At 39.5% G+C, this 57671-nt stretch carries 53 protein-coding genes, 1 tRNA gene, 2 pseudogenes and 1 other annotated feature (1 of these 57 running past the window's edge); of the genes and pseudogenes, 8 read left to right on the plus strand and 48 right to left on the minus strand.

Annotated features, from left to right (window positions below; all coding sequences use genetic code 11):
* From O3611_RS00005 to O3611_RS00050, 10 genes are all read right to left on the minus strand, one after another.
* The coding region (locus O3611_RS00005) for a YSIRK-type signal peptide-containing protein (protein ID WP_371607416.1) at positions 1-3188 on the minus strand (3188 nt) is incomplete at its 3' end.
* Positions 3189-3653: 465 nt separating this feature from the next.
* Positions 3654-4049 carry a YtxH domain-containing protein gene (locus tag O3611_RS00010; protein WP_248034626.1) on the minus strand — a complete coding sequence of 132 codons (396 nt, stop codon included), beginning with the start codon at positions 4047-4049 and terminating at the stop codon, positions 3654-3656.
* A gap of 15 nt (positions 4050-4064) precedes the next feature.
* Positions 4065-4448 carry a DUF948 domain-containing protein gene (locus O3611_RS00015; RefSeq protein ID WP_153224907.1) on the minus strand — a complete coding sequence of 128 codons (384 nt, stop codon included), beginning with the start codon at positions 4446-4448 and terminating at the stop codon, positions 4065-4067.
* Position 4449: 1 nt separating this feature from the next.
* Positions 4450-5238, minus strand: coding sequence for a prolipoprotein diacylglyceryl transferase (gene lgt, locus O3611_RS00020; RefSeq protein WP_075231806.1), 789 nt, complete (start codon positions 5236-5238; stop codon positions 4450-4452).
* Positions 5231-6166: an HPr(Ser) kinase/phosphatase gene (hprK, locus tag O3611_RS00025; RefSeq protein ID WP_311522746.1), complete on the minus strand. Its 936-nt coding sequence runs from the start codon at positions 6164-6166 to the stop codon at positions 5231-5233. Before hprK ends, lgt begins: the two co-directional genes overlap by 8 nt.
* A 129-nt stretch (positions 6167-6295) precedes the next feature.
* On the minus strand, positions 6296-6472 hold the full coding sequence (rpsU, locus tag O3611_RS00030; RefSeq protein WP_000048054.1) for a 30S ribosomal protein S21: 177 nt from the start codon (positions 6470-6472) through the stop codon (positions 6296-6298).
* Between the two features lie 494 nt (positions 6473-6966).
* Positions 6967-7674 carry a glucosamine-6-phosphate deaminase gene (locus O3611_RS00035; RefSeq protein ID WP_049508421.1) on the minus strand — a complete coding sequence of 236 codons (708 nt, stop codon included), beginning with the start codon at positions 7672-7674 and terminating at the stop codon, positions 6967-6969.
* Positions 7675-8196: 522 nt separating this feature from the next.
* Positions 8197-8832, minus strand: coding sequence for an SGNH/GDSL hydrolase family protein (locus O3611_RS00040; protein WP_075231803.1), 636 nt, complete (start codon positions 8830-8832; stop codon positions 8197-8199).
* Position 8833: 1 nt separating this feature from the next.
* Positions 8834-9661 (minus strand): HAD family hydrolase, encoded by an 828-nt coding sequence (locus O3611_RS00045; protein WP_371607417.1) that lies wholly within the window; start codon positions 9659-9661, stop codon positions 8834-8836.
* 21 nt (positions 9662-9682) lie between these two features.
* Positions 9683-11002, minus strand: coding sequence for a CapA family protein (locus O3611_RS00050; protein WP_371607418.1), 1320 nt, complete (start codon positions 11000-11002; stop codon positions 9683-9685).
* A gap of 165 nt (positions 11003-11167) precedes the next feature.
* On the opposite strand from O3611_RS00050, the gene def reads away from it, so the two are divergent.
* Together def and rlmB are read left to right on the plus strand one after the other, a co-directional pair.
* Positions 11168-11779 carry a peptide deformylase gene (gene def / locus O3611_RS00055; protein ID WP_001272935.1) on the plus strand — a complete coding sequence of 204 codons (612 nt, stop codon included), beginning with the start codon at positions 11168-11170 and terminating at the stop codon, positions 11777-11779.
* Positions 11780-11823: 44 nt separating this feature from the next.
* On the plus strand, positions 11824-12552 hold the full coding sequence (gene rlmB, locus O3611_RS00060) for a 23S rRNA (guanosine(2251)-2'-O)-methyltransferase RlmB (RefSeq protein WP_371607419.1): 729 nt from the start codon (positions 11824-11826) through the stop codon (positions 12550-12552).
* A gap of 32 nt (positions 12553-12584) precedes the next feature.
* Here rlmB and trxB read toward each other — a convergent pair whose 3' ends face one another.
* From trxB to O3611_RS00095, 7 genes are all read right to left on the minus strand, one after another.
* Complete coding sequence (trxB, locus tag O3611_RS00065; RefSeq protein WP_371607420.1) at positions 12585-13496, minus strand: thioredoxin-disulfide reductase; 912 nt, start codon at positions 13494-13496, stop codon at positions 12585-12587.
* A 65-nt stretch (positions 13497-13561) separates the two neighbouring features.
* Complete coding sequence (locus tag O3611_RS00070; protein ID WP_000960970.1) at positions 13562-13786, minus strand: DUF4059 family protein; 225 nt, start codon at positions 13784-13786, stop codon at positions 13562-13564.
* A gap of 79 nt (positions 13787-13865) precedes the next feature.
* Complete coding sequence (locus tag O3611_RS00075) at positions 13866-14609, minus strand: amino acid ABC transporter ATP-binding protein (RefSeq protein WP_311522753.1); 744 nt, start codon at positions 14607-14609, stop codon at positions 13866-13868.
* A complete protein-coding gene (locus O3611_RS00080) occupies positions 14609-15409 on the minus strand; it encodes an amino acid ABC transporter permease (RefSeq protein WP_371607421.1) in 801 nt (266 codons plus the stop codon). Before O3611_RS00080 ends, O3611_RS00075 begins: the two co-directional genes overlap by 1 nt.
* A gap of 156 nt (positions 15410-15565) precedes the next feature.
* A complete protein-coding gene (locus O3611_RS00085; protein WP_223339217.1) occupies positions 15566-15922 on the minus strand; it encodes a Spx/MgsR family RNA polymerase-binding regulatory protein in 357 nt (118 codons plus the stop codon).
* 12 nt (positions 15923-15934) lie between these two features.
* On the minus strand, positions 15935-16426 hold the full coding sequence (locus O3611_RS00090) for a methylated-DNA--[protein]-cysteine S-methyltransferase (protein ID WP_371607422.1): 492 nt from the start codon (positions 16424-16426) through the stop codon (positions 15935-15937).
* A gap of 13 nt (positions 16427-16439) precedes the next feature.
* The gene (locus tag O3611_RS00095) at positions 16440-16940 is read right to left on the minus strand and encodes an N-acetyltransferase family protein (RefSeq protein WP_371607423.1); all 501 of its coding nucleotides are present in this window, start codon (positions 16938-16940) and stop codon (positions 16440-16442) included.
* Positions 16941-17074: 134 nt separating this feature from the next.
* On the opposite strand from O3611_RS00095, the gene O3611_RS00100 reads away from it, so the two are divergent.
* Both O3611_RS00100 and O3611_RS00105 read left to right on the plus strand, forming a co-directional pair.
* Positions 17075-17530: a DUF1836 domain-containing protein gene (locus O3611_RS00100; protein WP_371607424.1), complete on the plus strand. Its 456-nt coding sequence runs from the start codon at positions 17075-17077 to the stop codon at positions 17528-17530.
* Entirely contained in the window at positions 17520-18167 is a 648-nt protein-coding gene (locus O3611_RS00105; protein WP_371607425.1) for a hemolysin III family protein, read from the plus strand. Before O3611_RS00100 ends, O3611_RS00105 begins: the two co-directional genes overlap by 11 nt.
* A 29-nt stretch (positions 18168-18196) precedes the next feature.
* Here the strand turns inward: O3611_RS00105 and pdxT are convergent, their stop codons facing one another.
* From pdxT to O3611_RS00135, 6 genes are all read right to left on the minus strand, one after another.
* Entirely contained in the window at positions 18197-18769 is a 573-nt protein-coding gene (gene pdxT, locus O3611_RS00110) for a pyridoxal 5'-phosphate synthase glutaminase subunit PdxT (RefSeq protein WP_371607426.1), read from the minus strand.
* Positions 18770-19645: a pyridoxal 5'-phosphate synthase lyase subunit PdxS gene (gene pdxS / locus O3611_RS00115; protein WP_371607427.1), complete on the minus strand. Its 876-nt coding sequence runs from the start codon at positions 19643-19645 to the stop codon at positions 18770-18772.
* Between the two features lie 289 nt (positions 19646-19934).
* On the minus strand, positions 19935-20567 hold the full coding sequence (locus O3611_RS00120) for a Pr6Pr family membrane protein (RefSeq protein ID WP_371607428.1): 633 nt from the start codon (positions 20565-20567) through the stop codon (positions 19935-19937).
* A gap of 2 nt (positions 20568-20569) precedes the next feature.
* The gene (locus O3611_RS00125) at positions 20570-20908 is read right to left on the minus strand and encodes a zinc ribbon domain-containing protein YjdM (RefSeq protein WP_075230400.1); all 339 of its coding nucleotides are present in this window, start codon (positions 20906-20908) and stop codon (positions 20570-20572) included.
* A gap of 139 nt (positions 20909-21047) precedes the next feature.
* Positions 21048-21719 (minus strand): (d)CMP kinase, encoded by a 672-nt coding sequence (gene cmk / locus O3611_RS00130; protein ID WP_075230401.1) that lies wholly within the window; start codon positions 21717-21719, stop codon positions 21048-21050.
* Between the two features lie 8 nt (positions 21720-21727).
* Positions 21728-22216, minus strand: coding sequence for an SAG1386/EF1546 family surface-associated protein (locus O3611_RS00135; RefSeq protein WP_281334601.1), 489 nt, complete (start codon positions 22214-22216; stop codon positions 21728-21730).
* A 45-nt stretch (positions 22217-22261) separates the two neighbouring features.
* Between O3611_RS00135 and O3611_RS00140 the strand changes: the two genes are divergently transcribed.
* Entirely contained in the window at positions 22262-22459 is a 198-nt protein-coding gene (locus tag O3611_RS00140) for a ferredoxin (RefSeq protein WP_083303333.1), read from the plus strand.
* A gap of 105 nt (positions 22460-22564) precedes the next feature.
* Here the strand turns inward: O3611_RS00140 and O3611_RS00145 are convergent, their stop codons facing one another.
* The 6 genes from O3611_RS00145 to O3611_RS00170 form a co-directional block, all read right to left on the minus strand.
* Positions 22565-23512, minus strand: a complete 948-nt coding sequence (locus O3611_RS00145; RefSeq protein ID WP_371559089.1) for a glycosyltransferase family 2 protein — start codon at positions 23510-23512, stop codon at positions 22565-22567.
* On the minus strand, positions 23496-24515 hold the full coding sequence (galE, locus tag O3611_RS00150) for a UDP-glucose 4-epimerase GalE (RefSeq protein ID WP_153224919.1): 1020 nt from the start codon (positions 24513-24515) through the stop codon (positions 23496-23498). The genes O3611_RS00145 and galE overlap by 17 nt, the downstream gene beginning before the upstream one ends.
* A gap of 103 nt (positions 24516-24618) precedes the next feature.
* Positions 24619-25716 (minus strand): FAD-binding oxidoreductase, encoded by a 1098-nt coding sequence (locus O3611_RS00155; RefSeq protein ID WP_153224920.1) that lies wholly within the window; start codon positions 25714-25716, stop codon positions 24619-24621.
* Between the two features lie 16 nt (positions 25717-25732).
* On the minus strand, positions 25733-26530 hold the full coding sequence (locus O3611_RS00160) for a Nif3-like dinuclear metal center hexameric protein (RefSeq protein WP_371559090.1): 798 nt from the start codon (positions 26528-26530) through the stop codon (positions 25733-25735).
* The gene (locus O3611_RS00165) at positions 26517-27194 is read right to left on the minus strand and encodes a tRNA (adenine(22)-N(1))-methyltransferase TrmK (RefSeq protein ID WP_371559091.1); all 678 of its coding nucleotides are present in this window, start codon (positions 27192-27194) and stop codon (positions 26517-26519) included. The genes O3611_RS00160 and O3611_RS00165 overlap by 14 nt, the downstream gene beginning before the upstream one ends.
* Positions 27195-27295: 101 nt before the next feature.
* Positions 27296-29632: a cation-translocating P-type ATPase gene (locus tag O3611_RS00170; RefSeq protein WP_371607429.1), complete on the minus strand. Its 2337-nt coding sequence runs from the start codon at positions 29630-29632 to the stop codon at positions 27296-27298.
* A gap of 132 nt (positions 29633-29764) precedes the next feature.
* Here O3611_RS00170 and O3611_RS00175 point away from each other — a divergent pair, with 132 nt between their 5' ends.
* Positions 29765-30514, plus strand: coding sequence for a lysophospholipid acyltransferase family protein (locus O3611_RS00175; protein ID WP_371607430.1), 750 nt, complete (start codon positions 29765-29767; stop codon positions 30512-30514).
* 117 nt (positions 30515-30631) lie between these two features.
* Positions 30632-30704 (plus strand) — tRNA-Thr (locus tag O3611_RS00180).
* A gap of 424 nt (positions 30705-31128) precedes the next feature.
* Here O3611_RS00180 and pyk read toward each other — a convergent pair.
* From pyk to O3611_RS00260, 16 genes and pseudogenes are all read right to left on the minus strand, one after another.
* On the minus strand, positions 31129-32634 hold the full coding sequence (pyk, locus tag O3611_RS00185) for a pyruvate kinase (protein WP_001042821.1): 1506 nt from the start codon (positions 32632-32634) through the stop codon (positions 31129-31131).
* Positions 32635-32700: 66 nt separating this feature from the next.
* Entirely contained in the window at positions 32701-33708 is a 1008-nt protein-coding gene (pfkA, locus tag O3611_RS00190) for a 6-phosphofructokinase (protein ID WP_371607431.1), read from the minus strand.
* An 81-nt stretch (positions 33709-33789) separates the two neighbouring features.
* Positions 33790-36891 (minus strand): DNA polymerase III subunit alpha, encoded by a 3102-nt coding sequence (locus O3611_RS00195; protein WP_371607432.1) that lies wholly within the window; start codon positions 36889-36891, stop codon positions 33790-33792.
* 115 nt (positions 36892-37006) lie between these two features.
* A pseudogene (locus O3611_RS00200) lies at positions 37007-37668 on the minus strand (B3/4 domain-containing protein).
* 109 nt (positions 37669-37777) lie between these two features.
* Positions 37778-38164, minus strand: coding sequence for a VOC family protein (locus O3611_RS00205; protein WP_371607433.1), 387 nt, complete (start codon positions 38162-38164; stop codon positions 37778-37780).
* 57 nt (positions 38165-38221) lie between these two features.
* Positions 38222-38581 (minus strand): 50S ribosomal protein L20, encoded by a 360-nt coding sequence (rplT, locus tag O3611_RS00210; protein ID WP_002924062.1) that lies wholly within the window; start codon positions 38579-38581, stop codon positions 38222-38224.
* Positions 38582-38631: 50 nt separating this feature from the next.
* Positions 38632-38832: a 50S ribosomal protein L35 gene (gene rpmI, locus O3611_RS00215; RefSeq protein ID WP_001125942.1), complete on the minus strand. Its 201-nt coding sequence runs from the start codon at positions 38830-38832 to the stop codon at positions 38632-38634.
* A 32-nt stretch (positions 38833-38864) separates the two neighbouring features.
* Positions 38865-39395 carry a translation initiation factor IF-3 gene (gene infC, locus O3611_RS00220; protein ID WP_371607434.1) on the minus strand — a complete coding sequence of 177 codons (531 nt, stop codon included), beginning with the start codon at positions 39393-39395 and terminating at the stop codon, positions 38865-38867.
* A 15-nt stretch (positions 39396-39410) separates the two neighbouring features.
* Positions 39411-39541 (minus strand) — a sequence feature (ribosomal protein L20 leader region).
* Between the two features lie 87 nt (positions 39542-39628).
* Positions 39629-41020 (minus strand): peptidoglycan-N-acetylglucosamine deacetylase PgdA, encoded by a 1392-nt coding sequence (gene pgdA, locus O3611_RS00225; RefSeq protein ID WP_371607435.1) that lies wholly within the window; start codon positions 41018-41020, stop codon positions 39629-39631.
* A gap of 146 nt (positions 41021-41166) precedes the next feature.
* Positions 41167-41739 carry a hypothetical protein gene (locus O3611_RS00230; protein ID WP_371607436.1) on the minus strand — a complete coding sequence of 191 codons (573 nt, stop codon included), beginning with the start codon at positions 41737-41739 and terminating at the stop codon, positions 41167-41169.
* Positions 41740-42235: 496 nt separating this feature from the next.
* On the minus strand, positions 42236-43963 hold the full coding sequence (gene ezrA, locus O3611_RS00235; RefSeq protein ID WP_371607437.1) for a septation ring formation regulator EzrA: 1728 nt from the start codon (positions 43961-43963) through the stop codon (positions 42236-42238).
* A gap of 81 nt (positions 43964-44044) precedes the next feature.
* A complete protein-coding gene (gene gyrB / locus O3611_RS00240) occupies positions 44045-45991 on the minus strand; it encodes a DNA topoisomerase (ATP-hydrolyzing) subunit B (RefSeq protein WP_075231564.1) in 1947 nt (648 codons plus the stop codon).
* A 29-nt stretch (positions 45992-46020) separates the two neighbouring features.
* Positions 46021-46584 carry an HAD family hydrolase gene (locus O3611_RS00245; protein WP_371607438.1) on the minus strand — a complete coding sequence of 188 codons (564 nt, stop codon included), beginning with the start codon at positions 46582-46584 and terminating at the stop codon, positions 46021-46023.
* Between the two features lie 105 nt (positions 46585-46689).
* Entirely contained in the window at positions 46690-47241 is a 552-nt protein-coding gene (locus O3611_RS00250) for a DJ-1 family glyoxalase III (RefSeq protein WP_371607439.1), read from the minus strand.
* A gap of 10 nt (positions 47242-47251) precedes the next feature.
* On the minus strand, positions 47252-48475 hold the full coding sequence (locus tag O3611_RS00255; RefSeq protein WP_153225409.1) for an FtsW/RodA/SpoVE family cell cycle protein: 1224 nt from the start codon (positions 48473-48475) through the stop codon (positions 47252-47254).
* Between the two features lie 32 nt (positions 48476-48507).
* A complete protein-coding gene (locus O3611_RS00260) occupies positions 48508-50961 on the minus strand; it encodes a bifunctional DnaQ family exonuclease/ATP-dependent helicase (protein WP_371607440.1) in 2454 nt (817 codons plus the stop codon).
* Between the two features lie 118 nt (positions 50962-51079).
* Between O3611_RS00260 and O3611_RS00265 the strand changes: the two genes are divergently transcribed.
* On the plus strand, positions 51080-51265 hold the full coding sequence (locus tag O3611_RS00265; RefSeq protein ID WP_371607441.1) for a hypothetical protein: 186 nt from the start codon (positions 51080-51082) through the stop codon (positions 51263-51265).
* A gap of 23 nt (positions 51266-51288) precedes the next feature.
* Here the strand turns inward: O3611_RS00265 and O3611_RS00270 are convergent, their stop codons facing one another.
* The 3 genes and pseudogenes from O3611_RS00270 to O3611_RS00280 form a co-directional block, all read right to left on the minus strand.
* The gene (locus O3611_RS00270) at positions 51289-52137 is read right to left on the minus strand and encodes an NAD(P)H-hydrate dehydratase (RefSeq protein WP_371607442.1); all 849 of its coding nucleotides are present in this window, start codon (positions 52135-52137) and stop codon (positions 51289-51291) included.
* A gap of 3 nt (positions 52138-52140) precedes the next feature.
* A complete protein-coding gene (locus O3611_RS00275) occupies positions 52141-52965 on the minus strand; it encodes a phosphate ABC transporter ATPase (RefSeq protein WP_371607443.1) in 825 nt (274 codons plus the stop codon).
* Between the two features lie 127 nt (positions 52966-53092).
* A pseudogene (locus O3611_RS00280) lies at positions 53093-57671 on the minus strand (SIALI-17 repeat-containing surface protein) (its annotated part continues 665 nt past the right edge of the window); the annotation flags it as partial.

The following is a 57671-nucleotide window of genomic DNA, read 5'->3' on the forward strand; positions in this document are numbered from 1 at the left end:
GTTGGTGCTTTCGTTTTCCCATAAGTTCGAACGGTTGTTGGAGTTACCTTACCTGTTTTTGAATCAACTTCATAGGTAGTGGTATCAATCACATCGCGACCTTGGTTATCCTTATTACGTTCAACCTTAGTTTTCGCACCAACTTTAATGACTGTCTTACCTGCTGGGGTGACGACTGGGTTGCCAACGTGTTCTGTGATATGACCATCGTTTGAATCTACATCGTAAGTGGTTGTAGTAACTGTTTTACCTTTAGCTCCTTCAATACGTTCATTAGGTGTGTCAACTTCTCGTTCACCATCTCTAACATATTCAACTTCAGGTTCAATTGGGGTTTCTACTACTTTGTCCTTGGCTGCGACTTTGACAATAGTATTCGTTGGTTCTTTCGTACGAACTGGTTTTCCTTCACTTACTATAATCTTTCCAGTATTAGTGTCCACAGTGTAAGTTGTTGTGATAGTGTCTTCACCACCTTCACCTTTAACAGTAGTTGGGGCTGTGCCTTTTTCTTTCGTACCATCTTTTTCATAAACTACTGGGGATGGTACTACTTTCTTCTCGACTGTTGGTTCTTTCGTTTTCCCATAAGTTCGAACGGTTGTTGGAGTTACCTTACCTGTTTTTGGATCAACTTCATAGGTAGTGGTATCAATCACATCGCGACCTTCAGAATCTTTAGATTGTTCAACCTTAGTTTTCGCACCAACTTTAACGATTGTCTTACCTGCTGGGGTGACGACTGGGGTACCAACGTGTTCTGTGATATGACCGTCCTTTGAATCTACATCATAAGTGGTTGTAACAACTGTTTTACCTTTTTTACCCTCAGTACGCTGAGATGTTGTACCGAAGTCTTTTTCACCATCTTTAACGTATTCTACTTCAGGTTCAATCGGTGTTTCTACTACTTTGTCCTTAGCTCCCACTTTTACAACTCTAGCTATTGGTATAGTTACGACTTCTGGTTTGCCTTTTGATGGAGTTAGGGTTCCATTTACTGGGTTTACGCTATATGTTGTGGTGACTTTAGTTTGTCCTGCTTTCCCTGGAAATTGAACGGTAACAGTACCTTTTGGACTGTTCTCATCTTTTAAATAAACTGGTTTGGGTTCAACTGAATTATACTCAACTATATCCCTCGCGCCACCTCTATTGACTACTTCTTCCTTCTCAGTCGAAGTAAGACTGCCAGTTTTTGAGTTTACTGTGTAGCTTGTTGTCCTCTTAACAACGTCGGCTCCTCTTTTAATGTATTCTACTTCATCCTTGGCTGCGACTTTGACAACTGTTTCTATTGCCGGTTGCTTAACTACTGGTTGTCCTACATGTTCAATAAGATCTCCAGTTTTAGGATTTACACTATAAGTTGTTGTTACCGTCTGTTTCCCAGTTTTTCCAGGTACTTCAACATTAGCTTGTCCTTTTTCGCGTGTATCATCTTTTACGTATTTCTTAGATGATGGGATTTCTGTTGTTTCTACTTTGTCCTTCGCACCATTTCCCTTGAACACTTGATCAAGTGTATTTTTAGTAATCTGTCCTGTATCAGGATCCTTGATACTAACAGTTGTTGACTTAATGATGTCGTCTCCACGTTTGCTATATACAGCAGTTTCTCCAACTTTTTCTACAGACCTATCGGTTGTAATTTTTTTATCTTGATAACCTATTCCATCTAAAGAAATTCGTTTCCCAGAAATAAACTCTGGTCGTCTATTAATCATATCGGCTTCAAAATAAGAACGTGAACTATGACCTCTGCTTGTTCGTCCAACATTTATAACAACATCACTATCATTGCTGACACTTTTCCCTATAGTAGAATCATTATCAACAATATAATGAGTCAGTTTACCTGACTTAGCTATTTTTTTACTATCTAAACCTTTTTGCCAAAATTCAGATGACGAGAACAAACCTGTCCTCACTTTTGGAGCATTAAATGTTGTTCCTTTTTTTAAAATATTGTTATAGAAATTTCTATAATCTAATTGTTCCTTAGGAGACATAACTCTGCTATCAGAATATGCCAACTGATAGGCTTCAACCATTGCCCGTTGTACTAAATATCCTCCCAGAGAATGTCCTGTTAGATAAAGGTTGGTGATACTCTTATCCTTAGCTAATTCACGCATAATTTCTTCTGCTTCTATCGCCTGTTTAGGATTACTCCCTGTTCCAAGTGTGATATCAGCACCTATATCTTTAGAATCACTAGTCCCACGAAATGCTAGTACTTGGGCAGTTCCATTTGGTAAATATAAGAAATCGCTCTTGGTCTCAAATAAGACAGCATCAAGTCCACTGGATGTATGATAACTTTTCTTTCTTTCCCAATAAGGTCCCAATTCCCTATTCATCATCATATATTCATAGCGTGGTTTACTTTCCCCATTCTTTTTGTATAACTCTGCTTCTGTTAAAGGTGTCTTATGATCCAGTACTCTGTCAATATACTTATCGTCACGGTAAGCCAATTCCATGAACATAATCATATCACGTTCACTTACATTCCATTTTAATTTTTCATCTGGCTTTTCGTTACTATCAATAATACCATCACCATCAGTATCATCTAAAAGTGGATGACTGTTATAGCCTACATACTTTTTTCCATTTTTTTCATATATATAAACTTCTTCTTTATCCTTCAAGTAATCATCATCTGTATAACCTTCTGGATTTAACTTGGGACCATTAACTAACAAACTATCCAGTTGATCACCTTCTGAACCGATTATTCCTGCTTTTATTTGATTCGCATACTCATCAGTTAATTCATACTTTTTAAGCTCAGAAGGATTTGATGCTACTCTAACCTCTGGAGCGCTTGATCTGTCTTCACCTGCCACCAAAGTAGTTGCCGTCGAATTGACAGTTTCCTTATCACCAGAAGTATCCAGAATTGTCGTACTCGTAGCTACTGTTGAGAGCTCTTTAGAATCTATCTCAGAAGAAGCATTGTTTCGATGTTCTGAAATATTTTGAACTTCTTCTTTAATCTCCACAGTCGGCAGTGAATTATCAGTTTCAGAATTAACTTCTATCCCTGTTTTATTATTTTCCGTAGAAGCCAAAACTCCTTGAGTTGGAGCAAATAAGGAAACCCCTATTAGTACCGACGCCACTCCAAAAGAAAACTTTCGAATCGAAAAACGCTGGCGTTTATTAAAGATATCTTTCATGTTATCCAATCCTTTTTAACAATTTTTCATATAAAACATAGAAAACATTAACATTTTCTGTTAACAAAATCACAATTTTTTCTTTTCCTAAAATTTAGGAAGTTTACTCTACTTTAATACATCACATTTTAAATCCTTTCAATTTTTAAATAACTATTTGTTATAATAGCTAAACCCAGTCACCCAGTTCATCAGGCATGTTATTTAGGTTACGGACAGAACCGCTAATTTTAGACTTCCAAACAACTCTGTAAAAAGTACAAGGTTATCTTTTTCTATTTTATCATCTAGTTCCATTTTCCCATCCGTATAAAGATCAATAACCTGCTGTTAAAATTTCACTAAATTAAGAAAGAAATCTAAATACTGAACTTTCTATACTGCCATTATATCACAAAGAATTCCTTAAAAGAAAAAAATCACCATTCTTGATTTTCTAGAAAACCAAAAAATGGTGATTCTATGTTAATTTTCTTGAAGCTCAATGACAATTTCTTGACCATTTCCATTTTCTTCCACAACTACTTTTTCTTCCAGTTGTGATTTGAAATGATTCAAGGTTTCTTTTGAAACTTCAGTCGCTTGTTGAGCATGATATTTTGCTTTATCAAGAACAGTGTCCAGAGTAATTTCCCCAGATTCAATCTGCTCTTTTGTTTTAAGAACAAATTCTTTGGTTTGTTCTTTGACATCCGTTAATTTTTCACAAACCTGCTCTTTCGCATATTCAGGATCTTCTTTTAGATCTTCTAAAAATTCTTGTGCTTGGCTTCTAACTTGTTTTCCTTTGTCACTAGTTAGAAACAAGGCAGCTGCAACGCCTGAAACAGTTCCTAAAAGGATAGATGATAGTTTTCCCATTAGTCAACTCCTTTTTTATTTTTTAAAAAATTTACTTGCAACACGAATGGCAGACAAGCCTGCGCCAGTCTTCAAGGTTTTTGAACCAGCAGATGATGCCTTTTTACTCAAAACACGCGCTTGATCATTAAGGTCTGATACAGAAACAGACAAATCAGCCACTGCTGTAAAGAGGGGGTCAATCGTTGCCACTTTAACGTTGATATCATCAACCAGAACATTGACCTTTGTAAGCAATTCATTTGTTTGATGAAGAGTTACATCTACATCTGATGTTAAAGTTTTAACAGTTTTTTCAGTTTCATCAATTACACGACCAACTTTTTGAAGGGTAATAATCAGATAAACTAAAAATACAACCAAGGCAATTGCCACAATAATATAAGCCACTTCTAACATTTTAATTCTCCTTTTTTACATTATAAAATGGTGCTTTTTTCCGATTTTGATAAAAGATGATATAAATACCAAGGCCAATCAATAGGGCAGACAACCACTGGGATACTCGGAGCCCAAAGAACATGAGACTATCCGTACGCATGCCCTCGATAATCATACGTCCAAATCCGTACCAAATTAGATAAAAGGCAGTGATATGACCACGACGGATACTCTTTAATCGGCGTCTAAAAATGACAATCAAGGCAAAACCGATCAGATTCCAGATAGATTCGTATAAGAAGGTTGGTTGGCGGTATGAGCCATCAATATACATCTGATTCTTAATAAAACCAGGTAAATAGTCTAGATTGTCAACGACTGCTCCATAAGCTTCTTGGTTAAAAAAGTTTCCCCAACGCCCTAGACTCTGAGCAATCATGACGCTCGGAGCTGCAATATCTAAGAAATCCCAAGTATTGATTAATTTGCGATCAGCAAAGATATAGAGAACAATCGCTCCAGTAATTAAACCGCCATAAATCGCAAGACCACCATTCCAAATAGCAAAAATCTCTCCCAGATGTTGGCTATAGTAATCAAATCTAAAAATAACATAGTAGAGTCTAGCACCAATGATGGATAAAGGAAAGGCAATTAAGATAAAGTCCAAAATATCATCAGATAAAATCTTCTTTTTAGGCGCTTCTTTACTGGCAAGGTATACCGCTAAAACAAGACCTGAAACAATGCAGAGTGCATACCATCTAACAGCTAAAGGGCCAATTTGAAAAGCAATTGGATCAATCATCTTTCACCTCGTTCTTTGCAATCAGATTTGTCAATCTTTCTTCAAACAATCGAGTAGCATCAAAGCCCATTTCCTTAGCACGATAATTCATCGCTGCTGCTTCGATAACGACAGAAATATTACGTCCTGTTTTTACAGGAATGCGGATACGTGGAATAGCTACTCCAGAAATCTCCAATTCCTCAGCATTATTGCCTAGACGATCAAAAGTCTTTTGCGTGTCATAATTTTCTAGATAGACAGCTAACTGAACTTGTGAAGAATCTTTAACTGCACTGGCACCATAAAGACTCATCACATCTATAATACCAACACCACGAATCTCAAGTAAATGCTTCAAGATTTCAGCTGGTTCACCCCAGAGAGTCATTTCATCCTTAGCAAAGATATCTACACGGTCATCAGCCACCAAACGGTGTCCTCGTTTCACGAGTTCTAGACCTGTCTCACTCTTACCAATACCACTGTCGCCCTGGATTAACACACCCATACCATAGATGTCCATCAAGACACCATGTACACTTTCACGCTCAGCCAAACGAGAATCTAGGTAACTTGACAATTCTCCAGACAGACGACTTGTTGCTGTACGACTCGTTAAAATAGCAATTTTACATTCTCGAGCGGCCTTTAGCATTTCCTCTGGAACTACTAAACCACGCGCAACAATAACTGCAGGTGTTTCTGGTTGAAACATCTTTTTCAAAACCTGGTAGCGGTTATGAGAAGACATACTAATCAGATAAGACCACTCTTTCATTCCCAATAACTGAATCCGCTCTGGAGTATAGTAGTCAAAATACCCCGTCATTTCAAGCCCTGGTCGCGTAATATCCGCAGTATTAATTTTCTTTTCAAGTAATTCTGGCTCACCATAGACAATGTCTAGTCTGAGCTTATCAATCACTTCTTTGACTAAAACCGACATAATTTTCTCCTTCAATCAAGTTCTTCCCTCTATTATATCAAATTGTAGTAGGAAGTTTCAGAATTTTGCAGGATTTATAGGATTTATTTAAAACAAAAAAGACTAGACAAGTCTAGCCTTTCTTATTAATTAGAATTTTTTACGTTTACGAGCTGCTTCTGATTTACGTTTACGTTTTACAGAAGGTTTTTCATAGAATTCACGTTTGCGTGTTTCTTGAAGAGTACCAGCTTTAGTAACTGCACGTTTGAAACGACGAAGAGCATCGTCAAGAGATTCATTCTTACGTACTACTGTTTTAGACATTTTTTTCACTCCCTTCAAGTTCAAGATCTACTCTATTTTACACGGAATGAAGAAAATTGTCAAGAAAAAAATGAAATTCTCCCAAATCATTCCATTTAAAATTTACAAGATTTTACCATTATGTCTAGCCTAGTTCTTCACTTCTAAAGTTTGTTCTAAACGAACACTTAATTTTTTAATTTCTAACCCCATGTGGTCTAGGTACTCCCAATAATCTGACGGTAGATCAAAAATGGTATATAAGTCCTTGCTGCCAACGTGATCAACAAGATGTTTCAGTATTTGCTCTCGAATAAAATATAAATCCTTTACTTGACCTAAACTGATAGCTTCTATCTTTGCTAAATACTGACATAAAGCAGAAAGTGATGAACAGTCAAATTTGTCTTCTTCATATAAAAATTTTGATTTTCAACCCTTATCATATTTGAAATATATCCAGACCAAAAAACCACCCAATCCATAGGATCGAATGGTCTTTAATGATTAAAATCTTATTTTTTTAACAAACTGAGTGCTGCTGCATCTGCGATAATGGTCACATCCGGATGGTTTTGTAGGCTACTTGCCGGTAGACTTTCTGTCACAGGGCCTTCAACGGTTCCAGCGATAGCTTCTGCTTTTGATTCACCATAAGCAAATAGAAGGATAGACTTAGCATCCAAAATGTTCTTAATCCCCATTGAAATAGCTTGGGTTGGAACATCTTCAATCTTCTCAAAGAAGCGCGCGTTAGCTTCGATTGTAGACTGATCTAGCTCTACAAGGTGAGTTTGGCTATCAAATGGTGTGCCTGGTTCATTAAAGCCAATATGACCATTGCGGCCAATCCCTAAGATTTGTAGGTCAACGGGATGGTCAGCAAGAATTTGGTTGTAGCGTTCTACTTCTGCTTCTGCATTATCCTTGACACCACGTGGCAAGAAACTTTCTTTAAATGGCTTCTTGTTGAATAGATTTTCTTGCATAAAGTAACGGTATGATTGAGGATTGTCCCCATCAAGACCTACGTACTCATCCAAGTTCACACTTGTAAGATTTGAAAAATCAAGATCGCTCTCAACGATTCGTTGGTAAAATTCCAGAGGGCTACTTCCTGTTGCAAGTCCCAATGTTTGTGCACCGTTTTCCAATTTTTCTTTTAAGATATCAAAAGCAACTTTTCCACCTTCAATTGGATTTTCCACTTGAATAACTTTCATAATTTTGTCCTCCATATTCTTTATTTTATTATATGGTATAGACCAATTTTTGTCAAGTGAAAACGATTTATTTTTGTTGAAAATATGACAGTAGCCTCAAAACAGCTACTGTCTTGTCTCATTTGATTCTTAAAACCTTGATAGACTTGACAAATAGTAGGAAAGAGCCAAAAAAGCTCGATAATATTTGTAATAGGCAAATTCCTATAGATATTATGGAGCTTTTTATTGTATCGAATTGTCAAATGAAGAGCAGATAGTAGATTGCATACAGAATAGTGCACTGTGACTTCTAAAACATTGCGAGAAATTGATTTGACTTCCTTAATCAATTTATCCAGATTTTATTTCACTTCACTATACTTTCAAGGTCTATTATTTAGTATATCCTCCGACAAGTGAATGGTATCATCAACTAACATGAGATTGCTAGCATTGAAAGAATTTTTTTAATAATATTAGCAACATATTTATTTTACAAAAAATATTAATCATAAAAAATCTTGTTCATCTATACTGAATCTATAAAATATATTTTTTTAAAGTATTTGATAAAGCTTGATAACCAGCGACACTGAGATGAAGACCATCCGTTGTATAGTCTGCCTTGAGTTGCCCCTCTTGATCGAGTAAGTTCTCAAAAACAGGCACAAATTCAACCTGCATATAGGCAGAGGCAAGGTCTTGATAGGCTTGGTTCCAGGCATTGATTTTCTCATTGGTACGAATATAAACTGTCTGTTTAAAATTCTCCCCCTCATTGACCGGCAAGATTGAAACTAGCTTTATCTGTGACAGTGGATAGTCGCGTGAAATAGTTTGAATCACACTCTCAAGATTGTTTAGCGCTTCATTTATTGGAACATCTTTTCCGATGTCATTTGTCCCAATCAAAAGCACAATTTGATCCACTGCATCGCCATAGAGATGGGCATCAAGATTTTCTTGTAAAAGTCCAGTCTGGTAGCCTCGAATCCCTCGGTTCACAATGGTTTTTGACGTTCCCAATAATTCTTGCAAGGGATAATACTCTATAATGGAATCCCCGATAAAAATGATATCTGGTTCCATTACAGAAATCTGATTGAGTTCACGATACTTGGTTTGGATTTTCTCTTGCTCTTTTAAGAGCCAGTTCTCTAATAGTTGTACTGCCAAGTTATTCTCCTTCTTCTAGCCAGTTTTCTAAAGCTTGGTAAACACCTGCCTGACTGTTGGCTGGCGCCACTTTTGTCGCAACTTTCTTGACAGACTCCTCAGCATTTTCCATCGCGTAAGAAATTCCTGCCAACTCTAACATTTCGATGTCATTTTCACTGTCTCCAAAAGCCATGATTTGTTCAGGTTTCAAATCCCAACGTTTGAGCAACTCCTCTAAGCCCCATGCCTTATGAATCCCATCTTGTAAAATATCAATACAGCCGTAGCCACTAGAAACAGCTCGAACCTGACCATCAAATAATTCATTGATTTCTTGTAAAACAGAATTTGATCGTTCTTCTCCAACAACCATACTCATCTTGAGGACACCTCCAAAGAGACTGGAGTCAAATTCATCAACAAAGTGCATTCGTTGATAGAATTTCTCTATCATCTCCGGAGTCATAAATTTATCAAGTTCTGTAAAAACAGTGCCTTCCTTGACAAATCCACCATTCATACCTGTTACAACAAACTGATCCTGGCATTCTCTGCCTTTAAAATATCGCAAAGCTCTATCAACCATAGCATCATCCCAAGTTTGTGCTTGTAGTAATTCATCATTTTCAAATATCCGAGCACCATTAGCAACCACTAAAACGACTCTATCTGCTAAGTGCTTCAGTAATTGCCGCATACGATGAATTTCATTCCCAGTTGCAATAACAAAGCGAATGCCACGTTGATCCAGCTTATCCAAGATTTTTTCGAGGCGTGTTAGATCCAATTGTCCTTTAGGGTCCAACAAAGTACCGTCCATATCCGTCGCTATTATCTTAATATCCATCTTGCTCCTCTTTTAATGTCACTACCACTTCAAACCTACATGCTCGTTCATTTCTTTATAGGCTGTATCAATCCGTTCCTTGGTATCTTCATCTAACTGGCCACGGTATTTCCCGCCCTCTATAAAATCTTCTAAAATGTAGGTCTGGTACAAATAGAGCGGATAGCCTTCAGGAGAATAGGTTCCTTTTGGTGTTCTATTAACCCAGCTAGGATGAGCTTGAGCCGTCTCAATTATAGTCTTACCTGCTTTTTTCTTAATAGTCACATCCATGAGAACACCACGTTCTGTCCATTTTGCATTTTCCTCATCCTGCATAGTCTCAATTCGCTGATTTGAGATGAAATTCCCCATAGAATAGATAATGAGTTTCTTGTCACCATCTTTCTCAACCGTTTCAGCAGGCTCAACTACGTGAGGATGGCCACCAAAGATAATATCAGCTCCCCAATCAATCATCTTGTGATAGAGTTGCTTTTGCTCTTCAGTTGGTTCCAATTGGTACTCAATTCCCATCTGAGGCATGATAATTGTAATATCCGCTTCCTTCTCTGCTCGTTCAATTTCAGCCTTCATCTTGTCCTCATTTAGGTCAGAAAGATGATTATCATAGTCTTCTTTAGAAATGTATTCTTCAATACCGTTAAAACCATAAGAATAGGCTAAAAGGGCAATTTTAATTCCATTGACTTCCTTGATAACTATCGGTGCTTTCTCTCGTGGTTCATGGGTATAAACACCAATTGGTGTCATTCCAGTTTTTTCGATAGCATCTGCAGTTGAAAAAACTCCCTCAATCTGAGAATCCAAGATATGGTTATGAGCCAAGTCTAAGACCTGATAACCAGCATCCTTTATAGCATCCATGACTTCACCAGGTGCATTAAACAAGGGGTAACCTGCGAGATAATGGTCTTTATTTACAGTTCCTTCAAAGTCACCGATGACTAGGTCTGCTTGCTTGAGCCATGGTTTTACATAGTCAAAATTTTCATGAAAATCATAACTTCCGTCATCTTTTAAAGCTGTACGATAAATAGGAATATGATAGAGCAAATCCCCATTTGCCATAATGCGCGCACTTGTTTCTTGCTCCGTATCTGCATTCTTTTCCTGAGAATTTAACTTTTTCTGCACAGCACTTGAATCACTACTGCTTAATGAAATCCCTCGAGCTCCTTCCACTAATAAAGTAAAAATCATCGAGACAGCTACCGAAGCTAACAAGACCACAATAAAAGTGCGATTATCCCACTGCTTATAGTTCCTGAAAAATCGAACAGAATGTCTAATAGCATGTAGAACAGGACCTTTTTTTCTTTTTCTACTACGTTGTTCCAAATTTTTTCTCCCTACTTTTTGATGCAAGTCACCTTACCTTATTATACCACAGACAAATTGGTATTTCCTTTTATTATATTATTTTTTAGCAACTTCTGTGACTTTCTTTCTCATCTGTTTTGTGTTATCATGTAATTGTAATGAAAGGAAAGGAAAGGAAAGAATATGTCTGCTATAGAACGAATTACCAAAGCTGCTCATTTAATTGATATGAAAGATATTATCCGCGAAGGGAACCCTACTCTTCGTGCCGTTGCCGAGGAGGTCTCTTTCCCCTTGAGCGATCAAGATATCATTCTCGGAGAAAAAATGATGCAATTTTTGAAACACTCTCAAGATCCTGTTATGGCTGAAAAATTAGGTCTACGTGGAGGTGTTGGGCTTGCTGCACCACAACTCGATATCTCAAAACGCATCATTGCTGTTTTAGTTCCTAATATCACCGAGGAAGGTGAAACACCTCAAGAAGCCTATGACTTACAGGCTGTCATGTACAATCCGAAAATCGTATCCCACTCAGTCCAAGATGCTGCTCTAGGCGAGGGAGAAGGTTGCTTGTCTGTCGACCGTGCCGTTCCAGGCTATGTTATCCGCCATGCTCGAGTAACTGTCGACTATTTTGATAAGGATGGAGAAAAGCACCGCATCAAACTTAAGGGCTATAACTCTATTGTAGTTCAACACGAAATTGACCACTTAAATGGCATTATGTTCTACGATCGTATCAATGAAAAAGACCCATTTGAAGTTAAAGATGGTTTGCTCATTCTTGAATAAAGAAAATCCCGTTGCAAGACGGGATTTTGTGTTATAATGAAGGTATGAAAACAAACGATATTGTCTATGGCGTTCATGCCGTCACAGAAGCTCTTTTAGCAAATACTGGAAACAAACTCTACCTTCAGGAAGATTTACGAGGAAAGAATGTGGACAAAGTTAAGGAATTGGCTACTGAAAAGAAAGTATCCATTTCTTGGACTTCTAAAAAATCACTTTCTGAGATGACTGAAGGAGCTGTTCACCAAGGTTTTGTCTTGCGCGTTTCTGAATTTGCCTATACTGAACTTGAGCAAATTCTTGCTAAGACACGCCAGGAAGAAAACCCACTACTACTAATCCTTGATGGTTTAACGGACCCACATAATCTCGGTTCTATCTTGAGAACAGCGGATGCAACCAATGTTTCAGGTGTCATCATTCCCAAACATCGAGCTGTCGGTGTTACTCCCGTCGTAGCAAAAACAGCAACAGGTGCAATTGAGCACGTTCCTATAGCTCGCGTGACCAATCTCAGCCAAACCTTGGACAAACTCAAGGATGAAGGCTTCTGGACATTCGGTACTGATATGAATGGAACTCCTTGCAACAAATGGAATACCAAAGGAAAGATTGCTCTCATCATCGGAAATGAAGGCAAAGGTATTTCAAGCAACATCAAGAAACAAGTAGACGAGATGATCACCATTCCTATGAATGGTCACGTACAGAGCCTCAATGCCAGTGTTGCTGCTGCTATTCTCATGTACGAAGTCTTTCGAAATCGATTATAAAAAAGTTTCCAATCGTTTGATTGGAAACTTTTTTAATTATGTTCAATGATATATTTATAGGCTTCTTGGCCTGCAATCGCGCCATCACCAACCGCTGTTGTAACCTGACGAAGATCTTTCTGACGAACATCCCCAACTGCAAAGACACCAGCAACATTTGTCTTCATGTGGTCATCTGTCACAATCCAACCTGACTCATCTTGGATTTGTAAATCTTTTGTAAAATCGCTAACTGGATCTAAACCAACATAGATAAAGACTCCACCAAAGGCATGTTCACTCACTTGATTTGTTTTAACATTTTCAATGACAACTGACTCCACACGGTTTTCACCCTTGATTTCTTTGACAACCGAATCCCAAATGAAGTTGATTTTTTCATTGGCAAAAGCTCTATCTTGCAAGACTTTTTGAGCACGAAGTTCATCACGACGGTGAATGATGGTTACAGACTTAGCAAATCGTGTTAAGAAGATTGCTTCTTCAACTGCTGAGTCACCTCCACCCACAACCAACAAATCTTGGTCACGGAAAAAGGCTCCATCACAAACCGCACAGTAAGAAACACCACGGCTATTGAGTTCTTCTTCACCTGGAACTCCCAAGAGACGGTGTTTGGAACCAGTCGCTACGGTAACTGTGCGAGTTTCATAAACTTGGTCGTCTGTTACGACTTTTTTAAATTCCCCATGATCCTCAACATTTTCAACGAAGCCATAGAGATGTTCAACACCTAGATTTTCAAGAGGTTCAAACATCTTTTCTGCTAATTCTGGGCCACTGATATTAGCATAGCCTGGGTAGTTTTCTATATCAGAAGTGTTATTCATCTGACCGCCTGGAAGACCACCTTCAATCAAAGCAACTTTGAGATTGCTGCGAGCTGCATATAAGGCTGCAGTCATGCCTGCAGGCCCTGCACCGATAATAATCGTATCGTACATTCTCTTTCCTTCTTTCTTGTTGTAACTATTTTTATTCTAACGGATTAAATCCCATTTTACAACTATTAAGCCTTGAGAACCAACAAGATGCTCATGGTTGCAAATGATAATACTGGAATTGTTAAAACTCCAATCATAATCATATCGTAGAGATGGGCTTGACGTGCTTTAGCAGTTTTGTCAACCCCCGACAGAGCTCTAAGTCCAATCCAGAGTCCCAAAATAATCAAGACCAGTAGAATTGTCAACACTAAACTCTCTAAATACAAAGCAAATAGCTGAACTAGCATGCTCTCTCTCGTTTCTATTAATTTTAAAGAGCAAACCCAGTTAGCCTAGCTAACTGAGTCTTTCTTATCTTCTATTATATCAAATATAGGTCCGTTTGTAACTAGCAAAGAATTCTTTTGTTCGTTCTTCTTTAGGATGATTGATAATCTCATCTGGTGTTCCAGACTCAATAATCTTTCCTTTATCCAAGAACAAAACCTTATCAGCTACCTGAGAAACAAAGGACATATCGTGACTGACTAAAATCATGGTTTGACCTGATTTAGCGGCATTGGCAATAGATCTTTCTACCTCACCAACCAATTCTGGGTCAAGTGCGGAAGTTGGTTCATCCAAGAGTAAGATTGCTGGCTTCATGGCCAAAGCACGCGCCAAAGCTACCCGTTGTTTTTGTCCACCTGATAAGTGGCGAGGATAGTGCTGTTGACGATCTGAAAGACCAACCTTAGCTAACTCTTCTTTGGCAATCTTAGTTGCTTCTTCGTCGGAAAGTTTTTTAACAACTACCAAACCTTCCTTGACATTGTCTAGGGCTGTTCTACGTTCAAATAAGTTGAACTGTTGGAACACCATGGACAACTTGCGACGAAGAGTCAGGATTTCTTCTTGAGTAATTTGAGAAAAATCCACTTTGAAATCATCAATCTGAATACTTCCGCTATCAGGTGTTTCCAGATAATTTAGGCTACGAAGAAAGGTTGATTTCCCTGCTCCTGATGAACCAATCAAAGCCACTACTTCCCCTTTTTGAATATCTAAATTCAGATGATCCAAGACGGTTTGACCTGAAAAGGATTTGCTTAAATTTGAAATCTTAATCATTAGCGAAGGTCTCCTTTCACATCTGTTTTCGCATTATCTGGTGCTTCGATGGCCATTTTTCTCTCAATAAAGCGACCAAGATTTTCAATAGCGATATTTACCACCCAGTATACAAGAGCAACTGAGATGAAACGTTCGAAGTAACGGTAGTCGGCACCACCCAAAATCTGAGCTTGGGCAAAGACTTCTACAACACCAGCACTAAAGGCTAGGGAAGTACCCTTAGTCAAACCGATTAGGGAGTTAATCAAGGTTGGAGTCGCTACTACCGCTGCATTTGGAATAATCACACGACGGTAAACTTGTGCACGTGTCATTCCAAGACTACGAGCGGCTTCAATCTCTCCAGGATTGACAGAAAGAATAGCGGCACGGATAGTTTCACTAGCGTAAGCTGCTTCGTTAAAAGCAAAAGCTACAATTGCAAAAGCTGCAGCCGGAATCGCATTGATATTAAAAGCAGTCCCCCATTGTTGATTCAACGCTTTTAATGCCAGAGGAATTCCATAGTAAGTCAACATCAACTGCACTAGGATTGGTGTCCCTTTTAAGAAACTAACAAAAAATGCTTGTAATGGATAAAGAATTCTAACGCGATTAATTTTTACAATAGCAAAAACCAAGGCCAAGATGATGCCAAAAAAAGCACCAAATACTGTCAACATCAATGTTGTTGGCAATTGTTGTACAATTCTTGGAATCCCATCAAAGACAGAACGAAAACTAAACAGTTTGCCGTCTGGAATATACTGCATCAAGTTTTGGTACCAATCTGATGCTAAAAGTGTTGTAACATTCATAGAAACATCCTCTCCTGATAATGAATCATTCTATCATACTTCTGCCTAGATTTAAAATATTTGCTACGTGCAGAAGAGACTTTGTCTACCTACTAGTTTATCATACTTTAAAAGTGTGAGGTTATATATTTTACCTATCAAGGAGATAGAAAAAAACTATTTCAAATCCAAGTTGTCGTAGGTTTTACGATAGCCAATTTGTTTAACAACACCATTCTCCACTAATATTGGACGTTTTAATAACATACCATCACTGGCCAAGAGTTTGGCTGCTTCTTTATTGGATAAAGTCCCAACCTTATCTTTTAAACCCAGTTCACGGTATTTAATCCCACTGGTATTGAAAAATTGCTTCAACTCAAATCCAGAAGTTTCAAGCCAGTTCAGAATGATCATTTCACTTGGAGTTTCTTCTACAATATGAACATCTTTATATTCTAGTCCAAGTTGATCTAACTCTTTTTTGGCTTTTTTACAAGTTGTACATTTTGGATATTCGATAAATTCTAACATTTTCTTTCCTTTCTATTTCTTATTTTCTTGAAATGCTGCACCTTCATGCTTTAAGAGCCAAGCCTTCTTGTCAAGTCCTGAAGCATAGCCTGTTAGACGATTACCAGCACCTAATACGCGGTGACAAGGTACTAGGATAGACCAGGGGTTGCGCCCCACAGCACCTCCGATTGCCTGAGCCGAAGCTATCTGCAAGTCCTTAGCTATTTGTCCATAAGTAACAGTCTGACCAAAAGGAATTTCCCGCAAGTAGTTCCAGACTCTTTTTTCAAAGTCACTACCAACAGGAGCCAAAGGTAATTGAGACAAATCTTGATTTTGTCCTTTAAAATAAGCATCTAAATAGCTAGCAATCTGATTTAATATGGGATGACTTTTCACCTCAACTAGATTACACACCGACAAACCTCGCTCAAAATGGCTCTGTGCTTCAACCCATATCCCAAACAGATAGTGATCATCTGCTACCAAAGATAAGATTCCAATCGGAGACTTGTACAGCATCTTTGCATACTGCTTAGGCATTTGATTTTAATTTTTGATAGGCCAAACGTTCCCCATCTACTGGAACTTTACCGACCTGTTTAAAACCAAGCTTTTCAAAGATATGTTGCATGGCCTTATTTTTATCATGTGTATCTGAACGAAAATCCAGGTAATCAAAACCTTCAATCAAGCCTTCCAAGAAGGTCTGGGCAACACCTTGGCCTTGGACATCTCTAGAAACCGCAATCCGATGAAATACAAGGTATTCTGGTTCTCTTCCTTCCCAACTTCCATTATAAATGGCTTCATAAGCTTTTTCTGGACTTTTAGTCACTGCTGCATAGGCTAAAAGTTCTCCTTCGTCCAAGGCTACATAAGCCTGACCAGAGATGATATCTTCAATAATCGTGTCGGCATTTGGGTAATCATTTTGCCACTGGGTGCTACCAGCTTCCGCCAAGCATTTTTTAGATTCCTCAATCACCTGCATAATTGCATCTACTTCGTTTGGAAAGGCTAAACGAATTTCCATCTTATCTCCTCTTTTCTGACTAGTTTCTCTCATCATAGCATAATTTAAGGGTTTCTACAAGCAGTTAAAACTTGACTTTTTATTTCTATTATTTTATAATCTAGTTATCAAGACTAGATAAACAGGAGTTGGAAATGAAAACTACTTTTTCCTACCCAGAATGGGACGAAATTCCAAACATTGATCTCTATTTAGATCAGGTCCTTCTTTATGTGAATAAAGTTTGTTCCCCTATTTCTCTTGCTAAAGAGAAAGGTTTAACTGCATCAATGGTGAACAACTATGTGAAGCACGGCTATATCAGTAAACCTGAAAAGAAAAAATACCAACGCAAACAAATTGCCCGATTGATTGCCATCACAACACTCAAGTCTGTTTTTTCAATCCAGGAAATTGCCCAAACCCTAAACACCCTACACACAGAGACTAACTCACAAGAACTTTACAATGCTTTTGTGGACTATATGAATGAAGACCTAGACCCAGCTAATCCCATTATCCAGGCAAGCTGCCAAACGGTCAAACTCTATCATCAAACACTTGCACTAGTCTATACAGAAACCGAAGAGGAGGAAACAAATGAATACTAGTTTTAAACTTAGCAAGCGCCTTAGTTTTGGAGAAGAGATAGCAAACAGTGTAACCCATGCTGTAGGGGCACTTATCATGCTGATTTTGCTCCCTATCTCATCGACATATAGTTATGAAGCTCATGGATTTTTATCATCGATTGGGGTGTCGATTTTCGTTATTAGCCTCTTTCTCATGTTCCTTTCATCGACCATTTATCATTCTATGGCTTATGGTTCCACTCATAAGTATGTCTTGCGCATTATCGACCATTCCATGATTTATGTTGCCATTGCTGGCTCTTATACTCCTGTCGTTTTGACCTTGATGAATAACTGGTTTGGTTATCTGATTATCGCCATTCAGTGGGGAACAACTATTTTTGGTATTCTTTATAAAATATTTGCCAAAAAAGTCAATGAAAAATTTAGTCTGATACTCTACCTCATCATGGGTTGGCTAGTTGTGACTATCCTACCAGCAATCATCAGTCAAACAAATCCAATCTTTTGGACTCTTATGGTATCAGGTGGGCTTTGCTATACAGTTGGTGCTGGTTTTTATGCTAAGAAGAAACCATACTTCCACATGATCTGGCACCTCTTCATTCTGGCAGCTTCCGCTCTCCAATACATTGCCATTGTTTATTACATGTAAAAATAGGCCGGGAAAATCCCGACCTATTTTTATTTGCACATATTGATAAAGTATTGATGCAAGCGAAGATCATTTGTCAATTCCGGATGAAAGGAGGTCACTAGCATATTCTTTTCTTGAGCGGCAACGATTTGATTGTTCACTACTGACAGAACATCGACACCCTTACCAACTTCACTAATAATAGGTCCACGGATAAAGGTCATGGGAATCTTGCCAACACCCTTGCAGTCTGCTTCTGTATAAAAGCTTCCTAGCTGACGTCCATAGGCATTACGCTCCACTACTATGTCCATAGTCGCCAGATGACTTTCCTCTTGAGAAGTGATTTGTCTCGCTAGCAAAATCAAACCGGCACAAGTCCCAAAGACTGGTAAGCCATTGAGAATAGCCTCTCTTAGAGGGAGTAGCATATTCTGGTCACGTAGGAGTTTTCCCATAGCTGTCGACTCACCTCCAGGTAAAATCAATCCTGACAGAGTACTCTGATGCTGCTGAAAATCTTCTAGGTTTCGCAGTTCAATACTTTCTACTCCTAGTTTTGCAAGGACTTTCTCATGCTCTACAAAGGCACCTTGCAAGGCCAATATTCCAATTTTCATCTATTTTCCTCGCTCAGCCATGAGAATTTGGATTTCATTCTCATTGATACCAACCATGGCTTCTCCCAAATCTTCTGAGATTTGAGCTAAAATTTGAGGATTTTGATAATTCGTAACAGCCTTAACAATAGCTGCTGCACGTTTGACAGGATCACCTGACTTGAAAATCCCTGAACCAACAAAGACACCTTCTGCACCTAGCTGCATCATGAGAGCAGCATCTGCTGGTGTTGCAACTCCTCCAGCTGCAAAGTTGACAACTGGCAATTTTCCATTTTCGTGGACATATTGAACCAATTCTACTGGTACTTGGAGTTCTTTTGCTGCGACATAGAGTTCATCTTCACGGAGATTTTGAATGCGACGAATTTCTTGATTCATCATGCGCATATGGCGAACTGCCTGAACGATGTCTCCTGTTCCTGGTTCCCCTTTGGTACGAATCATTGATGCTCCTTCAGCGATACGACGCAAGGCTTCTCCTAGGTCTTTAGCCCCACAGACAAAAGGAACTTGGAATTCTTTCTTATCCACATGGAAACGATCGTCAGCTGGAGATAGCACCTCACTCTCATCGATATAGTCAATCTCGATGGCTTCCAAAATCTGTGCTTCAACAAAATGCCCAATTCGAACCTTGGCCATAACTGGAATGCTGACTGCTTCTTGGATTTTCTTGATCATCCTTGGATCGCTCATACGAGAGACACCACCAGCTGCACGAATATCCGCTGGGATTCGCTCCAAGGCCATAACCGCTGCTGCACCTGCAGCCTCAGCAATTCTTGCCTGTTCAGGATTTTGAACATCCATAATGACGCCACCTTTAAGCATCTGTGCCAAATTTTTATTTAATTCATAACGATTTTCAGTCATTTTCTCTTCCTCAATAGTTGTATTGGTAGCTACAGTTTTATTGTAAGGTAGAAATGACTCAAGAACAAGATAAAAAAAATCGATTTGTCCGGGTACAATTATATCAATCATCAAAAAAGGCGGTGGGACAGAAATCGATAGACAAAGTCTCGATTTCGTAGTCCCAGCCCCGCGAGGATGATTAGGAGCTTTTGGGAGTCTAAAAGACGAACAAAAAGTTCAATCAGCTACCGCGTCAAAGTTTAATTGCTAATAAAAAGTGAGGTCGGGATCTTTTGTCCCAACCTCCTTATTTCTTAAATTTTTTAATGTTTTTAACAAGATAAAACAAATATCCTGAAACCATGTAGGCAACAAAGATAGTTGCCGCCCATTTAAAGACAAAGCCCCAACCATGTTTGGTAGCATTCAAAAAGAAATAAGGGAAGGGACTATCCTTAGCATTAGGGACATCCATCTTTAGAACAAAACCGTTTAAGAGGGCAAAAATCATATAAAGCAAAGGAAGGCTAGTCCAAAGCATGGGATCAACTAACTTATATTGACGACTCTTATCAAAAATAATTGTATCTGCTAAAAACCAGAGAGGGACAATATAATGGCAAAGGAAATTTTCCAAACGGTAAAAATCTGTCGTCAAAGGAGCTAGCATGAAATGATAGATGACACAAGTAATCATAATACTCATAGTGACACCACCTTTGAGACGTAGAATCCCAGCACTCTGCCAACTATCACCGCCACTACGCATCTTTAACAAAAGATAAGCTGTAAAGATGACAACCAAAAGATTGGAAAGGACTGTATAGTAAAGCAACATCCCTAAACCACCACGTTTGGTAATTTCCAGATAAACCCCTGTAAATGCTGCGAAAAACAAGAAAGTCCGACTGAAAAAAATAAATTTATTCCAAGTAGTCATGATTAAATCTTTTTAACAAATTCTGATTTTAGTTTCATAGCACCAAAGCCATCAATCTTACAGTCGATGTTGTGGTCACCCTCGACGATACGGATATTTTTAACACGTGTTCCTTGCTTAAGATCTTTCGGCGCACCTTTCACTTTCAAATCTTTGATCAAGGTTACTGTGTCTCCATCAGCCAATTTATTTCCATTAGCATCAATAGCAACAACACCATCTTCAGCTTCTGTTTGTTCTGCTGGATTCCATTCATAGGCACACTCTGGACAGACTAGCAATGCTCCGTCTTCATAGACGTATTCTGAATTACATTTTGGGCAATTTGGTAGATTGTTCATTTTATCTCCTTATAGTTGCATGATTGTTTGATTGTCAAATTTTCGTTAACAATGACTATTATACCTTAAAATTAATAATTTGACAAATTGCTAAAAAACCGACTCACCACTATCATGGTCAATCGGTTAAAATTTCAAATTAAAAATGTTTGACTGCTTCTGATTTAATTTTTTCGACAACTTCTAAAATACTTAGTCCTGTCGTGTCCAGATAGATTGCATCATCTGCCTGCTTAAGAGGAGAAGTTTCACGATGACTATCTTTATAATCACGCGCAGCAATCTCTTCTTTCAAAGTTTCCAAATCTGTTTCGATCCCCTTTGAAAGATTTTCCTTATAACGTCGTTCTGCACGTTCATCTACTGAAGCAACAAGAAAAATCTTCAATTCAGCCTTAGGCAAGACCACTGTACCAATATCTCGACCATCCATGACGATTCCGCCTTGTTGGGCAATTTCTTGCTGGAGAGCTACCAATTTTTCACGAATAGCTGGAATAGCTGCAAAAGCTGATACTGCATTAGTCACAGTATTTTCTCTGATTGGATGGCTAACATCTACATCACCGACATAGACAAGCTGTTCTCCATCCTCAGAACGCCCAAAACTAATCGGATATTGATCCAATAAATCAAGGAGCTGAGAGGATTCTTCTGGATTGATTTGATGCTGTAAGGCAATATAAGTTGCCGCACGATACATGGCACCTGTATCCAGATAAGTATAGCCAAAGTCCTTAGCGATAATCTTAGCTACTGTACTTTTACCACTGGATGCTGGTCCATCAATAGCGATCTGAATTGTTTTCATTCTAACTCCTATCTTGTCTTAAGGACATCACCAGGATTTGCAAACCAAGTTCCTGAAGACATATGACCAGGGTTCAAGGCTTCAAGCTGGGCAATAGAAATGCCTGCTCTAGCTGCAATAGCTGCTTCACCTTCACCTGCAAGGACAGTAATGGTTCCCTCAGCATTTGTATGTTCCTCTGAACTACTTGAAGAAGTTGATCCTGCTTCAGAACTTGATACTTCAACTGAACTACTTGATGATGTTGAAGAAACTTCCTCTACCTTAGGCGCAGAAGAATCATGAAAATCTTTCAAGGCTGCTGTACGATCACTTCCACCAGATGACAGGTAGATTAAAACAGCAATCATACCGACAACGATAACAAAGAAAATACAAGCCAAAATGGTTAGAATACGGTTGGCTACCACTCCTGTTCCCTTATTTCCTCTACTTCTTCGTTCCGAACGACTTTCCTCGATGTCGTAAATATCTTCTTGCCATGGTTCCTTTTCCATACCTTACTCCTTGTTTTTTTTCTAATTTCTTATTACAATATAAATATGAAAATCACACTTATACCTGAACGATGCATTGCCTGTGGGCTATGCCAAACCTATTCTGATTTATTTGATTACCATGATAATGGTATTGTGCGTTTCTATGATGATCCTAATCTACTAGAGAGAGACGTCCCAGCTAGTGAAGAGCTACTGGAAGCTGTGAAACAGTGTCCCACTCGCGCGCTCATCAAAGATTAATTTGTCATCAGCGGTGATTCGATTTCCAAATCCCACTTCCTCTAGTTTAGCATATTTTTCCAGAAAATTATAGTCTTTTGAAGGACTTATTTTTAGTAAATCTTATCATGACTCACTCTGTTCTTTTATCAGATAGAGGGGTCTTTTTTTCGTTTCCATATAAATTTTACTGATATATTTTCCGAGAATCCCAATCGTCAATAATTGGACACCACCAAGAAATAGAATGACAGCCATCAGAGAGGTCCAACCAGAAGTTGGATTGCCCAGTACGAGAGTACGGACAACTACAAACAATGTCATCACTAAAGCCAGAAAACACGACGAAAGGCCAGCAACAAAGGCTAATATTAAAGGGAAATCTGAAAAATTCACAATCCCTTCAATAGAGTAGAAAAAGAGTTGTCTAAAACTCCAACTTGTCTTACCTGCCTGCCTTTCAACATTAGGGTATTCTAAATAGTGAGTACGGAAACCAACCCAGGCAAAGAGTCCTTTGGAAAAGCGATTGTATTCTGTCAATTCTAACACTGCATCCACAACTGATCTTCTCATCATCCGAAAATCACGGACACCCGATGGAAGGGCTACTGGGCTAATTTTTTGCATAAAACGATAAAAAAAATCTGCGCAGAAACTACGTAAAAAAGGTTCTCCTTCTCGACTGGTTCTGCGTGTTCCAACGCAGTCCAAGTCTGGATTCTGATCTAGTAGTTCCTTCATCTCAAGCAAGAGGCTTGGTGGATCCTGAAGGTCTGCATCCATAACTACCACCAAATCTCCTCTAGCTTGTTGTAAACCTGCATATAAGGCTGCTTCCTTCCCAAAATTTCGCGAGAAAGAGATATAATGTACTGCAGAATTTTTCTCTCGATAAACCTTTAAAAGGTCCAAAGTCTTATCAGTCGAACCATCATCTACAAAAATGTATTCGATTTCTGTTCCCAAATCTGGAATCAGTACTTCAAGAGTTTGATAAAAAAGAGGAAGTACTTCCTCTTCGTTTAAACATGGGACTATGATTGAAATCATCATTTTAGTCTTCAAATCCATTTGGATGCTTACTTTGCCAACGCCATGCATCTTCACACATTTCTGTAATACCAAGTCCTGCTTCCCATCCAAGTTCTTCCTTAGCTTTGGCTGGGTCTGAGTAACATTCTGCAATATCACCAGGACGGCGCTCCACAATACGATAAGGAATCGGGCGTCCGACTGCTTTTTCCATATTTTGGATAATTTCAAGGACAGAATAGCCTTTCCCTGTACCAAGGTTGTAAATGTTTAGTCCTGAACCTTTTTGAAGCTTCTTAAGGGCCGCAACGTGCCCTTTTGCTAAGTCAACGACGTGGATATAGTCACGAACACCTGTTCCATCTTCTGTATCGTAGTCATCTCCAAAGACCTGAACTTGTTCCAACTTACCAACTGCGACTTGTGTAACATATGGAAGAAGGTTATTTGGAATACCGTTTGGATTTTCACCCAAATCACCGCTCTTATGCGCTCCGATTGGGTTGAAGTAGCGAAGTAAAACAACGTTCCATTCTGAATCGGCTTTATAGATATCCGTCAAGATTTCTTCAAGCATCAACTTAGTACGACCATAAGGGTTAGTAGCAGAAAGAGGGAAATCTTCGAGGATTGGAACAGTATGCGGATCTCCATAAACTGTTGCTGAAGAGCTGAAGATGATATTCTTACAGTTTGTCTCTTCCATAACTTTCAAGAGACTGACAGTTCCAGCAATATTGTTATCATAGTAGGCAAGTGGGATACGTGTAGATTCCCCTACAGCTTTCAAACCAGCAAAATGAATCACACCTGTTGGTTCTTCATGTTTGAAAATATCACGAAGTGTATCTGTGTCACGAATATCTGCTTCGTAGAAAGGAATTTCTACCCCAGTGATTCTTTCGACTACTTCAAGACTTTTACGACTACTGTTTACCAAATTATCGACAACAACAACTTGGTGTCCTGCTTGGACCAGTTCGATGACGGTGTGAGTTCCGATAAAACCAGCTCCACCCGTTACCAGAATTTTTTCTTGCATTTTATTTCCTCAATTCTTGGATTATTTTTTTCATTTTACCATTTTTGATAGGGAAAGTCATTTACTTTCCTAACACTATCGTAAAATCTAAGTAAAAGATTTACTATTGTTTCTTTTTAATGTATCTTTCAGTTGGATAATCTGCTGGATCTAATACTCCACTTCTTCCTTGAAGCATTTGAGCTAGGTGATAACCGATAATAGGACCAGTCGTTAACCCTGAAGATCCTAGACCACTTGCTGTATAGACTCCTGATAAGTTTGGAACCTGTCCGAAAAATGGAGAGAAATCACTTGTATAAGCACGAATCCCCACACGTTCACCAGATGAAATTGCCTCAGCCAGGGCTGGATAAAATGGACTCGCCGCCACAACCATTTGATCGAGCAAGGTTTCATCCACTGTCAAGTCAAATCCCATGTCATTCTCATGGGTAGCTCCTAGAGATAACTTACCTCCAGGAAATGGTATCAAATCCCACTCACCTTCCGGCATGACAACAGAATAGCTTGCCATGTCTAAATCAACCTGATAATCTCTAAGTTGACCTTTTTGAGGACGAACATCCACCTCATAGCCTAAAGGCTCCAAAATGTGTCCAAGCCAAGCTCCCGTAGATAAAATTACTTGATCAAACATTTGATTGTCTATCTGATAGCCTGATAATAAAGGAGTTAGACTAACCTCTTTCTTTACGACCTTAACCTGACTGGCCTCCAGTAAACGACCCACTAGGAGTTGCCCATCTACTCGAGCTCCTCCAGAAGCATAGAGCAATCTCTCAAATCCCTTTAGACCAGGGAATAGGCTGCTTGCAGCAGCTTGGTCCAAAATGGCTAATTCGCCAATTAAGGGAGATTCATCTCTACGTTGCAAGGCTAAATCATAAAGTTCCTCGAGCTTGGAATCATCTTTTTTGAGAAGGAAGACTCCTGAGCGCTGGTAGAAATCAACCTTTTGACCAGTTTTTTCTAAATCAGCTAATAAATCTACATAAAAGTCTGCTCCTAGGCGAGCCATCTTGTACCAAGCTTTGTTACGTCGTTTAGAGAACCAAGGACTGATGATTCCTGCAGCTGCCTTGGTCGCTTGTCCGTATCCATGATCAAAGACAGTTACTTCGATATCTGCTTCTTTAGAGAGATAGTAGGCAGCTGTTGCCCCTACAATTCCTGCTCCTACAATGGCAACTTTTTTCATTGTCTTTACCTTCTAACTAGATATGATGGAATGGATTGGTAGAAGCCTGACTTGCGACAACTTCTAGCGACCAAGCATTCTCTTCCTTCCATTCATTCAGAAACGTTGCAATTCTTTCAACAAAGAGAACCTCAATATAGTGGCCTGGGTCCAGAGCCAACAAGCCGTCTGACAACATATCTTGGGCAGTGTGGTAATAGATGTCACCAGTAATGTAAAGATCTGCTCCTTTTGCTAAAGCATCAGAGTAGAAAGACTGCCCACTGCCGCCACAAATGGCCACTCTTGAAATGGTCTTTTGCAAATCACTCTCATGATAATACACCATACGAAGGCTATCTAGATCAAAGACTTCCTTAACATGATTTGCAAATTCCTTAAATGTTTGAGGTCTAATCGTTCCAATACGGCCAATTCCACGTTCAGAACCTGTTTCTTGCAGATAAGTTGTATCCTCAATACCCAATAGTTGGCAGAACCAATCATTGAGACCATTTTCAACAATATCAATATTAGTATGACTGACATAGACTGCGATATCATGCTTGATGAGATTGATATAAATTTGATTTTGAGGACGACTAGCTACCAAGTCCTTAATCGGACGAAAGATAGGTGCGTGCTTAACGATAATCAGATCAACACCCTTGTCAATAGCTTCAGCGACTGTCTCTTCACGAATATCAAGGGCAACCATGACTTTTTTAATTTCCTTGTCTAGGGTGCCAATTTGCAAACCACGACTATCACCTTCCATAGAAAATTCTTGTGGGCAATAGGCTTCATAACGCTTAATCACTTCACTTGCTTTCATGGAGCACCTCCTTGATGGCTTGAATTTTATCTGCTAGAACCTGACGTTCTTCTTGATTTTTTTCTGGAATTTGACTAAGGGCAAACTCAAGCTTAGCAGCTTCTTTTTGCCATTTTTGGATGAAGACTGGACTGACTTCTTTGGACAAAAAAGGACCAAAGCGGACATCGCTCGCTGATAACTTCATTTGTCCAGCTTCCACCACCAAAATCTCGTAAAATTTCCCAGCTTCTTCTAGGATACTTTCTGACATAATTTGAAAACCGTGCTCTTGTAACCAAGAGCGCAACTCATCTTCACGATTATTGGGTTGAAGAATCAAACACTCAACATTGGCTAGTTTGTCCAAACCATCTTCTAATATCGTAGCAATCAAACGACCACCCATTCCAGCAATAGTGATGACAGAGACTTGGTCAGCCTCTTCAAAAGCTGCCAGGCCATTGGCTAAACGAACCTGAATTTTCTCAGTCAAACCATGACTCTCAACATTTTTGACTGCAGATTGATAGGGACCTACCACTACCTCTCCTGCAATGGCACGCTCAATGTGACCTTTTTCAACTAGTTCAATCGGTAAATAAGCATGGTCGCTTCCGACGTCCAGTAAAACAGCTCCTTGGGGAACAAAAGAAGCTACCGTTTCTAATCTCTTCGAAATCATTTTCTCTCACTTTCCAAAAGTCTATTTCCCTTTATTATACCATATTTTGTCTAGCAATTCTGTACCTAAAAAAGACCGCAATCAAGGATTGCAGCCTTTCTTTATTTTTTTGCTTGATAACGACTTGTCAGGATGAAAATGACAGCAAATATGACCATCATAATGCCATAGACAGGTAATGTTTGTCCTGTAAGTGTTGAAATTTCAAGCAATTTTTGAATTCTTGGAAATAGAGCTGTTCCAAGGAAGCCACCAACTGACCAAATAATCAAGAGAACACGCCACAGACTAAATGGCAAACAAGCTCTAACTACAGACATGAAACCAATCGATGCCAATAGATAATACAAAAGTGTCGAAATTTCAATTGCCGACCAACCTTGACTGGTTCCAAAAATTTTAATAAATAGAACGCTAAAGACTACCATCAAGGCACTTGGTAGTGCACGGAGCATGGATTTTCTGAGGAAGTTTTGTTCTACTGGTTTAATATTTCGCTCAAAGGTCAATACGAACGGTGGGAAGCCTTCCACGAACTGGTCAATCATGGTAATCTGAATCGGAATGAATGGGAAAATTAAAATCCATTCAGTACGTCCCAACAAAGCACTCGCAATACAGATGACTGCAAGCAGGAAGGAATAGATTGTCTTAATCAAGAAAATTGGAGCAATGTGGGCAATGTTATTGACCACACGACGACCTTCAAAGAGAATCTCAGGAACATCATTAAAGTCTGAGTTCAAGAGGACCAGATTTGCAATCTGACGAGTCGCTGGATCTCCTTCAGCCATCACGATGGAACAATCTGCCTCACGGAGGGCAAGGATATCATTGACACCATCTCCTGTCATTGCAGTCGTATGACCTGCTTTTTTCAACGTTTGGATGATCAGTTTCTTTTGATGAGGAGAGACACGTCCGAAAATCGCTGTCTCCTCAGCCATGGCAACCAACTCTTCATCAGTAATTTTCGAGCAATCTACGTAGCTGTGGTAATCTGCAAAACCAGCTTTTTGAGCAATACTTGAAACCGTAACTGGATTATCACCAGAGATAATTTTCAGCCCCACTTCCTGAGAACGAAGATAGTCTAGAGTTTCAGCTGCCCCTTCTCGGATTGGATCTAGAATTTCAAGCAAAGCTAAGGCTTGAATATCAGATGGCTTTTGTGGCTTGTGGTGATCAAGTTTTTCTTGACTGAGGGCCAGAACTAAGACACGAGATCCTCGTTCAAGAGCTTCTCTAGCCTCATGAACTTCAGCATCCAACAACATCTCCGGTGCACCTAGGAAAACAGTTCCGAGACCTTCCAACTCCATTGCTCCCCATTTACGATCGCTAGAAAATGGAAGACTAGAAATCATCGGATAAGCTACTTGACCTTGAAAACGTTGACGGATAGCTTGAGCTGTAGGATTTTTATCCTCACTGTTTGCCATATAGCTGGTTAGTATGTCGGCAATAGCATCCTTGTCATAAGTCTGGGTCAGAGGAAGGACAGTCTCAACCTGCATCTTCCCTTGGGTGATGGTACCTGTCTTATCCAAGCAGAGCATATCCACGCGCGCTAGGGTTTCAACAGAGTACATCTCCTGCACCAAGACCTTTTTCAACCCAAGCTTGATAACAGCAGTTAAGAGAGAGGTAATGGTTAAGAGGGCAATCCCCTTAGGCAACATTCCCAAAAGAGCCGTAGATGAATTCACTACAGAAGACTTCAGTGGTAAACCTTTTAAGACCAAAGCTTCAAGCAAAAGAGCAATTCCAAATGGAATGATGATTTTACCCGTAAAACCTGCTAGCTGGTCTAGCGATTTCATGATACGTGAGTTGATGGGTTTAACTGTCTTAGCTTCAAGCATGAGTTTGGCTGCATAGTTATCTGCTCCTACATGATGAACTTGAGCAAAGACAGAACCACTGGCAAGAAAACTACCTGACAACATTAAGTCTTCTACTTCTTTTTGCACCAAGTCACTCTCGCCCGTTAACATGGCTTCATTGACTTCTGCAAAACCTTCTAATACAATCGCATCACTTGGAATTTGATCCCCTGCAGACAAGCGAATCACATCATCCAAAACAAGCTCTTCAGGGTCTAAAGCAATTTCTTGTCCATCACGGATAGTGGTAATCTTTTCTTTATTCAGGAGATTGAGTTTATCAACCATATGCTTGGCACGTAGCTCGGTTACAATTCCTGAAAAAGCATTAAAACAGATAACCGCAAAGAAAACCAGGTTGCTCCAGGCTTGAACAAAAGCGAGCGCTAATGCAATAGCAAAGTTTAAAGCATTGAAGAGAGTAAAGACATTTCGTTTTACAATCTGCCAAGTACTGGTACTAGCTGATGCTTTGAAATCATTGACCTGTCCCTGTTTCTGACGTTCTTTAACTTCTGATTGGCTTAAGCCTATAATTTTATTTTTATCCATAAGTTCTATCATATCATTTTTTTAAAAATAATTCTAATTTCATATGAAGAGCAATTCCGCCTAAACAAAAAAACATTTGCTTGTCCTAGTATGATAAGGTATAATAAAAGAAAGAAAATTGAAGGAGATACCATGTTTTATACTTATCTTCGTGGGCTGGTTATGTTGATTCTTTGGTCTATCAACGGTAATGCTCATTATCATAATACGGATAAAATTCCGAGTCAAGATGAAAACTATATTCTAGTTGCGCCCCATCGTACCTGGTGGGATCCAGTTTATATGGCCTTTGCGACCAAACCGAAGCAATTTGTATTTATGGCTAAAAAGGAACTCTTTACCAACCGTATCTTTGGCTGGTGGATTCGCATGTGCGGTGCCTTTCCAATCGATCGTGAAAATCCTAGCGCTTCGGCTATCAAATACCCTATCAATGTTCTTAAAAAGAGCGACCGCTCTCTCATCATGTTCCCAAGTGGCAGTCGTCATTCCAACGATGTTAAAGGTGGTGTTGCTCTGATTGCTAAAATGGCCAAGGTTCGCATCATGCCAGTTACTTACACTGGTCCAATGACCTTAAAAGGACTCATCAGTTGTGAACGTGTCGATATGAACTTCGGAAATCCTATCGATATCTCGGACATTAAGAAGATGAATGATGAAGGAATTGAGATGGTTGCTGAACGTATCCAATCAGAATTCCAACGTCTGGATGAGGAAACAAAACAATGGCACAATAACAAAAAACCAAATCCTTTGTGGTGGTTTATTCGCATACCAGCACTGATTCTTGCTGTCTTAGTTGCGATTGTTACCATCATCTTTAGCTTTATTGCAAGTTTTATCTGGAATCCAGAGAAAAAACAAAATCAATTAGGTTAGAATAAAATAGCTTTAGGACATTCCCTAAAGCTATTTTAGTTTGACTGATAGCCGATTACTTTTAAATAAAACATTTTATTGACAAAGATTTGAATCTATAGTATACTTTTTAAGTAAGCTGATTTAGCTCAGTAGGCAGAGCGCATCCATGGTAAGGATGAGGTCGCCGGTTCGATCCCGGCAATTAGCATTGTTCATCAGTTCCTTGGTATAGGAACTTTTTTTATTGACATTTTATTGACCTTATAGTAAAATAAAACTTGCGATGAGTCGATATGTAGCGAGAGCTACTATTGAGCAAAGGAGGTCATAACGCAGGAGCGGACCTTGAGAAATTGTGTGAACCGGTTTTTCACATGGAGATGCCTCTCAAAGCTTTCTGGTTTTCCAGAGAGCTTTTTTTATTTCCCTAAACGCCACTAAATCCTATCTGGGTTTAGTCGTAAAGATACTAAGATGACCAATGAAATCTCTAATTACAGCAAAAGTTACAGGGCAAACTGTATTATATACCTTAGCATTGAAAGGAAAATGATATATTTTACCCCTCGTAACAAAAAAAGACCTATCATACAAGCTATAAAGCTTGATATGATAGGTTTTTTAATATTAGATTAACGTACAGTGCGGATACGCATTGTGTTAGTACGAACTGCTTCACCAAGTGGCACACCTGCAACGATAACGATATCGTCACCAGATTGTACAAGACCTGCTTCAACTGCTTTACGTTCTGCAATTTCAAACATGTCATCAGTTGATGATGGAGCTTCTGTCAACATTGGGATAACACCCCAGTTCAACATCAATCCACGTTCTGTCAATTCGTCAAATGTCAATGCCAAGATATCAGCATTTGGACGATATTTAGAGATCAAACGTGCTGTGTGACCAGTCTTAGTAAGAGTTACAACCAATTTGATGTCCATTGAGTTTGTAGCGTCTTTAACTGCTGAAGCCATAACTTCTGTCTTAGAGTTACGTTCAAATGAATCTGAGTTCAAACGTCCGTATTCGTTAAGAAGAGTTTGAGCGTTCTTATCGATAGTTGCCATTGTACGAACAGACTCAAGTGGGTATTTACCATTTGCTGACTCACCTGAAAGCATTGTAGCATCAGTTCCGTCGATAACAGCGTTGAATACGTCTGATACTTCTGAACGGGTTGCACGTGGTTTTTCAGTCATTGTTTCAAGCATGTTTGTTGCAGTGATGACAACTTTACCAGCAGCGTTCACTTTAGTGATGATCATTTTTTGGTAAACTGGAACCATTTCAAATGGTACTTCGATACCCATGTCACCACGAGCGATCATGATACCATCAGCAGCTTCAATGATTTCGTCCAAGTTATCGATACCTTGTTGGTTTTCGATTTTAGCGAACAATTGAACGTGACCGTTACCAGTTTCTTCACAGATTGCACGAACTTCGTTCACGTCTTTTGCAGTACGTACGAATGAGATCGCGATAAAGTTGATACCTTGTTCAAGACCGAAGCGGATATCAGCGTTATCACGTTCAGCAAGAGCTGGGAAAGGAATTTTAGTGTTAGGGATGTTTACACCTTTTTGTTTAGCGATAACACCGTCGTTTTCAACTTCAACGACAAATTCACGAGTTGCATCGTCTTTTTCTACAACACGAAGACCAAGTTTACCATCGTCAACCAATACTTGGCGACCAACTTCAACGTCATCATAGATGTCAAGAGCTCCAGCAACGTTCAAAGCAATCACTTCACGAGTTGATTTGATACCTTGTTTAGTTGCAACACGGATTTTTTCACCAGTTTTGTATGAGTACTCTTTAGCTTCACCTTCGAACAATTCAGTACGGATTTCTGGTCCTTTAGTATCAAGAAGGAAACCAACTTTTTTACCTGCAAGTTTTTCTGCAAGTTTAACAGTTGCCATACGGTCACCTTGTTCTTGGTGGTCACCGTGTGAGAAGTTGAAACGGAAAGTGTTAGCTCCTGCTTCAATCAATTGAGCAATGTTTTTAGCTGAAGCTTCAACGTCAAGTTTTTCACCCCAGTATCCGTCTTCACCGAATTTTTTACCACCACGGATTTCTACCGCAGGACCCAAAGTTGCAACGATTTTTACACGTTTGTTCATGATTTTTGTGACTCCTTTATATAATTTGACCTTTTATGGTCATTTTACCAGTTTAGTTAAAGTTGATTATGACAAGCTCTTGTTCAAAGCAGAAAGTTCAAGGTCAGCTTTATGAGGGTTGTTAACAACGATATTACCATCAGCTGTTAGGCTAAACAAAGCTCCTTCTTCTGCAGTTCCAAGAATTGGATTTTCAACCATTTTCTCGTTACGGATACCAACAGCGACACCACCGATTCCTTGTTTAAGAAGTTTAACAGCGTGTGCACCCATGCGTGACGCCAATACACGGTCACGAGCAGTTGGAGATCCACCACGTTGGATATGACCAAGTTCAGTTACACGAAGGTCGCTTGTATCTCCAGCTTCTTTTAGCTTTTGACCAAATTCAGCCGCTGACATAACACCTTCTGCCAAAACGATAATGTTGTGTTTCTTACCGTGTTCATATCCAGCTTTGATACTTGCTACGATGTCTTCCATCTTGAAGCCTTCTTCAGGGATGATAATTTCATCAGCACCAGTGGCAATACCAGCCCAAAGAGCGATATCTCCAGCATTACGTCCCATAACTTCAACTACGAAAGTACGACGGTGACTTGATGAGGTATCACGAATCTTATCGATGGCATCCATTGCAGTTGTAACTGCAGTATCAAATCCGATTGTGAAATCAGTACCTACGATATCGTTATCGATTGTTCCTGGAAGTCCAATAGCAGGGAATCCATGCTCAGTCAAGCGCATAGCTCCGTGATAAGAACCGTCACCACCGATAACCACGACACCTTCGATACCGTGTTTTTTCAACTGCTCAATCCCTTTAAGTTGACCTTCGAGTTTTGCAAACTCAGGATAACGAGCAGAGTGAAGGAAAGTACCACCACGTGAAATGATGTCTCCTACTGAAGCAGCATCAAGTGGATAAATCTCACCAGCAACCATACCAGCGTATCCATCATAGATACCAAAAACTTCCATTCCTTCTGAGATTGCTTGACGAACTACTGCACGGATGGCAGCATTCATACCAGGGGCGTCTCCACCACTAGTCAAAACAGCAATACGTTTCATTTGGTTTTGCTCCTTTTTCTTTTAACATTCTAACTGATTATACCATAATTAAAGTTAAAATTCTTTTATTTTCATTGATTTTTAACGATAAATCGTTTTCATAGTTATTTGACTCAAAGATTCCTGCAAACTAACATCTTTTGCAACAAAATAGCCCGACAAAAGAACATTTTTTTGTTCATTTTCGTAGCGAATAATGACTGGAATTTGTCCCTTGTATTGTTCTAAAATATGATAAATTTCAGAATCATGTTCATGATCAGCAGCCTGAATCCAAAATCGTTCACTCACTGCTTCTTTTAGATTATTTAATACTAACTGAAGGCGACCGTCTCTTGCCTGCACTTTTCCATTAAGGTAGTAAAATCTTCCTTCATGTAAGAGATTGTTAAATTGACGATACTGGTCAGAAAAAACTGTGACTTCAAGCTTCGTTTTACTATCACTAACTTTCAGAAAAGCCATGTTTTCACCTTTTTTAGTACGAATGACACGAATGGATTCTATCTCAACGAGTACTGTAGCTGTCTGTCCTTCAGATAGTTCAGACAAACTCACAATTGGATAGAGGGGATTCTTTGCTAAAATCAGTAAGGGATGCGGACTGATACCGACTCCAAGCCACTCCTGTTCCTTACGAAACTTTTCGACTTGCGTAAAATCCTCACTCTCAAGCCAATTGTAGCTATTATCTGCAAATAAACTACCCAATTCTTCCACAAAAATAAACAAAGTAGGTAAATTGGATAAGATTTTTTGGCGATTTTTTTCAAAACTATCAAATAAACCAATCTCGACTAGGGAAGTTAAAAGACTCAACTTCTGATAATTTTTAGGCAAGCGAGTGACAAAATCTTCGACACTACTAAAAGGACGATTCTCTATAATCCAATAGGCAAAATCTCGAGACATCCCCTTGATACTCTTAAGTCCCAAGTAAATAGTCTTGTCTGTTAATTTATCCTGATATGGGATTGTATTGATAGATAGTGGTGTCAGTTCAAAGCCCATTTCAAGGGCATCGAGAATATAATCTCCACTGGCATAGTTGAGCATGACTTGATAAAAGATAGCTGGGTAATGTGTTTTAAAATAAGCAAGCTGGAAGGCTAAAGCCGCATAAGCATAGGCATGTGATCGGTTGAAACCATAACCAGCAAATTTTTCCATGACAGCAAAAACCTGCTGAGCCTGTTCCTTTCCATGACCTTTTTCGAGTGCACCTTGGATAAAACTCTCCTCCATTCGGTGCATCTCGGCCGCATTCTTTTTCCCCATAGCACGACGTAAAATGTCGGCCTTCCCAAGGCTGAAACCAGCGTAACGCTGTGCCACTTGCATCACCTGTTCTTGGTAAAGCATAATTCCATAAGTTGGAGCTAAAATATCTTCCAAAACTGGGTCCAGAACTGTTACCTTTTCTTTACCATGTTTTCGAGCCACAAAGTTGTCGATATAGTCACTCGCTCCCGGTCTGTTGAGGGAAGTCGTTGCCACTACTTCTTCAAAGCTTTCTGGTTTCACGCGCTTTAATAAGCGAATAGCACCAGGTTGTTCAAATTGAAAGATTCCCTTTGTCTTCCCAGCTGCAAAAAGAGCCAAAGTTTCCCTATCCTCAAGGTCAATATCCTCAATCTTTAGCTGAATTCCTTGAGTTTCAAATAAGAGCTCCTGCATTTTTTGAGCGAAGGTGAGGTTTCGTAAGCCCAAGAAATCCATCTTGAGCAAGCCATTTCCTTCAACTCCATGAGCATCATACTGGGTAATGAGCATATCCTCACCATACTTAAGAGGAATATAGTCCGTTAGATTTTTATCACTAATCACGACACCCGCAGCATGGATGGAAGTTTGCCGAGGATAGCCTTCTATATTTTTAGCAATTTCAAAAGCCTTTTGGTACTCAATCTTACCTTGAATTAGTTGTCTAAATCCTAGATTCCCTTCATAGGCGCTTGTCAAGGTATCTTTGAAACCAATTTTCTTGGTTATGGATGTCAACTCGTACTCGGGAACACCATACCGTTTAAAAACATCTCGGATAGCCTGTTTGGCACCAAAAGTCGAGTAGGTGACTATCTGAGCAGCGTGAATACTACCATAACGGTCACGAACATAGCGGATAAATTCAGGACGATAAATATCAGGAATATCAATATCGATATCAGGCATGGTATAGCGTTCACGATTTAAAAAGCGCTCAAAGATGAGATTCTTAGCCACAGGGTCAATACCAGTGATATCTAGAGCATAGGCCACTAGACTTCCAACTGCAGATCCACGTCCCATCCCCATATAATATCCTTGAGAACGACCGAAACGTAAGAGATCCCAGACAACCAAGAAATAGTCATCGAATCCCATGTCATGAATCACAGATAGTTCTTCTTCCAAACGTTCCTGATAAACTGAATCGAGTAAGCCTTTCTGTTCCAAGCCCTTAATAGCTTTTTCGCGCAACTCTTCAACAGCAGGACGCTCTGGATTGAAGCGTGGAAGCTTGAGACTACTATCAATCTCATAAGTAGTTGCTCCAATCAGTTCAGAAAGATTTTCTAAGGCTTGCGGAAACTTTTCTTGAAATACTTGCTCTAAGCGATCAGCAGGTAAAAACAAGCCTTGTTGCGATTGAACATCTACCTCTCGCAAGGTCACATTTTCCTTAATCGCCTTGAGCATTTGAAGCGTTTCCAAATCCTCAGATTCGAAGGAATTAACACGATAAAGTGGGAGAATGGGGTGAGAAAAATTCGACTGAGGTGTATCTGGATACACTCCGATATAATAGTCATGCCCTAAGTCCAAGGAATCAATTGCAGAATAATAGGAAACAATAACACAAACATCTTCTAGATAGGGAGAAAAATCAGTCCATTCCTTTTTACCTGTCATTTTTAGAGTCGAAAGCTTCATGAGATTTCGATAGCCATGATTTGACAAGGCTAAAAATCGAAGGTTAACGAGTTCCTCCTTATGATGAACAGTCACCTCAAGACCTAATAAAGGCTGAATCCCTTGCTTTTGGCACTCTTTGATAAAATAATAAGCTCCATATAGATTGTCAACATCCATGATTCCAAGTGCTGAGTAGCCATATTCCTTCCCTTGACTGACATATCTCTTAATCGAAACCATGCTCTCCATGAAACTATAGACTGTTTTGGTATCCAGTTGGGCAATCATTCTTTCTCACCTCCCTTATTCTTTCTCTATTATACCATTTTAGAAAATAGAAAAACAATTTCTTTCTTCCCTTGGAAAAAAGAACCACAGTTGAATTAACCGTGATTCCCATTCATTATTCTACCTCTAGGATAGGATTTGTAGCTATAAATGACTGATCATGCCACTGACACCAAAATATTCCTCAATTTTAGTATGTAATTCTAGCATTGCTTCTCGAGCTCGTGATGCCTGCTCTTCATTGATAGCTTCAATGACTAAAATAGCATCTTTGTTTTGGTTCTTTGGGCTTCACGCCAGTTTAAACAGCGACAAATCGCACCTTGTTCATCAAAATAAATCATTTCATCAGCTAAGGCAGGAGCATCACTTTCGGCCCCTAGTGGAAAGAAGGATTCATTCCCTTGAGCTCTTCCAAGACATAAGTCACTAACAATCTTAGCTAAATTCTTTCCCCCACAAGGAACAGCATAAGAAAGTGAAACACTATTATAAATATCTACCAAAGGATTTATTAGATTACATTCTCTTCCTTGACTTACACGCTTTAATAAAGCTTCAAGAAAGAACGAGCACATTTTTGAATTTTGAATTAAGTGAATGCCTGACGCCATTCTTGACTCACTTCATTCTGAGTGAAATTTTCATCTGGTATAAAAATCCGTGCTTTTTTGTTCCTTCATCTAGTAAAGTTTTAAAATATGGATCTTCACTCTCATCAATAGTATTGTTGAGAACTTTTTCCACCAATACACTGATTTGAGCATCTGGAAACAGGTGCCAAAAATCATCTTTTACATAAACTTCCCTGACCTTGCTCTATTCTTTTTCTTTGATTCTACTACAAATAAAAAAAACGAGTAGCATACAAGCTACTCGATAGGAACTATAATGAATTCTCACGAATTACTTCTACCTTGTATCCATCTGGATCTTTGATAAAATAATAGTTTGGTTGAGTCCCTGGAAGTCCATTAGGCGCTGTCACTTCATAGCCTTTATCGCTATGTTCTTTATGAAGAGCCTCAAGATCAGGTGTGCTTAGGGCGATGTGAGCAAAACCGTCACCGACAACATAAGGTCCGTGATCATAGTTGTAAGTCAACTCTAACTCATAATCATCACCTTCAAGTCCAAGATAAACAATAGTGAAAGCATAGTCTGGAAAGTCCTTGCGACGTAATTCCTTAAAACCAAAAGCATCTTGATAAAAAGCGATTGATTTTTCAAGATTTTCAACTCGTAAGCATGTGTGTAGCATTTTTGAAGCCATATTTTTCTCCTTTGTTTAAAAAAGACTGGGACAAACTTGCACCAGTCTTATGAATAATTATTTACCAAGTTTTGCTTTAGCTGCATCTGCAAGAGCTGTGAAAGCTTCTGCATCGTTAACAGCCAAGTCAGCAAGCATTTTACGGTTAACTTCGATCTCAGCCAATTTCAAACCATGCATCAATTGTGAGTATGAAAGTCCGTTCAAACGAGCTGCCGCATTGATACGTGTGATCCACAATTTACGGAAGTCACGTTTCTTTTGACGACGGTCACGGTATGCATAGTAGTAAGAGTTCATTACTTGTTCTTTTGCAGTACGGAACAAGATGTGTTTAGCTCCATAGTAACCTTTTGCTAATTTAAGAATACGTTTACGACGTTTGCGTGATACAACGCCACCTTTAACACGTGCCATTTATATTTCCTCCAAATATTTCCTAGAATAGTTTACTTACTGTCGGGCTATTATTTCAAGCGAGTAAGCATTGCTTTGATACGTTTGAAATCTCCTGAATGCACCATAGATGCTTTACGAAGATGACGACGTTGTTTTTTAGTTTTTCCGTGGAAACGGTGAGATGTGTAAGCACGGAAACGTTTAAGTCCACCAGAACCTGTACGTTTGAAACGTTTAGCTGATGCGCGGTGTGTTTTTTGTTTTGGCATGATTTTTTCTCCTTTATTTAACTTTCTGACAATTATTTTTTGTCAGTTGCTGGCGCCAATTGCATGAACATTTGGCGTCCATCCATTTTAGCACGTTGTTCAATGATAGCAATATCTTGAGTTGCTTCAGCGAACTCGGCTAAAACTTTTGCACCAATCTCTTTATGGGTGATCATACGCCCCTTAAAGCGAATGGATACCTTCACTTTATTCCCTTTTTCAAGGAATTTGCGAGCATTGCGAAGTTTAGTTTCGAAGTCACCCTTGTCAATAACCGGGCTCAAACGAACTTCTTTCACGGTCACAACGCTTTGTTTTTTGCGTTGTTCTTTTTGTTTCTTCTGGTACTCAAATTTGAACTTGCCGTAGTCCATAATTTTTGCAACAGGAGGTTTAGCTTGAGGTTGAATGAGAACCAAGTCCACATTAGCTTCGTCCGCAAGTACTTGCGCTTCGCTTAGTGGTTTGATACCCAATTGCTCACCTTCAAGACCGATTAAGCGAACTTCGCGTACACGAATTTCATCATTGATGAATAAGTCTTGCTTTGCTATGGTTTTCACCTCTTTTTTTAATTTAGAGAAAAACAAGAGCGGACTTGCTAACGCAAACCCGCACTACATGATTGTATTTCATTACTGAAACTTGATCCGTAGGGGCCAGACAACGTTAGTCGCAAGGCGAGAAGTTCTCACTTCTGCTTTTCTCAACTTTTATATGATATCAAGTTTTCCCTTACTTGTCAAGATTAAAACTATCTTTTTTTAATTTTTTTCTACTTTTGCCGACTTACAATCTATTGATTACGAGAATAATAAATCTCATGTGGCTTCAAACGAGTATTCAGTAGCTCTGATACAGTCACGAAACTATAGCCTTGTTCCTGTAAATACTCAATTACTTTTGGAAGCGAATTTACTGACGGCTGATGGATATCGTGCATTAAAATGATAGATCCATTGCTTGCCTGGCGCTGAATTTCTGTCAAAATTGCTGCTTCATTTTTACTCTTCCAATCCAAACTATCCACATCCCACATGATAAAGCTTAAATCAAGACTATTGCGAATATCATCTGAGATTGCACCGTATGGTGGTCGCATCAATTTAGAGCTTTTCCCAAGTACTTTTGTAATAGCATCTTCTGTATCCGTAATTTGTTTCTTAGCATCTTCCAATGACAGTTTTGTTAAAACCGGGTGATTCCAACTATGGTTTCCAACTTCATGACCTTCAGACTGCATACGTTTAAGGATTGACTCATTGCCTGCAATATTCTTTCCTTGAACAAAGAAGGTTGCTTTGATTTTATACTTGGCTAAAATATCTAAAGCTTGTGGAGTTGTCTTTCCATCTGGTCCATCATCAAAGGTAAGAGCTACTACTTTTTTATTTTTCTCAGCCTGAGCCTTCTTATAAAGTTCTGCATCCTTTTCAGTTAGATAGGACGATTGGATAACATCAAAGAAGTCTGAAATAGGCAAAGCTATTTCTTCTACATTATTGGTTGCTTTGATTGGATAAAGAAGCAATTGACTATCTTTGTAAGCAAACTTCCAAGATGATAAATCGCTAGCTGAAAAATCGGCTGTTACTTGATCAACAAGTGTTTGTTCAATCTTTTTATCTTGGAGCGTTGACTTGATATCCTCAAGAAACTTCTCTTTAGCTTTGCTAGCATCTGTAAAGAGCTGGTCTAATGTAAACAGAGTCCCATCTTCCTTAAGATAAAGCTGATCTAACGACGTATTTTCTAATTCCACAACAGTAGAATCACTCAGGTCATAGGCCTGTTTTTTTACAAGATGGCTCTCCACACCTTTGATAGAGGATGAATCTTTTTCAGAATAGTAAAAAATCAAATGTTCTTTATCTTCTACCTTATCCGTAATATCTTTTACAATGATATCCTGAACAGAGGTAATGACCTTGTCCCCAGTCATAGGATAGTAGGTGATGATTTCTGCCTGCCCCTTACGAAAATTCTCTTTCTGACTTCCTTGTGAATAGGAATCATCTTTTTCTTTTTTCAGTGCTTCAATTTTTTGCTCAAAAGCTTGCTTGGTCAAGACTTTATAAGCAATACCTGCACCTAATGTTAGGATTGTGAAGAATAGAAGCCCCACAATAATCCATAAATTTCTTTTCTTCTTGTCATTTGTTTTACAATTTGTTCTTTTTTTAGTCATAGTCTTATCATATCAAATCAGGCCTATAATTTCAATGATAAATAGGAAAATGTCCATTTTTTAAGAAAAGAAAGGTAAAAGAAAAGGCCTAGACTTCTCTAGGACTTTCTTTTGATTCACAAAAATATGTATATCTGTGTTTACGATTACCAACCAAGATAACCATCACCTTTTGAGTCACGATTTTCGCCACCAAATCCATTTTGAGTGTTCCAATCAGATACAGCTTTATTAGTTCTTTTAACATCATCTTGTGTAATTTCTTTATAACTATTTGATGATGGCGCCGGAGTATATGATGAGGATGCAGGTTCTTCATATGCAGGTTCAGCATAATTTGGAGTTGGCTCTTCATACGTTGATGTATTAGCATCAGATGTATATGATGACGTAGATGGTTCGTAGACAGGTTCACTAGTTTGCTTGTCTTCTGTAGTAGAAGTTGATGATGAAGCTGATGTACTAGTAGAAGAAGCCTTCTCAGTTTCAGAAGATTGGCTAGTTTTTTCTTGAGAGCTAGTAGATGTATCCTTGCTTACATCCTTTGTTTTTTGTGATGATGCATCCTTAGTTTTCGATTCATTCACAATGGTAGCTTCTTTATTGTCAGATGCTCCTAAAAAAGAAAAAACTACAAGTATCAGAAGTATAAGAGCACCAATAAGACCATAGATCATTTTCTTGTGCTTGTTGAGTATTTTTTGTAGTTTTGTATTCATAATTAACCTCATATGTTTAGTCATTAGTTTTAATATATCAAAGAATCTTGAATTCGTCAACCATGCCAAATATTTTTGAAAGGGGCGTGAATTTTTGATCTTATTGTATATTGAATAGTACACTGTCGCTTCTAAAACATTACTAAAAATTATTTTGACTTTCCTAATCTCTCTGTTTATATTTTATTTCATACTCTTCGAAAATCAAATTCAAACCACGTCAGCGTCTCCTTACCGTACTCAAGTACAGCTTGCGGCTAGCTTCCTAGTTTGCTCTTTGATTTTCATTGAGTATCAATCCACTATACTATACATCGTAACTTCTAAAACATTGCTAGAAATTGTCTTGATTTACCTAGACAATTTGTTCAGATTTTATTTCATTACACTGCACTTTGATATCTATGTTCTTTACTCACATAAAAACACCCCAAAAGTTTAGATTTTTCTATCTAACTTTTAGGGTGCAATTCGGATTTCTATATAATTTTCTTAATTAAAATCGAATGATTTCTCTTGTTTTTTCATATGAGGAAACAAAGCGATTTGTTACCCCTGGTTCAGCAACTTCCAAAGCTTGGGAAATCTTTTCGAAAGATGCTTGATAATCAAAGGCATTTTCAAAGATTTCTAAAGATTCGTGGAAGGCTTGTTGAATCCCTTCATCAAATGATCTGTAGCGGTTAGAGTATTGAAGTAATTGTTCAGTCAAGGTAGCATGTTGTACGATGCTGTATGTTTCTGTTTCCAGAATTTCCATATCGTGAGTTGCAATTTCTAAAATACGGTTGACAGACTCAATGTTGACTTGCGACTGTTCTAACTCTGCCATCAAGTCTTCGGTACTGTGGCTAGCTGCAAAGAACAATTTCAAGAAGCTCTGTGGGATTCCTGGAAGATTTCTCTTTTCCATGTAGCGCTTGATCGTGTGGAGGCGATTGACGTAAACATTTGCCTTTTGACGAGCATTAACATCATCTTTTTCAATTTGCACCAGACGTTCGCTCACTGAAACTTGATCATCTTCAATTTCTTTTAATGTAGCTTGAACATTTTCTAAACGTTCTTCCAATACAGAGTAAGCTTCTGAATATTCCTCTTGTTCTGAAGTCAAATCACTAACTGTAACTTCTAGGGAATCCAAATCCACTTGAAGACGACGGACGTGATTGACATCACTCTCAGACATCAAGTAAGTTTTGCTCAAGCGTTCAATATCTTTTACCAAGACCTGATTGTTGTCTTTTAAGTGGTCAAGATAGGTTGGAAGTGTTGACAACAAGTTTTCAACAACCTTTTGAGAAGCAATCTCTCGTGTGAAAATATTATAGAGAGCATTGATTTCTTCTTGAATCTGAGTGTTTTCATATTCAGCATTATCCAATTCCAATTTTTTAATATTTTCTTGGTTATTTTTCAATGCTTCATACAACAACTGCAAACGTGATTCAATGTCAGTTTCTACAAAGTGATAGTTGGCATCAAGCAACTTACGATAGCCAACCTCCAGATCTTCAAGTTGATCAGGGAGTTCTGTCGTTAGTTTAGTAACAATTGCTGGAATTCTCTCTACGATATGTGTCAAAGCGAGAATATGGTTTTCAGCATTATCCAAAATTCCTGCTGCTTCAACTGGATCTCCTGAAGAGTTTAGCGTCACAAATTGAGAAAATTCAGATTGGATGTTCTCCAATTGTTTTTCAATTTCAGGAAGTGCTTGACCATATTTCTCAGAATCTTCTGCGACCGCCTTCTGTAAGCTTTCAAATAAATCTAAAGCATGCAAGACACGACCACTATTTTTTGATTCTTGTTTTTCTAGATCTGCCAAAGCATTTCGAATGGAAGCAATATCTTCTTCGATAAGGGTAATCTGGCTTTCAATTTGATCAATTTTGTGTTGAGCTTTCAAGAAGCGAAATGAATTATTGTACCCTTCTGCTTCAAACAGATTATTCTCAATATCCGCAAATGAGTTGAGGGATAGGTCTACCCATTTTTGATTCCACTCTCTAAATGCAATCTGACTTTGACCAATCAGATGCATATTCTTAACAGCTTCTACTTCATCGTTAACTGGAAGGTTATACAACTCTTCCTTTCTTCCTTCTAGTACTGCGAGCCTCTTTTCATTTCGTTTGCGTAACAAAATCGCTACAACATAAGCAATGATCAGAAGAGTCGCGATTACAATCATAATAATAATCAACAGATTATCAGACATATCAAACTCCTTTTTATACTTGAAACAATTGTAATGATTATATCATATTTTTCAAACCATGGGAACTATTTCCAAATTTTTTTAAACGTCAAGCGTACTGTAAACAGCATTTTCTTCAATAAATTCTCGACGTGGTTCTACGCGGTCGCCCATGAGCATATCAAAGATTTTATCTGCTTCTGCAGCATCATCAACTGATACACGCGCCATGAGACGATGTTCTGGGTTCATAGTTGTTTCCCAAAGTTGATGGTCATCCATTTCTCCAAGACCTTTATAACGCTGAATAGTTGGTTTTGAACGTCCTTCACTATAGCGAGCTAAGGCTTCCTGTAGACGGATTTCTTGATCTGCTCCAGGTTGGATGTATTCTTTAATTTCACTGCCGACCTTAACACCGTAAATTGGTGGTTGAGCGATATAAACATAACCTGCTTCTAAAACGGGTTTCATATAACGATAAATCAAGGTTAACAAGAGAGTACGGATGTGAGCTCCATCGACATCGGCATCCGTCATGATAACGAGTTTTTGGTAACGGGCCTTGCTGACATCAAATTCGGCACCAAAGCCTGTTCCCATAGCTGTGAAAAGGCTACGGATTTCTTCATTGGCAAGGATTTTATCCATGCTGGCCTTTTCAACGTTGAGGATTTTACCGCGAATCGGTAAAATCGCTTGGAATTCACGGTCACGACCAGACTTTGCAGAACCTCCCGCTGAATCTCCTTCGACGATGAAAAGTTCAGTTTCAGCTGGATTATTTGAAGAACAGTCTGCTAATTTCCCTGGAAGGTTTGAAATTTCTAAACCTGACTTCTTACGGGTAACTTCACGCGCACGCTTGGCTGCTACACGCGCCTTAGCTGCCAAAATCCCTTTTTCAACAATCCGCTTAGCAATCTGTGGATTTTCCATTAGGAAGTCTGAAAATGCTTCACTAAATAGGCGGTTAGTAATCTTGACAACTTCACTATTTCCAAGTTTAGTTTTCGTTTGTCCTTCAAACTGAGGATTTGGATGTTTCACAGAGATAACGGCAGTCAATCCTTCACGGACATCCTCACCTGTCAGATTATCTTCGTTATCTTTCAGCAATTTGTTTTTACGAGCGTAGTCATTGATGACACGAGTTAGGGCTGTACGGAAACCTTGTTCATGTGTTCCACCTTCATGGGTATGAATGTTATTGGCGAAACTCATGACATTTTCATGGTAGCCAGTTGTGTACTGCATCGCAACTTCGACTGTGATGTCATCCATTTCACCATCTGTGTAGATTGGTGTATCAAAGATAACATCCTTGTTTTCGTTTATGTACTCAACGTAGCTCGCAATCCCACCTTCGTAGTGGTAGTTTTTTGTTTGTTCAAGTCCCTCACGTTTGTCAGTGATGGAAATTTGAAGGCCACGGTTCAAAAAGGCTAGCTCCTGGATCCGCTTGTTTAATTTATCAAAATCAAAAGTTGTTGTTTCTGTAAAAATCTCTGGGTCTGGCGTGAAGTGTACGGTTGTACCTGTTTTATCTGTATCTCCAATCACCTCAAGGTCAGCAACAACATGTCCACGACGATATTCTTGGTAATGGATTTTCCCGTTTTTATGAACACGAACATCCAACTGAGTTGAGAGGGCATTTACAACCGATGAACCTACACCGTGGAGTCCACCTGAAACCTTGTAACCGCCACCGCCAAATTTACCTCCAGCGTGAAGAACGGTAAAGACAGTTTCAACGGCAGGGCGACCTGTCTTTTCTTGAATATCAACAGGGATACCACGTCCATCATCAACAACCGTAATAGAGTCATCTGGCTCAATAAAGACCTGAATATGACTAGCAAATCCCGCCAAGGCCTCATCGATAGAGTTATCAACGATTTCCCAGACTAGGTGGTGAAGACCTTCTTTTGAAGTCGATCCGATATACATTCCAGGACGCATACGAACGGCTTCCAGACCTTCCAAAACTTGAATCTGACTGGCATCATAATCCTGTGCCTGTTGGTTTTTGATTTCTTCTGTCATTTTTTCCCTTTTTCTTTTTTTCCTTTTTCTTACATGTCTAATACTTGTCTCAATGTCACGATATTTTTAAAGAGATGCGTCGCTAAGCCTGCTGCTTGTCCAGCTTCAATATCGATAGAACGGTCACCAATAACGATACCAGAACTAATCTTATACTTATCTCGCAAATAGATCATAGACTCTGGATTTGGTTTTCTCTTAAAACCAGAGCTAGCTGTTACTACTTCTGTAAAATAGCCAGCAATACCTGTCTTTTCAAGAATATCCAAAACTTGGTCATTGCGATGCGAAACTAAAAAGTTCCGTCCTCCCTGATCTGAGATTTCCTCCAATAAAGCAGGTACTCCCTCAAACAAGGCAGGATGTTCAAGCTCTCGCGCTTCGTTTTCCTTATATTTTTCTAAAAAATGCTCTATTGTTGGGGCAAATTGGTCAATCGCAAAAGCAGTTGAGACTTTCAAAGCATTGTAAACTTTATCATGTTCTTCTTCGATTCCAAATTGAGCTAATGTTTCCACAAAAGCAGCGGTCGAAGTCTCATAATTATCAAGTAAAGTTCCACCTAAATCCCAGATGTAATCGTGATATTTCATACCCTTCATTATAGCATTTTTTTATGAAAAATGCGACGATTTCCTTCTATTTTAACAGTAAAAAACGAGAAGAATCCCCTCATTGATAGATTCCTCTCGTTTTAGTTAATCTAATCCAAACACATCACGATAGAGCATGGCTTCTCTCAAAGCATCAGCATCGCCACCAAGTTGTTCCACTAGGTTATAAGCAAAGGCAAGTGCAGTAGCTGGCCCGCGACTAGTAGTCAGCTGACCATCAACAACTACTGTTTCCTTGTGATAGTGACCATCAGCAATTTGCTCTTGGACACCATCATAGCAGGTGAACCCTTTATTCTTGAGGAGTCCAGCTCGATTCAGTACAATTGGTGCTGCACAAATGGCTGCTACTTTTTTACCAACTTGCTCAAATTTTTGAAGTTCAGCAATCAATTGCTCATTATCACGCAAGTGAGCTGAACCTGGCATACCTCCTGGTAAGACAATCATGTCGTAGTCAGATAAATCACCATCAAACACACGATCTGCTTGTACTTGGATGGCATGTGATCCCGTCACTCGGGCTTCAAAACCAACCATATGACAAGTAATATTGGCACGACGTAATACATCCACAACTGTTAGGGCTTCGATTTCTTCAAAGCCATCTGCTAAGATAACTGCTACTTTAGCCATGATTTACTCCTTATTTAACTTTTTTCAAAACAACTTTCTTCCGTTTAAATCTTGTCTTACCGCTCTTTTCTTCGGCTAGATGCGTTTGATAACTCATCGATAGAAGCAAACCAACACCAATCAGATTACTGATAATGGCTGATCCCCCTTGGGAAATGAACGGCAGAGGAATCCCTGTCAGAGGAAGGAGGCCTGTCACCGCACCGATATTTTCAAAGATATGGAACAAGAGCATCATAATGAAGCCAGTTGAAATGTAGGTATAAAATTGATTATTGGACTTCAGAGTGATTTTTAACATTCGATAGATAAGTAGAAGATAAAGTGTAATTACGAGGACAGAACCAATAAAACCAAAATCTTCTGCAATGACTGTAAAAATCATATCACTCTCACGAACGGGAATGAGGAGATTGGATACATTAAATCCTTGACCAAACAAGCCTCCACTACCGATGGCGATTTGCCCTTGGGCCTGTTGATAGGTGGTCGTTTGTGCATAATCAAATGGATTGAGCCAAGCAAGGATACGGTTAATCTGATAGGTTGGCATCCCGATTTGATGTATGAAAGCACGCCCATCTTTTGTGATGAAAATTGCCAAAAATCCTGCAATTCCCGATACAGCTGTTACAAAAATTGGAATGATGATTTTCCATGATACTCCAGAAAGCAAGACCAGTCCCGCAAAGATTGCGACAAAGACCAAGGCCGTTCCTAAGTCACTCTGCAGGGCCAGTAAACCTAAGACTGGCAGCGTGAAGATAATCATCCACAGTATCAAGAGGAAATCTAAAGGAATCGTTCGTTCACTTTCCTTGTGTTTCTGTGTGAATTGAACAACAACCCGAGCCAAGATCAAAATATAGGAAATTTTCATGAATTCGGAAGGTTGGAAAAGTGTCACTCCTCCAATTGACACCCAGTTTTTAGCCCCTGTTGCTGCCACTAAATTAGGATTGTAAAAAATCAAGGGTAAAACCATAAGGGCTAGACCTAGGGCATAAAGATAGGGAGTCGCCTGCCATAAAAATTTTGTATTAAAGAACATGACTACAAAGCTGATGATAATTCCCAAGACGATCCATGCTAGTTGCTGACCGAGAATTGGCCAAATATTATGTGGATAGTCATGACTGACAGCTATGTAAATAGCCACAACTCCAATCACCAGCAAACAAAATACTGGTAAAATCAAACTATAATCGACTCGAGAGTCGAGAGAACGTTTCATAAAGGTCTCCTTCATTCTTTCAGATGTTTATTTTATTTTTTGTGTAAAAATTCTTGAACTTTTGAGAATACTTGCTCTTTGCCAACTTCTCTCACTCGACTAGTCTGTGACAAGGCCTTGCTAATCTGCTTTCCATATCGCTTGCTTGTCATTCGGCTATCCAAGATAAGGACAGATGAGCGCTGTCCAAGACGACGCATGGTTCTACCAATCGCTTGTTTGAGGCGAATAATAGCCATAGGAAGTTGATAGTCATAGAAAGGATTTTTCCCTTCAAGGCGGAGTTCCTGATTCATTTTTTTCGTAAAGGGATCTTCTGGATTTTGGAAGGGCAAGCGTGTCACCACTTCAATCACTCGAGGATGAGTCGCAAAATCAACTCCCTCCCAAAAACTTCCTGTCCCTAGTAAGAGTTGAGAGTCTCCTCTTTCAAATCGTTTCTTGAGTTGAGCAGGATCTCCGTTCTTATACTGGGCTAGATGAGAAAGAGATAGAGAGGCTGATACCTGCAACAAAAGGTCTTTTGAAGTAAATAAAACGAGCATGGGTTCCTCAAGATAGGACAAATCTTCCAGCAATTCTACGAGAGCTTGAGCATAGTCTTCTTGAGAGGTTTCTGTCACCAATGGAAAATCCTTAACGACCAAAATTTCTTGATTTTCTTGAAAATTCTCATCCAGTCTGTCAAAAGCTGCATGCGAGAATCCCATTAGTTCTGGTAAAGATACTCTGCTACTAATTTCCAAGGTTGCAGAGACAGCTAATAGCTGACAAGTCTCTGGAAAAATTTCAGAAAAGAGCAGACGTTGATTGCGACTGGAAGAAATGACAACCTTCTTGCTAGACAAGTCTGAGGCTGATAGCCAAAATTCTCCATCAGTGCAGAAAAATCGCTGATAATCTTGGAAACTTTGAACTTCTAACTCTGAGAAATCCTGTTGGAGCTGTGCCATTGTTGTCGCAGGGCATATTCTTCGTTTGCCAGATAGGAACTGGTCCATCAAGTGACAAAGCTCAAAGCGAATACTCTCCATCAAGCGTCTCTGAAGCGTCCCTTTTTCTCGAACTAAGGCTTGATCTAGCTGGTCTACTATGTCGTTTAAAACGAAACTCTTCTGCGAAAGATTTTCCAAAGTTAATAAGATCTTCTGGGCTTCATCTAAGATCAAGAGACGGCCCTCTAGTAGACTGGGATCGTCCTCAAGTCGGGTAACGAGATAAGCATGATTGGTCACAAGGAGCTGGCAAGAGCGAGCTTTTTTCTGCCACCGTCTCCAAAAATCCTCCAACCAAAAGAGAGAAACTTTGGGAAGATTCCCATCATGCACCAAGTTTGGCAAAAATTGCTGGTAACGGTAAAGCTGGCCAATCTCATCTAGGTCCCCCGTTTCTGTTTCAGTCAACCAAACTAGAAGTTGCATCTTGAAACGTGTGTACAAGCGATTGGACTCTTCTTCCTCTAGCGCTGCGTGAAAGGCATCTAGTTTTAAGTAATTTTGTGGTCCTTTCAGACTATGAATCGAAAGGTGAAAAACCTCTTCCAATCTACGAGCCTCTTCTTGCATCACTTGATTTTGTAGAACTTTAGTAGGAACACTGATGAGGATTCCTTTTTCGTTTTCTAGTGATAAGGCTGGCAGGAGATAGCCGTAGGTTTTTCCAATTCCAGTCTGAGCTTGAACAAAGGCAATTTTCTCATTCTGTAGAAAATCTTGAACCTTTTGAGCAAAGCTAGCTTGCGGGGCTCTATCTTCCAAATCCAACAAGGCAATATTGGTTTGGAAATCTTTTGAGAGTTTGCGTGGAGAAAGGGCTGGTTTTTCCTTTTTCAAAAACAGACCCTGCACCTCAACTAAGTCATGTTCTACAAGGATGGACTGCTTCTGATAAACTTCCTCAATGACCAGATAGGACTCATATAATAAACCATCTGACAAACTTAACAAGCGCTCCAATAAGCCTTTTGGCAATTGAAACATTTTTTGTCGCATACAGAGAAATAGTTCTGCTGTTGCTTGAGCATCTGATAGGGCCGTATGGGCTTTTTCTAGTGAAATCCCCAACTCTTGACAGAGAATCCCCAGGTTATATTTTTCCAGCTGAGGATAAAACACCTGAGCCAACTCGACTGTATCGATACGAGGAGTGCGCAATTCATAGCCCTCAAAAAAGAGAAATTCTGCCAACAAATTGGCATCGAACTGGACATTGTGCGCAACAAAAACACCGTCCTTGACCAAGTCAAAAATTTTTCCAGCCACCTGAGAAAACTCTGGTGCCTCTGCTAGTCTCTGGTCGGTCAAACCCGTTAATTCTTTGATATGAGAATCCAATGGTTCATGGGGATTGATATCCGTGGCATATTGGTCAACAATCTCGCCATTTTCAATGACCACGATTCCTACTTGGATAATTTTTGCCTTGCTTCCGGTACTGGTCGCTTCTAAATCCACGACAACATACCGATCATTTCTAAAATTCATCATTAAAAATTATATCAAAATTTACAGCATTTGACATCCATGAACTTGATTAGAAGGGTCAAGTTTCTTGCAAGTTTTGAACAAAAATGATTGAATAGAAGTGTAGAAAAGGAGGGACGTCATGAATCCATTAGATTTGTTTAATCAAGTAAAAGAGCTAATCGAGAAAAAAGATTTGGCTGCCGCAAAAACCTTTGTCGAAGAAAATAAGGACCAACTCGGTGAGTATCTTAACCAAGCACAAGCTTTGGTTTCAGGCTCAGAAGGACTTAACGGTCTTGTAAATAAGGTCAAAGACCTCTTCTAATCCTTAAAAGGCACCTGAAAAATTCAGGTGTCTTTTTGTATTTTCTTCATGAAGGCTGGGATATATTGACTGATCGTGGTTGGCAGAACTACAAAATTGTCCTCAGCCAGTTCTTGGGCAATTGCTGAATGTAAATAGGTTGCTACCGTCACTCTTTCGTAGAGACTAACTTGAGGAAATTGACCTGCAAAACCGGCGATCATCCCAGCTAAGGTATCTCCCATTCCCCCAGTCGCTTGATAGGGACCTCCAACTCCCAGCTGATAAAAATCAGTTTGATCAGCTTGCCAGATTCGAGTAGCTGGACCTTTTTGAACCAAAATCGTTCCTGAAGGAAATCTCATCAAAGTCTCTCCTGTTTCCTCAGCTCCTTGAGAAGTCAATTCTAATCCTGACAAGACTTGCCATTCCCTTTGGTGAGGCGTTAAAACAAGCTGAGCTTTAGGAAATTTCAATCCCGTCTTAGCAAAAATGGATAAAGCTCCGCCATCCAGTATGAGAGTCTGGTCTTGACTTAAATGATGAAAGACTGTTTGGAGAAGCTGTTCTCCACGCTTATCATCCACTAGTCCAGGTCCAACTAAGACAACATTCGCTTTCTCTAACTGTTGCTCAAGTAATCGCTGATCATCAAGGCCAAAAGCCATAGCCTCCGGAAGATGGCTATGCAGAGCTGGAATATTCTCTTTATCCGTAGCCACTGTAACCAAGCCTGCGCCACTTCTAACAGCCCCTAAGGCAGCCATAATAATCGCTCCCCCATAGGGATAAGTCCCTCCAATCAAGAGAAGACGACCATAGTCTCCCTTATGACTAGAACGAGGACGCTCAATGATAACCTTTGCTAGTAGAGCTTGATCAATCTCTTTCATACACTACTCCTTCAACTTAACCTTACTATGTAACACTTGATTAACCTTAGTATTCCAAGCCTGTAACCCTTCTCCTTCATAGTCTAGGTAAATCACTCTATCTTGTAATTGACAAGGAATCAAACCTTCAAAACAAGACTTATCTTTTGAAGGAATAACACACAAATGAAGAAAGGTATCCAAATCTAAACTATCTCTTACCTTCGCAACATGATAGCCATCAAAGATATAACCTGGCGCTTGAATTAATTCTTCATACAGAAAATGAAAACTAACGCCAGGAATGAACTTTTCTTGCAATTCCTCCTCAGACGGTGCCCGTCCTAACAAACGCTCCATAGCGAGTCGGTAACCCGAAGTCGTATTAGACCATCCAAACATGATATAGTCAAAATAGTCTGCTGGATCAGAAGCTGCATTACGACTATCTGTAACTAGTTCAGCCCCACTTTTACCAAATACTTTTACCGCCGACATGAGTTTTCCAGTCTGAAAAATAGCCTGAGCCACTTCAACTGTACAAGTATGACTACAATAATTTGAAGTAACCAACTTCCTCTGAATATCATAGGTAGAAGCTACAAGGCGATGACTTGGTCTGTAGGGAGGAAAAAAGCTATACTCTTGCAAGTAATCATGAATTTGTATATTTAATTCAAAATCCTCACATTCTACAATGGTCTGACGATGATGGTCCTGTTCGTAAGCAATAAACTTTGCTAGCTTCTCCAATTCCCATTCTTGAATCTGAGGATAGTTTTCAAGAGCAAATTGATACATCCCATCCCACTGGAGACTAAAATCTGCATTATAAACTTTTACAATCATGGTCCTTCTCCTCACATTCTCTTACTTTCATTATACACCTCACTACCCAATTAATAAAGGAGAAGACTATGCTATCTTCTCCTTCTTTTATAATGATTTGCTTTTTCAGAGCTATGAGTTATCAACCTTACTTTTCTTTACGTTTAACAGTTAGTAGAGCCACTGATAAAACAAGACTGAGACTTGCTAGGAAGGCAGCTGTATCAGATCGACTTTCACCTGTTTCTGGAAGTCTTGTTGAATCTACTTTCTCCGAAGCATTTTCAAAGTTTTCTCCATTAATTGCTGGTTCTTGATCTGATGCTACTGGTTCTTGATTTTGCTCTTTATAGACAATCGCATAAAGTCCTAGATCTTTGGTTGTAAATTCAATCATATCACCTACAAGTGTCACCTTTTGAAGCTGCAAACCTTGATCTAAGCTCATGTGATAAACTCCTTGAACCTGACCCTTGACTGGCAATCTCACTAAGACAGCACCTTCAAGTTCAACTTCTTGGTTGTTCTTATCTAGCAATTTCACTTGATAAGCATCGTAGTGCTTACCAGCTAATTCTTGGCGTAGAACCTTTTGCACTTGAAGCTTGAGGTCTTTAGGTAACTCTTTAGTTAGCCCTGCTACCAGAACTCCAGTTTCCTTATCAGACAAGATTTGAACCTCTTCGGCTGGTTTAACAAGACTTGATGCAGCCTCATTTCCAGCTGTAGCCACTGTTCCTGTATATTCTGGTAACTCGTTTTTAGCGGCTTCTACTGCATTAACGCTACCTGTAAATTCTGAGACTTCGTTCTTAGGGGCTTCTACTGCATTGACACCACCCTTGAATTCTGGGATTTCTACTACTGGAGCTGGTTCGTCGCCTACTGTGCCGATTGCATCTGTATATTCTGGTAACTCATGCTTAGCGGCTTCTACTGCATTGACACCACCCTCAAATTCTGGCACTTCTACTACCGGAGCTGGTTCGTCGCCTTCTGTGCCGATTGCATCTGTGTACTCTGGTAACTCATGCTTAGCGGCTTCTACTGCATTGACACCGCCCTCAAATTCTGGCACTTCTACTACTGGAGCTGGATCCTCACCTGCTGTACCAACTGCCTCTGTGTATTCTGGCAACTCATGCTTAGCGGCTTCTACTGCATTGACACCACCCTCAAATTCTGGAACTTCTACTACCGGAGCTGGATCCTCACCTGCTGTACCGATTGCTTCTGTGTATTCTGGCAACTCGTTTTTAGCAGCTTCTACTGCATTGACACCACCTTCAAATTCTGGCACTTCTACTACCGGAGCTGGATCGTCTCCTTTACTTGTTATCGGTGCTGGATCGTTTTCCACTTCTTGATAGAAGGTAGTCATTTCGTAGAACTCTGGTTCTCCACCTTCCCAAGAAACTTTTACATCGAGAATCCGTGGATTTTTTCCTGAAAGGGCAAAGGTTTGGAAACTTGATCTTACTTCACCCAAGTTTTTCCAAACTGATTCACCAGCTTCATTCAAGGTACGAACTTGGACATTTACTTTTGCACCTTCTGGCAAGTCAGCAATCAAGCGAACATGATTGACCGTGGTTTCTTCAGATAAATGATAAACAAGCTCTCCTTTATCTTCAGTAGCTGCATAGCTTGTCAATACATTACCGTCAGTCATATTTTTCTTCAGGTTATCCGCTGCTTCGCTACCATTTCCTGTCACTGTAGGATTATTTTCAGGATTGATAAATTCACCATCATTAATCACGATTTCGCTAAATCCTACAAAACGAGCATTATAATCCGCTGTAAAGAGAACACGCATAAACTTAGCGGTTATAGGTTGATCCAGAATACCTTCAATATAACGGTTGCCTGGGTTTGCAGAATCATGTGTCCAGCCGTCGGTCAATGAATTATCACGAATTTCATTTTCCACACCATCTCCGACTGTTACAACATCTGTCCAGTTCTTACCATCTTCACTGACTTGTATCTTCCCATCACGCAAATAATTACGCTGAGCATCCTGAATATAGGCACGAATCTTCTTGATTTGACGAGTTGTGCCTAGTTTCATGACAATTTCCCCGTTTTTACGTTGGTAATCAGAAAATTCTACAAAATTATTAAAGTCCCCATCAAACAGTTGACCTAAATTGTGAATGCGACGAACATCATTAGCACCATAATATTGGTGAATACCCATAGTGGTTGATGAGAGTTCAGTTGGGTCCACTTCTTTTGTCTTAACGACTAATTTTCCAGTAGGAAGCGCTTGGTCCTTATCTGTCTTGTTCACGATACGTACATAGCGTACCAAGGCGTGTTCTGGAAGTTGGTCAGCGCTCATCCATTCCACTTCATTTGCTGAATATTCCAGCGTCAATCCTGTTTCTCCTGCACCTTCAAGTGCAATTGAACTAGCTTCATGGAGTCGATCCAATTTCAAGCCAAGATAGCCATTTGCTGGAAGATGACTCCTTTGAGGTAAGGTCATTTCATAACGACCACGGCTGTCCACTACTGGCGTTTCCTTCAAGCTGTCGACATTGGTGACGGTCAAATCAGTATTTGGTGTATCGACATCAACCGTAAAGTTCGCAATTCTCCACCATTTGCTGAGAACTTGTGTATTACGGACACGAACGTATTGGGCTGTGAAGTCTTGACTAATATCTGAAATTCGATCCCCAGCTAAGGTCTGAAGTGTCTTCCAGTTTGTACCGTCTGTAGAATATTCGATGACACCAGCTGCTAGTTTGTCACCTTCCCCTTGAACTAGATGAACATGTTTCACTTTCTTAGCTCCACCCAAGTCCATTTGAACCCAAGCATTTTCTGGAGTCACATTCGTTTGATTAGCATGAGCCATCATGGATTCGGTGTTATCTTTGCCATCTTGCATTTGAAGTACACTGGTTCCATACTTGTAAACTAAGTTTGGACTTAGGGTAATGGTTCCTTTTACCTTCTTGCTTCCAAGTTCGAGCGGTCTATTGACAGCAATCTCACGCATGGCAAGCCAAGCATTATCTTTTTTAGCAGTGGCACGCATACGAACTGCTTGTGCCGTAATATCAAGATTAGTAAATTCAAGCGTACGTTCTCTACCTGTGTAGGCTGGACTTGTGAGTGCTACCCAGTCGCCCTGTTCGTTTTGATACTCGACAAGGGCATTTCCGAAGGTATAATTATCGGCTGTCTTTGTTCCTGTAGCAAAACCTAGCGTATGAACCTTAATGGCTTTATTGAAACGAAGACCTACATAATCATCTCGTTCAATAACGGTTGTCGTCTTGACAATCGCATGAGTATCCAAGTCGCCATCTGTTACTTCTGCAAGACCTCCTTCAATCCCCGCACGGTTGGTAATAAAGGTGGTCACAAGTTTATCAGGATGCAGCATAGTCTGGATATGCGTAGCCAAGTATTCCTTTAAGTTATTGATAAATGGACGAATATGTTGCACTCCAAACTCTGCCCGTTCATAATGGTCTACATAGAAGAAGGAATAACTAATGGACTGATCGTAATACTTAACCCCAGCATAATAATGCTCCCAAACCTTAGCATCATTCTTTTCAGCCAGACCTTCTGTCGCTGTCAGCAAAGCTTCTAAAGCATCCATCTGATCCACTGTATTGTCTAACCAGTAGTGGATTTGGTCAATAAGCTTCTTGTCCCCTTTTTCTTTCAGAAGGAGGGCGTCAGCCTTCAAGTTTGCAAAGATATCCTTTAATTCTTTTCTCTCTGCATCTACATTTTGACCAGTCTTCAATTTGTTATAAAAGTCTGTCAATTTAGGTGCAAGCTCAACAGATTCTTCCAATTTTGTGACATGTGGAGGGCGGTTTTGGTTGCGCATATGCTTACCAAGTTCACGAAAGGCTTTTGATACTTCGCTTTCTTCAAAGTTTCCATTGACCACATAGTTAAAGGCCATATCATTGATTTTTTCAGCTTCTTCCGCACTTCTCCATTGCTTCCAACCATACTGAGCTACATCAAAAAGGGCTACCTTTGAAGCTTCGGATTGTTGCATCGGATTTAGCATAATGCCCTGCGCCAAGGACAAATCAACATTGGGATGTAAGAATTTTTCACCACCACCTAGAATCAAGTGTTGCTTGGTATTATCATTACAAGGCCAGTTAATCCAGAAATGAATCGGACGATACTTCTTGCCACCTTCTGTCAAATTCTTCTTCAAATTTGTTAGGAAGGTTTGGTCAACTGCACCCCATACCTTACCCCCTGTTAGGGTTAAATGAACCGTTTCTGGAAGGCGTTCGTTGAGCGTACGAAGTTCATCTTCTGTCCCTTGTCCCATATACCAGGCTGGAACGAAAATCATATCTTTACGAAGGCCACTGTATTTTGTTTCTTGTTCAGTTAGCCAATTTGTCAGGTCGGTCATTAACCGAACATAACTATTGTAGCCACCAACAGGCCAGGCCGCATCATCAGCTAGAACCCCAAATTCACGCACACCTGCATCCAGCAATTGGGTGAATTTCGCTTTAATGACATCTAAATCCTGTTTATATAATTCATCCGTATCAAAACGCATCTTATTATGCATAAATGGATGGATGGTCCATACATAACGAGTCTTTGTTTCATTCCCCACACGAGCTAGATCACGAATCTCTGACATTTTTTCTTCTGGATAGAGTTCACGCCATTTAGCATTGTGATAGGGATCGTCTTTAGGCGCAAAGAAGTACTGA

It is taken from the genome of Streptococcus sp. 27098_8_91 (genome assembly GCF_041432385.1).
GTDB lineage: Bacteria > Bacillota > Bacilli > Lactobacillales > Streptococcaceae > Streptococcus.

Bases quoted from the DNA above. Each gene is read 5' to 3' on its own strand.
- O3611_RS00010 (WP_248034626.1), bottom strand. From the start codon at position 4,049: ATGGGAAAACTATCATCTATCCTTTTAGGAACTGTTTCAGGCGTTGCA.
- O3611_RS00015 (WP_153224907.1), bottom strand. From the start codon at position 4,448: ATGTTAGAAGTGGCTTATATTATTGTGGCAATTGCCTTGGTTGTATTT.
- lgt (WP_075231806.1), bottom strand. From the start codon at position 5,238: ATGATTGATCCAATTGCTTTTCAAATTGGCCCTTTAGCTGTTAGATGG.
- hprK (WP_311522746.1), bottom strand. From the start codon at position 6,166: ATGTCGGTTTTAGTCAAAGAAGTGATTGATAAGCTCAGACTAGACATT.
- rpsU (WP_000048054.1), bottom strand. From the start codon at position 6,472: ATGTCTAAAACAGTAGTACGTAAGAATGAATCTCTTGACGATGCTCTT.
- O3611_RS00035 (WP_049508421.1), bottom strand. From the start codon at position 7,674: ATGAAAGTTATTCAAGTGGAAAATCCAATTGAAGGTGGAAAAGTTGCT.
- O3611_RS00045 (WP_371607417.1), bottom strand. From the start codon at position 9,661: ATGGATATTAAGATAATAGCGACGGATATGGACGGTACTTTGTTGGAC.
- def (WP_001272935.1), top strand. From the start codon at position 11,168: ATGTCTGCTATAGAACGAATTACCAAAGCTGCTCATTTAATTGATATG.
- rlmB (WP_371607419.1), top strand. From the start codon at position 11,824: ATGAAAACAAACGATATTGTCTATGGCGTTCATGCCGTCACAGAAGCT.
- trxB (WP_371607420.1), bottom strand. From the start codon at position 13,496: ATGTACGATACGATTATTATCGGTGCAGGGCCTGCAGGCATGACTGCA.
- O3611_RS00070 (WP_000960970.1), bottom strand. From the start codon at position 13,786: ATGCTAGTTCAGCTATTTGCTTTGTATTTAGAGAGTTTAGTGTTGACA.
- O3611_RS00075 (WP_311522753.1), bottom strand. From the start codon at position 14,609: ATGATTAAGATTTCAAATTTAAGCAAATCCTTTTCAGGTCAAACCGTC.
- O3611_RS00080 (WP_371607421.1), bottom strand. From the start codon at position 15,409: ATGAATGTTACAACACTTTTAGCATCAGATTGGTACCAAAACTTGATG.
- O3611_RS00085 (WP_223339217.1), bottom strand. From the start codon at position 15,922: ATGTTAGAATTTATCGAATATCCAAAATGTACAACTTGTAAAAAAGCC.
- O3611_RS00090 (WP_371607422.1), bottom strand. From the start codon at position 16,426: ATGCTGTACAAGTCTCCGATTGGAATCTTATCTTTGGTAGCAGATGAT.
- O3611_RS00095 (WP_371607423.1), bottom strand. From the start codon at position 16,940: ATGGAAATTCGTTTAGCCTTTCCAAACGAAGTAGATGCAATTATGCAG.
- O3611_RS00100 (WP_371607424.1), top strand. From the start codon at position 17,075: ATGAAAACTACTTTTTCCTACCCAGAATGGGACGAAATTCCAAACATT.
- O3611_RS00105 (WP_371607425.1), top strand. From the start codon at position 17,520: ATGAATACTAGTTTTAAACTTAGCAAGCGCCTTAGTTTTGGAGAAGAG.
- pdxT (WP_371607426.1), bottom strand. From the start codon at position 18,769: ATGAAAATTGGAATATTGGCCTTGCAAGGTGCCTTTGTAGAGCATGAG.
- pdxS (WP_371607427.1), bottom strand. From the start codon at position 19,645: ATGACTGAAAATCGTTATGAATTAAATAAAAATTTGGCACAGATGCTT.
- O3611_RS00120 (WP_371607428.1), bottom strand. From the start codon at position 20,567: ATGACTACTTGGAATAAATTTATTTTTTTCAGTCGGACTTTCTTGTTT.
- O3611_RS00125 (WP_075230400.1), bottom strand. From the start codon at position 20,908: ATGAACAATCTACCAAATTGCCCAAAATGTAATTCAGAATACGTCTAT.
- cmk (WP_075230401.1), bottom strand. From the start codon at position 21,719: ATGAAAACAATTCAGATCGCTATTGATGGACCAGCATCCAGTGGTAAA.
- O3611_RS00135 (WP_281334601.1), bottom strand. From the start codon at position 22,216: ATGGAAAAGGAACCATGGCAAGAAGATATTTACGACATCGAGGAAAGT.
- O3611_RS00140 (WP_083303333.1), top strand. From the start codon at position 22,262: ATGAAAATCACACTTATACCTGAACGATGCATTGCCTGTGGGCTATGC.
- O3611_RS00145 (WP_371559089.1), bottom strand. From the start codon at position 23,512: ATGGATTTGAAGACTAAAATGATGATTTCAATCATAGTCCCATGTTTA.
- galE (WP_153224919.1), bottom strand. From the start codon at position 24,515: ATGCAAGAAAAAATTCTGGTAACGGGTGGAGCTGGTTTTATCGGAACT.
- O3611_RS00155 (WP_153224920.1), bottom strand. From the start codon at position 25,716: ATGAAAAAAGTTGCCATTGTAGGAGCAGGAATTGTAGGGGCAACAGCT.
- O3611_RS00160 (WP_371559090.1), bottom strand. From the start codon at position 26,530: ATGAAAGCAAGTGAAGTGATTAAGCGTTATGAAGCCTATTGCCCACAA.
- O3611_RS00165 (WP_371559091.1), bottom strand. From the start codon at position 27,194: ATGATTTCGAAGAGATTAGAAACGGTAGCTTCTTTTGTTCCCCAAGGA.
- O3611_RS00170 (WP_371607429.1), bottom strand. From the start codon at position 29,632: ATGGATAAAAATAAAATTATAGGCTTAAGCCAATCAGAAGTTAAAGAA.
- O3611_RS00175 (WP_371607430.1), top strand. From the start codon at position 29,765: ATGTTTTATACTTATCTTCGTGGGCTGGTTATGTTGATTCTTTGGTCT.
- pyk (WP_001042821.1), bottom strand. From the start codon at position 32,634: ATGAACAAACGTGTAAAAATCGTTGCAACTTTGGGTCCTGCGGTAGAA.
- pfkA (WP_371607431.1), bottom strand. From the start codon at position 33,708: ATGAAACGTATTGCTGTTTTGACTAGTGGTGGAGACGCCCCTGGTATG.
- O3611_RS00195 (WP_371607432.1), bottom strand. From the start codon at position 36,891: ATGATTGCCCAACTGGATACCAAAACAGTCTATAGTTTCATGGAGAGC.
- O3611_RS00205 (WP_371607433.1), bottom strand. From the start codon at position 38,164: ATGGCTTCAAAAATGCTACACACATGCTTACGAGTTGAAAATCTTGAA.
- rplT (WP_002924062.1), bottom strand. From the start codon at position 38,581: ATGGCACGTGTTAAAGGTGGCGTTGTATCACGCAAACGTCGTAAACGT.
- rpmI (WP_001125942.1), bottom strand. From the start codon at position 38,832: ATGCCAAAACAAAAAACACACCGCGCATCAGCTAAACGTTTCAAACGT.
- pgdA (WP_371607435.1), bottom strand. From the start codon at position 41,020: ATGACTAAAAAAAGAACAAATTGTAAAACAAATGACAAGAAGAAAAGA.
- O3611_RS00230 (WP_371607436.1), bottom strand. From the start codon at position 41,739: ATGAATACAAAACTACAAAAAATACTCAACAAGCACAAGAAAATGATC.
- ezrA (WP_371607437.1), bottom strand. From the start codon at position 43,963: ATGTCTGATAATCTGTTGATTATTATTATGATTGTAATCGCGACTCTT.
- gyrB (WP_075231564.1), bottom strand. From the start codon at position 45,991: ATGACAGAAGAAATCAAAAACCAACAGGCACAGGATTATGATGCCAGT.
- O3611_RS00245 (WP_371607438.1), bottom strand. From the start codon at position 46,584: ATGAAATATCACGATTACATCTGGGATTTAGGTGGAACTTTACTTGAT.
- O3611_RS00250 (WP_371607439.1), bottom strand. From the start codon at position 47,241: ATGGCTAAAGTAGCAGTTATCTTAGCAGATGGCTTTGAAGAAATCGAA.
- O3611_RS00255 (WP_153225409.1), bottom strand. From the start codon at position 48,475: ATGAAACGTTCTCTCGACTCTCGAGTCGATTATAGTTTGATTTTACCA.
- O3611_RS00260 (WP_371607440.1), bottom strand. From the start codon at position 50,961: ATGATGAATTTTAGAAATGATCGGTATGTTGTCGTGGATTTAGAAGCG.
- O3611_RS00265 (WP_371607441.1), top strand. From the start codon at position 51,080: ATGAATCCATTAGATTTGTTTAATCAAGTAAAAGAGCTAATCGAGAAA.
- O3611_RS00270 (WP_371607442.1), bottom strand. From the start codon at position 52,137: ATGAAAGAGATTGATCAAGCTCTACTAGCAAAGGTTATCATTGAGCGT.
- O3611_RS00275 (WP_371607443.1), bottom strand. From the start codon at position 52,965: ATGATTGTAAAAGTTTATAATGCAGATTTTAGTCTCCAGTGGGATGGG.